Genomic DNA, 57,671 nt, shown 5'->3' on the forward strand with positions numbered 1-57,671 from the left:
CTTGGCTTGTTATTGTCGTGAAGGTCTTTCAAACATACAAAGCTTATCGACAAAATATAAAGTTTATCGGTGAATTTTGGACATCAAAAAATCTTCAAGATGCTGTGTTAAAAGCAAACACTTCGGAAGGATCTGCTGCACGAGTTGCTCAAACTGGATTTGATACGTTAATTCATGCAGATGATCAAACACATCAAGATTTGCAACAAACATGGAGTCGTCAAGATCTATTAGAACGCCATTTACGGAAACAAATCTTAAGCGAGCGCCGTAACTTAGATAAAGGAACTGCAGTATTGGCATCGATTGGCAATAATGCACCATTTATTGGTTTATTTGGAACCGTATTCGGCATTATCCATGCTTTAAAGGCCATTGCGATTACAGGCAATGCGAGTATGGACACTGTTGCAGGTCCAATTGGTGAAGCGCTGATTGCAACAGGTTTGGGGATAGCTGTTGCTGTACCTGCTGTGCTTGCCTATAACTATTTTGTGCGTAAAGTTAAAACCATCGGTGCACAGCTAGATGATTTCGGTACAGATTTAGTCAGCTTAAATCAAAAAAATGGTTTTAGAGTACCATCGGTCGCTACAACAGGAACAAAAAATGTGAAAAATATACACGCAGAAAAGGTGTTAACTTAATGGCAATTTCAACTTCTGAGCAAGATGATGTCGTAAGCGAAATTAATATTACGCCATTGGTCGATGTGATGTTAGTTTTACTCATTGTATTTATTGTGACTGCACCCTTAATGACAAATACGGTCAAAGTAAATTTACCTAAGGCAGCCCCAACTCAGCCATCACAAGAAAATAAAGCAATCACGATTAGTGTAAAGTCAAATGGTGATATTTATTTGGATAAAGAGCTAATTACATTGGCACAATTCGAGTCAGAAATTTTGTTAAGAAAGCAGATGAATCCTGATCTATCACTCAGTTTAAATGCAGATGAACAGATTCCTTATGGAACAATTGCGAAGATCTTAGCGAATATTGAACGTGTTGGAGTGAGCAAGTTTTCAATTGTCACACTACCTGCTTCTTAATGTTGAAAAAGAATATTCAGAAAGATGATTCATATTCTGAATATTCTTTTATGTACGAATGAAATAATTGAAGTTTAATTTGGTACATCTATTATTCTAAAATAATGCGCTGTAAATGAATCAGACTTTTATCCTTTTTGGCACAATTGTGATGATATAGAATTCAGCGGTTCTTTTAAAAGCTCATGTATATTATTGCTTTGTAATTGCTCACGTATTTTTAAGAAGGTTTTTTCATCTAAATCATAAAGTTTGAATGCAAGTAATTTTGTAATTTCTTCTGCTGAGAAACGGTATTTGATAATTTTGGCAGGTACACCACCGACAATGGCGTATGGAGGCACATCTTTTGTAACTACTGCACCAGTTGCAATGACAGCACCTTCACCCAGTTTTACCCCTTGCATGATCATGGCACGACTACCAATCCAACAGCCATCCCCAATAATGGTATCTCCCGCAGGAACAAAACCACGTGTATCAAATGGAAACGCTGAAATCCAGTCCGTACGATGCAGTTGATTTCCACCCATCATAATGACGCATTCTGCACCAAAACAAACAAAATTTCCGATGTAAAGTTGATCGATAGGTTTGTCTAAACTAGACGGTTTATGATGTAAATAACGGACCACACAACGTTCAAAACCTTGATCCCAATAAGCTGAATAATATGAATAATTTCCCTTAATGTGAATATTTGGATTTTTCACGGTCTTAGAAATGAATTCGAATTCGCACCAATGGTTTACAGGAGAATTAATGAGTTTTTCAGACATAAGATGAAATGCATAGAAGTTGGAGTAAATGTAGCAGTAAAGTAAGAAGTGCTTCTTTTAGCGAAAGTTGATTGTAAAGTATTTAACGAATGTGAGCATGGTTCTAAAGCCTATTATTTCAATAAAATCCTAATATAGCTCGGACATTGGATGAATAAAAATCGTTAATTTGATAAGAGGAAGATGAAGTGTGTTGATCTAAATTTTAGTGAATCATAAAATAAAATGATACATGGTTGATGATGGATAGATTCAATTGTTATGCTGATTTATAAAGTGATATTGATAAAATGACGATGTCGATTTTAATTTGATTGAGATTAAGAGTGATTTAAAAATAAAAGCAAAAAAACTCCCTCATTTGAGGGAGTTTTTATATTGAATCTTTTAAATTATAAATATTCAACATTAACAATTTCATACTCAACCTCTCCTTGAGGTGTCGTAATTTTGACTTCATCACCCTCACTTTTACCTAAAAGACCTCGGGCAATTGGAGAGTTCACTGAAATCTTACTAATTTTAAAATCAGCTTCGTCATCACCGACAATTTTATAGGTTTTTCGCTCTTCAGTATCTAGGTTTTCAATCGTTACCGTTACGCCAAAAACAACGCGACCATTTTGCTCAAGTTCTTTAATATCGATCACTTGGCATGCGCCTAATTTCCCTTCAATATCTTGAACGCGTCCTTCGCAGAAACCTTGTTGCTCACGGGCAGCATGATATTCAGCATTTTCCTTTAAATCCCCATGTTCACGCGCTTCAGCAATCGCTGCTATAATGCGTGGACGATCAACTGTTTTCAATTGGTGTAATTCTTTCTCCAAGGCAATTTTGCCTTCTGGAGTCATAGGATAACGTTGCATTGTTGTCCCTCAAGTTAAGTATTAAAAATAGATTGTTTATAAATGAAAAAATCCCGCCACCGATAAGGTGACGGGACTTATCGGGAAATGAGTTAGCCTTTAGTAAGATCTTGCAATCTGTATACATCCATTGGTAATTGAATCGCTAAAGCAAGGCATACAGCATCAGCGCCGTTCAAAGTCGTCGTATGATACACTTTGCCTTGAAGGGCTGAACGACGAATTGAAAATGAATCTTGTTGAGCTTGTTTACCTTCGGTTGTATTAATAATGAGGTGAATTTCATCATTTTTCAAGCGGTCAACGATATTTGGACGCCCTTCAGTGACTTTATTTACACGTTCACACTCAATACCCGCAGCTTTAATGAAATCATAAGTACCGCCAGTTGCAATGACTTTGAAGCCAAAATCAACCAGTTGCTTCGCAATACCAACAGCACGTGGTTTATCTGAATCACGAACAGAGATAAATGCGTGTTTCACTTCACCTTCTGTTGGTTTGCCAGGTAAGCGTTCGTTTGAGCCTAATACCGCTTTATAGAATGCTTCACCAAATGATTTACCAACACCCATCACTTCACCTGTAGATTTCATCTCAGGTCCAAGAATTGGATCAACACCAGGGAACTTGTTGAATGGGAAAACAGCTTCTTTTACGGAGAAATGCTCAGGAATAATTTCTGTCGTAAAGCCTTGAGACTCTAAAGATTGACCCGCCATACAACGTGCCGCAACTTTCGCTAAAGATTCGCCAATACATTTAGAAACAAATGGAACTGTACGAGATGCACGTGGGTTGACTTCTAAGATGTAAACATCATCACCTTTGACAGCAAACTGTACATTCATTAAGCCGATAACGCCAAGTTCTTTTGCCATAGCAATGGTTTGGCGACGCATTTCATCCTGTACTTCTTGAGATAAAGAATAAGGTGGAATTGAACATGCAGAATCACCTGAGTGAATACCTGCTTGTTCAATATGCTGCATAATTCCGCCAATGACAACATCTTTACCATCAGATACACAGTCTACATCGACTTCAATAGCATCATCAAGGAAACGATCCAGAAGAACTGGTGCTTCATTTGAAGCTTGAACAGCATCACGTAAATAGCGTTTCAATTCATCATCGTTATATACGATTTCCATTGCACGTCCACCCAGTACATAAGAAGGGCGAACAACGAGTGGATAACCAACTTTAGATGCTTCAGCCATACCTTCTTCAGCAGATTTAACAATGCTGTTGTTTGGTTGACGAAGTTGTAAACGTTGAATCATTTGTTGGAAACGTTCACGGTCTTCTGCACGATCAATCGCATCTGGTGATGTACCAATAATTGGCGCACCAGCTTCTTCTAACGCACGAGCCAACTTAAGTGGTGTTTGTCCACCATACTGTACAATAATGCCTTTTGGCTTTTCAGTACGTACAATTTCTAAAACATCTTCTAAGGTAATCGGTTCAAAGTATAAGCGATCTGAAATATCATAGTCTGTTGAAACTGTTTCAGGGTTACAGTTCACCATGATGGTTTCGTAACCATCTTCACGCATTGCAAGAGCTGCATGTACACAGCAATAATCGAACTCAATGCCTTGGCCAATACGGTTCGGACCACCGCCAATTACCATGATTTTGTCTTTTTCAGACGGATTAGCTTCACATTCTTCATCGTAAGTTGAATACATATAAGCTGTATCAGATTCAAACTCTGCAGCACATGTATCAACACGTTTGTAAACTGGTGTAACACCTAAGTTCCAACGATGTTTACGGAATTGTTTTTGTGAAATTCCCATCAAATTGGCAATACGAAGATCTGACAAACCTTTACGTTTGAATGAGCGAATATTTACTGCATTCAAATCACCAAAACCTAGCGTTTTGATTTCATTTTCAGTTTTAATAATATCTTCGATTTGGATTAAGAACCATTTGTCAATTTTTGTCGCTTGGAAGACTTCATCTAATGTAAAGCCATGACGGAATGCATCCGCAACATACCAAATACGTTCTGGTCCTGGAACTTTCAGTTCAACAAGAATTTTTTCACGAGCACCTTCCGTGCCTAATGCAATTTTCTCATCAAAGCCACAAGCACCTACTTCAAGACCACGAAGCGCTTTATTGATTGACTCTTGGAAGTTACGACCAATGGCCATTACTTCACCTACAGATTTCATCTGTGTGGTTAACGTTGCGTCAGCTTGAGGGAATTTCTCAAAGTTAAAGCGAGGAATTTTAGTAACAACGTAATCAATTGATGGTTCAAATGATGCTGGTGTTGTACCACCCGTAATATCATTTTTTAACTCATCTAAGGTATAACCAACAGCCAGTTTTGCTGCAATTTTTGCAATTGGGAAACCCGTTGCTTTCGATGCAAGCGCAGATGAACGAGAAACACGAGGGTTCATCTCAATGATGACCATACGACCATCGACTGGATTGATACCAAATTGAACGTTAGAGCCACCAGTTTCAACACCAATTTCACGCAGCACTGCTAAAGATGCATTACGCATCAATTGATATTCTTTATCTGTCAGTGTTTGAGCAGGCGCAACAGTGATCGAGTCACCTGTATGTACGCCCATTGGGTCAAAGTTTTCAATCGCACATACAATAATGCAGTTGTCGTTTTTATCACGTACAACTTCCATTTCATATTCTTTCCAACCAATCAGTGATTCATCAATCAATAACTGTTTTGTTGGAGAAAGATCGAAACCACGTTCACAGATTTCAATGAATTCTTCTTTATTATAGGCAATACCGCCACCAGAACCACCCATGGTGAATGAAGGGCGGATAATGACAGGGAATCCGAAACGTGCTTGAATTTCTAACGCTTCTTCCATTGATTCTGCGATATCTGCTTTTGGACATTCCAAACCAATTTTTCGCATTGCAATATCAAAAAGTTTACGATCTTCAGCTTTTTCAATCGCTTCCTTTGTTGCACCAATTAGTTCAACATTATATTTTTTTAAAATCCCATGCTCATCAAGCGCAAGAGCACAGTTCAAAGCAGTTTGACCACCCATAGTTGGGAGAATAGCATCTGGACGTTCTTTTTCAATGATTTGCGCAACAGTTTGCCAAGTAATTGGCTCAATGTATGTTGCATCTGCCATTGTTGGGTCAGTCATGATTGTTGCAGGGTTAGAGTTTACCAAAATAACGCGGTAACCCTCTTCACGCAATGCTTTACAAGCCTGAGCACCTGAATAGTCAAACTCGCATGCTTGACCGATAACAATAGGACCTGCACCAATAATTAAGATGCTTTTAATATCCGTACGCTTTGGCATGATGTGCTCCTTAATTACTTCTTAGATGCTTCGATAAGTTCGATGAAATGATCGAACAACGGGGCGCAATCGTGTGGACCAGGGCTTGCCTCAGGATGACCTTGGAAGCTAAATGCAGGCTTATCTGTACGATGAATCCCTTGTAGAGTTTGATCGAATAAAGATTTATGCGTAGCTTTTAGGTTTGCAGGTAAAGTTTCAGCATCAACCGCAAAACCATGGTTTTGAGAAGTAATCATCACTGTACCTTCTTCAAGGTTTTGTACAGGATGGTTTGCACCATGATGCCCGTGAGGCATTTTTACTGTTTTAGCACCAGATGCTAAAGCCAATATTTGATGTCCTAGGCAAATTCCAAATACGGGAATATTACGTGCATCTTCTACAATTGTTTTTACAGCTTCAATTGCATAATCACATGCTGCAGGGTCGCCAGGACCATTTGACAAGAAAATGCCATCTGGATTCAAGGCAAGTACTTTTTCTGCAGGAGTTTGTGCAGGAACCACTGTAAGTTTACAACCGCGGTCTGCAAGCATACGTAAGATGTTGGTTTTGACACCATAATCATATGCAACAATGTGATATTTAAGTTCAGGTTGAGAAAAGCCTTTGCCTAGACTCCAAGATCCTTCAGTCCATTCAAAGCCGTTTGGATCACAACATTCTTTAGCTAAATCTAGACCATTGAGACCGCCAAAAGCGCGTGCTTTTTCAATTGCTTGTTCTTCAGTGATATTTTCACCTGCAAGAATGCAACCATTTTGTGCGCCTTTGTCGCGTAAGATACGTGTGAGTTTACGCGTATCAATATCAGCAATAGCAACGACATTGTGTTCTTTTAAGTAATCAGCTAAAGACTGAGTTGCACGGAAATTGCTATGCAATAAAGGGAGGTCACGAATAATTAAACCGTTTGCCCATACTTTATGAATCTGACCAGATTCAGCATCTTCTTGATTGCAACCCGTGTTACCAATATGCGGGTAAGTTAATGTCACAAGCTGTTGTGCATAACTTGGATCAGTCAAAATTTCTTGATAGCCAGTCATGGCAGTGTTGAAAACGACTTCACCAGTCGTACTACCCGATGCGCCAATAGAAGTACCTTTAAAGGTTGTTCCGTCGGCAAGGGCTAAAATTGCTGGGGTGCTCAAACCAAAGCTCCTGAAATTTAGGCTGTAAAAAAGCGAGAAGACGAAAAAAAAGGAAGGCCATTATTTAAACCTACCCTCCTTATGTCTGCTCGCTTGAACTTAACAGCGCATTATACGCAGACTCTTCTGAAAAGTCCATGAAAAATGCAATGAATATATAAGATAAATGGCTTGAATTTTGCTTAAAGATTGATAGATTGATTTTTTGCCAATAAATGTAAGCAAATAATAATTGTCAGACAAATCAAAAATTAAATTTTATCGAAATAGATTAATATCTTAGCAAATTAACATAAACAGAGGCATAAAAATGACGACAAAAAAAAGACAAATCTCAGATCAAGATATAGCGCAAAATGATGTATCTGAAATAGCTGGAGATGCAAATAAAATCAATGAGATTTCTTCAAATAAAATTATTGAGTTTGAAAATGATACAAAGGGGGGCACTGAAATGCTTCAACATGAAGCAAAAGAGTTAAACTTGAACATTCAGCATCAACTTAAATTATTTAAACAAGATTTATTAAAAAAATTTGATCAACTCAAAGCGCAATTGGATTCTTCTCAAAAAGAATATATTGAGTTAAAAGTTTTGGTTGGAGCAGAAATTAATTCAATCATTGAAGATTTGGCTATACTAAGTAAAGAGTTAAAGGCTGATGTTTCTGAGCTTTCATCTAAACATAAATTGAATTTAACTAAAACATTAAAACGTTCAAAAGAAAACACATTAGAAGTTTGGAAAAAAGTAATTCCCCATAAGAGCTTAAACAGCAAGGATGCAACTACTGTAATCAATTAAGTTAACGTAAAGTCAATATTTAGATGATTTATGGTTCAAATGATAAAAAAGCAAAAGATAATTCTTTTGCTTTTTTTTATTAAAACTGATGAAGCCAGTCGCGTTTATTGTGAAAATCAGCTTGAGGGCTACTATGTTGCATAGCAAAATAGTGTTCATTTTGTGGCGTTTTTAGAACCGCGGCTAAACCAATGAATAAGTCAGCCCATTTCAATTTATGTTTCAACATAAACTCGGTCAAATCTAAACTTACATTTAAACCATAATGCGTTTTTTTGAGCTGGTTTAATTCAATATCATTGGCTGTTTTAGGCGGCATATCTTCAGGATAGCGATATTCCTCAAAATCATATACTTGCCATGCTTGTGATGGAGAAAGATTAATTTCTCGATAAAAATCTTCACCTTGCACCCCAATAAAAACTTCAAAACAGGTATCTTGCCATAAGTAATCAAGGCGAGGGTGCGATGAAACAATATCAGGCCATTGAATGAGCTGATTTGGATCACGTAACCAATAGCCAATATTGAGTGTATAAGGGCTTTGCTGTTCAATGGCGGCAACTAAAGAAATTGCTTGAAATCGTCGATCAAATGCATTGAGTTCATAACTTGCCATAAGAAGTACTTGATCTTAATTAGACAAATGAGCGTGACGAACAAGATTTGATAATTTTTGATTTTGCTTTGTTGCTTTCTTGTAAAGCAAAGCAATTTTACCAATCGTCTGTACAACTTCAGATTGAGAAGCTTCAGCAACTTCTAAAATTAAAGCCGAACGTGCTTCACGATCTTCGCCTGCAATTTTAATCTTAATTAATTCATGGTCGTTCAACGCACGATTTAATTCTTCTACGACACTTTCTGTAAGGCCTTTATCACCAATCATTACAACTGGATTAAGCGCGTGTCCAATTTGACGTAAACGCTTGCGTTCATGAATAGATAAAGCAGCCATAAAAATAACCTAATTTTAAAAACAGCTTAGTATAGCAAAATGCAAAATCAAACGCTGTAAAAACTATGCAAAAATTCAAGGTAATTTGTTAGAAAAACTTCTATAAAGATGAGATTTAGATACACTTGTATACTGCATGTCTGATCTTTTTAACGTACAATGAAGTTCAAGAAGGTTTATGTTATTAGAGATTTATGGCAACGCGTATTACCAACCAAAAGTTATCTAAGAGTAGCCGTGCGTGGATGAGAGAGCACTTGGATGATCCTTTTGTAAAAAAAGCACAAAAAGAGGGTTATCGTGCACGCGCGGCTTATAAGTTGTTAGAAATCCAAGAAAAATATAAAGTAATTAAACCAGGTATGACTGTCGTAGATTTAGGCGCCGCACCTGGGAGTTGGTCACAAATTGCTGGAAAATTGGTTGGCGATAAGGGGTTAGTTATTGCTTCTGATATTTTGGAAATGGATGCACTTCCCGATGTAACCTTCTTACAAGGTGATTTTCGAGAAGAAGAAGTTTTCGAAAAATTGTTAAATATTTTAAATGGACGTAAAGTTGACGTTGTAATTTCAGATATGGCCCCCAATACATCAGGTAATAGGGCTGTAGATCAACCTCGTCAAATTTATTTGTGTGAACTTGCAATAGACTTTGCTCAACAAGTTCTTGGCCCGAAGGGGCAATTTGTTGTAAAAGTGTTTCAAGGTACAGGTTTTGATGAGTTTCGCAAGCAGGTTGTAGATACATTTGAGGTGTTGAAGACGGCAAAACCAGCGGCTTCACGCGCACGTTCTAAAGAAGTATTTTTGATAGGACAAGGGCGTAAAAATGTGTCAAATTAAACTTTACTTGCCAACTTGCTAAAAATTGTGCATTTTGTAGGTTTTTAATAAATTGCATAGCTGGTTTTCAGCTTTTTTGAAATAAAGGTCACCCATTTAGGGCATGATCAAATTAGATTGATATGGGAATAAAGCTTTGAGCGATCTCTTCAAGAATGCCGTATTGTGGCTCATTATACTTGGTGTGCTGATTTTAATTTTCAGTAACATCAATGGCAGCGATAAGCCAACAGCAATGAACTATTCAGAGTTTGTTGCTGCGGTGAATGCTGGGCAGATTAAAAAAGTTACAATTGATGGCGAAAGAATTAGTGGCGAAAAAGCAAATGGTTCACCATTTGAAAGCATTCGTCCAGCTATTCAAGATCCTGAACTTATGCCGAATCTCATCAAAAATCATGTTGTCGTTGAAGGTACTGCTCCACAACGTCAAGGTTTGTTGATGCAACTTCTCATTGCAAGCTTTCCTGTTCTTTTAATCATTTTGTTATTCATGTTCTTTATGCGCAACATGGGTGGCGGTGCAGGTGGCAAAAATGGCCCAATGAGTTTTGGTAAGTCAAAGGCTAAAATGCTTTCTGAAGACCAAATTAAAGTAACATTTGTTGATGTTGCGGGTTGTGATGAAGCGAAGCAAGAAGTCGTTGAAATTGTAGATTTCTTGAAAGATCCATCTAAATTTAAACGTCTTGGTGCAACCATTCCGAAAGGGGTGTTGATGGTTGGTCCTCCAGGTACGGGTAAAACTTTGCTTGCGAAGGCAATTGCTGGTGAAGCTAAAGTGCCATTCTTTAGTATTTCTGGTTCAGACTTTGTTGAAATGTTTGTTGGTGTTGGTGCTTCTCGTGTACGTGATATGTTCGAGCAGGCAAAGCGTCATGCGCCTTGTATTATCTTTATTGATGAGATTGATGCTGTTGGTCGTCACCGTGGTTCGGGTACTGGTGGTGGTAATGACGAGCGTGAACAAACATTAAACCAAATGCTTGTTGAAATGGATGGTTTTGAAGGCAATGAGGGTATTATTGTTATTGCTGCAACGAACCGTGCAGATGTCTTAGATAAGGCGTTATTGCGCCCAGGTCGTTTTGACCGTCAAGTGATGGTGAGCTTGCCAGACATTAAAGGTCGTGAACAGATTCTTAATGTTCACATGAAAAAGTTACCTTCTACGACAGGTGTTGATGTTAAGGTTCTTGCACGTGGTACACCAGGTTTCTCTGGTGCACAATTGGCAAACCTTGTGAATGAAGCTGCATTATTTGCTGCTCGTCGTAATAAGAATACGGTCGATATGCATGATTTTGAAGATGCTAAAGACAAGCTTTATATGGGGCCAGAACGTAAATCGATGGTACTTCGTGAAGAAGAACGTCGTGCAACGGCTTATCATGAAGCTGGGCATGCAATTGTTGCGGAAATTTTGCCTGGCACAGATCCTGTTCATAAAGTGACGATTATGCCACGTGGTTGGGCGCTAGGTGTGACTTGGCAGCTTCCTGAGTTTGATCAAACCAGTCACTATAAAGACAAAATGTTAAATGAACTTTCAATCTTATTCGGTGGTCGTATTGCTGAAGAAGTGTTTATTAATCAAATGTCCACAGGTGCATCAAATGACTTTGAACGTGCTACAAAAATGGCACGTGCGATGGTGACCAAGTATGGTATGTCAGATAAGCTTGGTGTAATGGTTTACGAAGATGATTCTCAGCAATCATTTATGGGAAGTATTGGTAGTCGTACAATTTCTGAAGCGACTCAACAACAGGTTGATGCAGAAGTTCGTCGAATTATTGATGAGCAATACCGTATAGCACGAGATATTTTGGAAAATAACAAAGATATTGCACATGCGATGGTAAAAGCACTGATGGATTGGGAAACCATTGATCGTGAGCAAATTCGCGATATCATGGAAGGGCGTGAGCCACAGCCACCTAAGGTTTATATTGCAGAAAACCCAGTGATTGATGTTGTAGAGGAGAGTCCATTAACTCCACCTCCATTACCATCATTGCCTAAAGCTTAATTTAAAAACCACCTTCGGGTGGTTTTTTTACATTTAAAACTTTTAGTCATTATTATGCATTTGCTAAAGAATGATTGAGTTAGAATAAATTTGAAAAGATTGTTAGAGATTAAGTAATATGCATTTAGTTCAATTGCCACAAAAAACCTTGAAGTGTGGTCATCATCTATTGGATTTATCTTATCCACAGATTATGGGGATTTTAAATGTTACCCCAGATTCATTTAGTGATGGTGGGCGTTATCATAATCAAGAGGCTGCAATTGAACATGCACTTAAAATGATTGAAGAGGGTGCAACCATTATTGATATTGGTGGGGAGTCAACTCGCCCGGGTGCATCTGAGGTTGCTGTAGCAGAGGAAATACTGCGGGTTATTCCTGTAGTGGAAGAGCTTGCTAAACATAAGGTAATTATTTCAATTGATACATCTCAGCCAGAAGTAATTAAAGCTGCAGTACAGGTGGGTGCGCATATATGGAATGATGTCAGAGCGCTGACACGGCCAAATGCATTGAAAACAGCAGCAGAGCTAGATATTCCTGTGATTATTATGCATATGCGCGGAGAACCAACCACAATGAATCATTTGGATCAATATAACAATGTGGTAGATGAGGTGATTGAGGAAATTCAACAACGTGTAAATGATGCGTTAAATGCGGGTGTGAAAGCTGAAAATATTATGATTGATCCAGGTTTTGGTTTTGCAAAAAATGCAAAACAAAATTTAAAGCTTTTAAATGAATTTTATAAACTTAATGAAATGGGGTACCCCATTTTATCCGCTTTATCTCGCAAGCGTTTCATTGGTGAAGCATTAAATGGGGCAGAAGCTCAGCATCGTGATATAGGTTCGGCAGTTGGTCATTTATTGAGTATTCAACAAGGTGCAAGCATTGTTCGGACACATAATGTCCAAGCGATGCAGGATGCAATTTTGGTTTGGAAAGCTACATCTCAAAATTCTTAAGAAATACAGCAAAAGATTGAAATGTTAAATTGGAATTTCAATCTTTAATTTAGGAATTATATGTTTTTTAGTCGAAATTATAAGAAAAGAGTTGTATTTGTTCATTGTGGTTAAGTGCTTAAAATATTGGTATTCCTTCTATATGCTGAAGGAGAATGAGTTAAAGCATTAAATCAGGCATCATTAGATGTACAGAGGGTGGTTGTGGTTGTAAGTGATGGGTAAATGTTACGTAGTATATAAGTGCAATAACATGGCGCGATATTCTTCACATAGCGAAACTTAATCAGATGACAGATTCTTATGGTATGAAAATAGAATTTGTTGAATCGGTTAAAATATATAAAGTTTAAGTTTTAAACCCTTTAAATAATAAAAATTTAAGTTAAAGAGATGAAGTTATTTCATGCCTTTTTTATTGGTCAAAGATCAAAGTTATGCTATAAGCTCAGGCTGATTATATTGAACTAATTTGTTTTCTATGTTTAGTGATTTACTCCTCCCAATGTTTGATGATGAATATTATCCCGATATTTTAGTTGCTGAAATAAAGCAATTAATTGAAAAATTTTCAAAAAGTATTGAAAAAAGCTTAATTGATATGGATGTTTATAGGTTGGCTGATGGTGTATTGGTACAAATTAATGAAATGAAACCACAATTTGAAGATTTAGATTCATCTCTAGATGATACGGCAGCAGATTATATTGCTGAAGCAATGATGATGGTTGTTCAAGAGCAAGGTTATATGAATATTGAAATGGAAGAGTTGATAGCGAATAGAGAGTGGTAAAATCACTCTTTTAAAATCAAATAATTGAATGCATATTCTTAAATTTTAGGCATAAAAAAACCAGCTTAAAGCTGGATTTTTTGCACCATCTTAAAAGTATTAAGATGGTGCCCGAGGCCAGACTCGAACTGGCACGCTTTGTGGGCGGGGGATTTTAAATCCCCTGTGTCTACCGATTTCACCACTCGGGCATGAGCGCAATAATAGAGGACGAAATAAAACTTGGCAAGAGGAAATTCGTTTGTTTGCTTTCTTTTCAATCAATTGATGTGATTTTGTTTAAATAGTAGATCGTTATTTCATAAGTTCATCAACATAGCTTTCAAGATCAATATACTTAATCGCCTTATAGACTTGATTTTCAAGTTGAATAAGTTCTTGATGAAGGGTTATAAAATCCTTTTTTTCTTGAAGTCTAGATATATATTTTGATGTATGTTTAGGGGTTAAAAGAAGTTTGAGCTTACATTTTAAAATTTGCAGGTGAGACCAGAAACATGCACGACGTATTTGGTTTAGAGAGATTTGATCTATAGATGTTGCATGTGATTTAAATAAATTTTCTTTATATAGGGCGACAAAACCATAACTTAAGCTGAGGAAAAATAGGATTCCTTGGAAAATCAAATTTTCAAAAAATTGAATATTAATGGCTTGTAGTACGATTAGAGCTGCAAGTTTAAATGGCAGATTTTTTATGTGTTTATAAAGATGGGGAGAGGTATGTTGAATTTGATAAATAACAAGTGGAAGAATAAGCATAAAAAAAAGCATAATGCAGATAATGGCACTTGCTTGTGCTTGGAAGTTAGAAAAATGATCAAATAGACTTTGAATGTAGGTGCTTAGAAAAAAGACAAGTGGAATAAATGTTGTTAAGGCAATAGCCCAAGGAATAATTTCTTTTAATTCATCAAGAGCGCCTTTTGTTTGTATAAAGCCATAACATAAATAGCTTCTTTTAATGGCTTGAGGGTGTTTTTTTTGAAGTTGCTCTAAAAATTGAAGTGTTTGCTTTTGTGTCATCATATAGTACAGCCGATAGTTTGAACTACATTAAATTTTAGGCATAAAAAAACCAGCTTAAAGCTGGAATTTTTGCACCATCTTAAAAGCATTAAGATGGTGCCCGAGGCCAGACTCGAACTGGCACGCTTTGTGGGCGGGGGATTTTAAATCCCCTGTGTCTACCGATTTCACCACTCGGGCATATTTACAAGATTGGAGGCGGAGGTCGGAATCGAACCGGCGTCCACGGAGTTGCAGTCCGCTGCATGACCACTCTGCCACCCCGCCGCGTCTTGTTGATGCGTATATTAGCAAGCTCTGAAAAAAAAACAATAGCTCAAGGTGATTGTATGCACAGAAAAACAGCATATAACAATAAATATTTAAAATATTGATGTAGAATGTGCGAAATTGATTCATATCAACACTTGGGAGATATGCCGTGGCATTAGTTTTAGATGGTCGTGCATTGGCAAAAAAAATTGAAACAGACTTATTCACTCGCGTTGAAGCGTTGAAAGAAAAATCTGGTCGGACGCCAATTTTAGCTACTATTTTAGTGGGTGATGATGGCGCATCTGCAACTTATGTACGTATGAAAGGAAATGCATGCCGTCGTGTTGGAATGGATTCATTAAAGGTTGAACTTCCGAAAGAAACAACGACTGAACAATTGCTAGCTGAAATTGAAAAATTAAATGCAAACCCAGATGTACACGGAATCTTGTTACAACATCCCGTACCTGCTCAAATTGATGAACGTGCATGTTTTGATGCAATTGCTTTAGAAAAAGATGTCGATGGTGTCACTTGCCTAGGATTTGGGCGTATGGCAATGGGTGAGGCAGCTTATGGTTCAGCAACCCCTGCTGGGATTATGACGATTCTTAAAGAAAATCAAATTGAAATTGCAGGTAAGCATGCTGTTGTAGTGGGCCGTTCTGCTATTTTAGGTAAACCAATGGCAATGATGTTGCTTCAAGCGAATGCAACTGTAACCATTTGCCATTCACGGACACAGAATCTTCCTGAACTTGTTAAACAAGCGGATATTATTGTAGGTGCTGTTGGTAAGGCAGAGTTAATTCAAAAAGATTGGATTAAACAGGGTGCTGTTGTTGTTGATGCTGGTTTTCATCCGCGTGATGGTGGTGGTGTGGGGGATATTCAGTTGATTGGAATTGAAGATGTTGCATCTGCTTATACACCAGTTCCAGGTGGTGTAGGGCCAATGACAATTACAACATTAATTCGTCAAACAGTTGAAGCTGCAGAAAAAGCATTGGCTTAATTAATACTTAGGTCACAACGGCATTTTCCCTTTGTGACCTTTAATTTTTTGATATGATTTTTGCCTAGAAATTGAATTCAGATTTTTAAATATTCTTAAAACCATGATGAAGGTTTAATCATGAGTTACATCTCTCAATCACCAAAAGCTCCTCAATATTTAATCAATGCACTACAAGAGGTGATTCCTCATGCGGAGTTGATTACACAACAACTACCTGAAACTTCTATTTTATTGTGGCTTATCCCACCTGTTTTTCCCACAGATCGTTTAGATGATGAAGTCGTTCGTCGTATTTGGAATGACACACCGTATTGGATATTTTGCTGGGCATCGGGTTTGGCGATGGCACAGTGGTTACTTGCCGAACCAGATCATGTAAAAGATAAGGTTGTTTTAGACTTTGGTGCAGGTTCTGGTGTTGTAGCGATTGCTGCGAAATTAGCAGGTGCAAAGCGAGTGATTTGCTGTGATATTGATGAAATAAGTTTGGCCGCTTGTCGTGAAAATGCCCAGTTAAATGGGGTTGAACTCGAATATTTGGCTGATTTATATCAAACAGAACATGTGGATGTATTGCTTGCAGCAGATGTTTTATATGATCAGTGCAATCGATTTTTTTTAGATGAATTTCTTAAGTTCTCATCAACTGTTTGGGTCGCAGATAGCCGAGTAAAAAATTTTACTCATCCTCAATATCAAAAAATTGATGAACGTAGCGCAACAACATGGCCTGATTTAGATGAATCACCAGAATTTCGAAATGTAAGTTTTTATAAGACAATTTAGATATTTTATTATTGAGGGTCTGAACATGAGAAACGAATTAAATGACCTCTATTTGGAAAATTTACATCAATGGGTTGATATATAGAAGAGTTTTCATTTGATAGAGGTAGTGTGACATAGGGGCGATGCAGTGTTGTGAGCTCATAGGGATGCGTTGATAAGTGTCTAATTGTATAATATTTTTCTGTATTGAATACTTTATTGCATATATCTTGGAATTGTATTTTAGATTCATCACCTTGAAAAGAAGATGATATTGGATATGAAATGATTGCAGCATTCGGCGTTTTACTTTCTATATGATAATGAGTGGTCGATTGACACGCAGATACTGTGATTAATAACATAAAGATCATTAATAAAAATATTTTTTTCATACTTATTATACTTTGATTTTATTATTTTTTAAAATTCAATACTTGGTATTAAAAGGGCTTAAAGCCCTTTGCAAGACGGATTACGAACAGGTATAACGTACAACGTGTAAGGTTGCAGGGCGAGTTTCTAACGCTTGTTTCGTTGCAATCGATTCACCATTGTATAGGCTTGGCGTGTTTGTGAGTCCAATACTTGTTCTAGAATTGCCAATTTGGCGACCAAATTCTACATCTTTTTCAGGATTAATAATTTCATTAATGCTTAAAATTTTAAGGGTATAGGTCTTTTTATCTCCTAAGACTTTAGCACAAGCATGTTGTAACTTTGATTCATTGAAATCTTGATTTTTTCGCCCTGCTAGGGTGTATGAAATAGTTGCCGTATTTTTAGTTTGATGTTCAATTTGATAACCTACAGTTCCATTATATTGACGTGCTGTTGATTGGCAAGCCGTAAGTCCTAATGCAATTAACCCCAACCCTAAAACTGTATATATATTATTCATCTAATAAACTCTCTAGCATTTTATCAGCATCAGTATGCCATAAGGGCAAAGAATTCTCGATGTGATATATCCGATATCATCATTAAAAATGATGATGATTTGTAAATATGAAAATGACAAATTAAAATTGAGTTTGCAGTGTTTATTACACAGTCATATAAGGGAAATCATTAACAATCTTGTTGAATCTGTATGACGATATAAAGAATGAAATGTATGTATACGAATAGATAAAAAGATAGCGAGATAGAGTTTTACGTTACGTAATTCTAAAGACTCGCTATTTAAAATAGAATGTTTGGTCAATGATTTGAGTTAATTTAAAATTATATTTTTAAAATGGAAGCTGTGTAAGTGCTTTTAAAAAATGTGGAAGTACTTTCGGTTCAACAATAATTGTCACGATTACACCATATGCAGCTCCCCATAAATGAGCACTATGATTGATGTTTGAATTTCCTTTTTTTCCAGACCAAATACTATACGCAACATATAAAATAGCAAAAATAATCGCAGGAACTGGAATGAAGAAAACGAAAATTAATTTCCAAGGCTGAAAGAGAATATAAGCAAATAAAACCGCGGAGACAGCACCAGAAGCACCTAAGCTTGCCCAGTACGTATCATTTTTATGTTTTAAGTAACTAGGCAAAATGGCAAAGATTAAGCCCCCTAAATAAAATAAAATGAAGCCCATATCGTAAAAATATTGACGATAAAATGTTTCAATAATGCTTCCAAAAAAATATAAGGTAAACATATTGAATAATAAGTGCATGCCGTCAGCATGAACAAAACCATGGGTAATGAAGCGATCATATTGACCTTTTTGCATTGCGGGCGGCCAAAATATTAAACGATTCATTAAGTTTTGATTGGAAAATGCTAAAAAGGAGATGACGACAGTAATGAGAATAATCGTTACAGTATGGTTAAAAGGTAAATCAAACATAAGTTGTCTTTCTTAAAGTTGAATTTATTGACTCAATAATGCCATTAATATAATAGATGTTTTGGCTTTTGATAATTAATCTGACAAATTTAGTTGATTTTTTTTTATAAAGACGCATCTTCAGTTAGAATAGGAACTTCAGATTGAGGAAAATTTGTTATGTCGACTGAAAACACCAGCACTGCAGTTGCAGGAGAAATTCCTAACTTACTTATTACACCTTCTGCACAAGAGTATTTGAAAGATTTATTGGAAAAGCAGAATACCCCAGGCATTGGCGTACGAGTTTTTGTCGAAAATCCAGGTACACCACGTGCTGAATGTTGCATGGCATATAGCGCGCCAGATGAAGTTGCACCTACAGATTATGTACAAGAATATCCAGACTTTCCTGCATATGTAGATACACCATCAATTCCTTATTTAGTCGATGCTGTCATTGACTATAATAAAGATCGATTTGGTGGACAGCTGACGTTTCGTGCGCCAAACTCTAAAGTACCACGTGTAGGGCCAGATGCTTCCATTGAAGAGCGTATTACTTATATTTTGCAGTCAGAGATTAATCCAGGACTTGCAGGACATGGTGGTAACTGTGCATTGGTTGAAGTGATTGATGATGCTGAACATGGCTTAACTGCTGTACTCAAATTTGGTGGCGGTTGTCAGGGGTGTTCGGCAATTGATGTAACTTTAAAGCAGGGAGTGGAAACGACACTGCAACAGCATATTCCAGAATTGGCACGTGTGATTGACCAAACGGATCATAGCCAAGCTGAAGGTGCTTATTTTAAATAATTGATATCTTATATAAATGATTATAGCCTCTTTGTGAGGCTATTTTATTGTCTAATGTTTAAATGAAATGTTAAGGTCATATTAATAAGAATATATCATTAACGATCGCAATATGAGATCTCTTTTATAAATCAATAAAGTGATTATTCACGCGGTTAATCTTTGGCTTTGTAAATCTAAGCATTCATACATAATCTACAGATGAAATATATTGATTCAAAAAGGCATTCTAAAACACAGCTTAGTTATTACAGCGGTATCTCATGTTAATAGTTGAGCTGGTAAAAATGCATGCGACAACCCTGGGTAGACCATCAACGTTAAGCCGAGAAGATCAAGTTCGGCTCTGTCTGAATTACAGATGAGAATACTGAACTTTATTTCACGTTATGATGAGTTCTGGGGAGAGAACTAACAGTTTTAAGAATTATACGTCATATTAAAGATTGTTTGATTCGGTCAAATCTATTTAATTTATCCAAAGATTTATCGGAAAGTGAAGGTATATACTGGAGTATTGTAATTGTAGATGCTACGTAAATTCTAATACAAATGTCTAAAAACAGAAGCAAAATGATAGGGGTAAGAAGAAGGCTCGCTCACTTAAAGTATAGGTCATAATTTACTAGAGGAGTCAGCAAATAGTGTGTTTATATGCGAGGAATGAATGGTATATGGCTTCGAGCTGTTTTAAATGGAATTTACAGCAGATTCTATTTGGGGTTTTTGTTCTCGCAGCTAAAAGTAAATCAATGGATTTATGATGTATATTCCAACAGTCTATTGGCTTTAAAAGTGAGGAGATTTTGTCAATTAGATCCTGAGTTAAAAACTTATAATTGAGAAGTCAATCAAAGAAAAATAGACATTGAATATGTATTTGTTCGCTTAAAAAGGGTTAAAATAATTACTGAACGTTATTGAAATCGAGGTAAAAGATTTGGTTTAAGATTCAATTTAATTGCTGTAATTTTCAATATATCAATAGGTAAAAATGAGTTGTGAGAGAATTCTAAGATAGAGATTTAAACGTCTATTTCTAAAAGATCTATAAAATAATACAAAATATCTGTAAAATTTTAACGGTGATTTAAGGCATAATTTCAGATTAGTCATCAAATTTTATATTGAAAAGGTGATTGTCAATATTTTGAATAAAGTTATTGATTGAATGAAGTGGTAAATGTCGTATGGTCAAATCAAAACATTTTATTTTATTATCGTGCTGTCTTTTATTGAATGGAACAGGCTGTCAAAGCATGGCAACCCTTCAATCACCAACAACCTCAAAATCATCAAAAGAAATTCCTGAACCACAAGAAATTATTAATCAACGAGATTTTAAAAAAATTAAAATACAAGAGCAACGTCCTATAGTCGCTCTGGTTTTAGGAAGCGGTGGTGCTCGCGGGTATGCACATATTGGTGTGATTGAAATTTTAGAAAAAAGTGGAATAAAACCAGATTTTATTGTGGGTACGAGTGCAGGTAGTATCGTTGGTTCAATTTATGCGAGTGGTAAATCTGCACAAGATTTAAAAGATATTGCATTAAATTTAAAAGCGCATGATGTGAGAGATCTTACTTTGGATTTAAAAGGTTTTTTTATTGGTAAAAAAGTAGAAAACTATATCAATGAAAATGTAAATAATATGCAATTGCAAGATTTAAAAATACCAATGTATGTGGTTGCGACAGAATTAAAAGAAGGAAGAAAAACAGTTTTTAACTATGGTAATACTGGACAGGCAGTTCGAGCTTCCATTTCAATTCCAAGCATGTTTGTTCCAACGAAAATAAGAAATGAAGAGTTTGTTGATGGAGGCTTGGTAAGCCCAGTTCCAGTTGAAACAGCACGTGATTTAGGAGCTGATATTATTATTGCAGTCGATATTTTGGCACAACCGATTTATACAGAAACATCAAATGTATGGGGGTTATTTAATCAAAATATTAATATTATGCAAAAGAATATTGCAACTACAGAATTAAAAGATGCAGATATTGTAATACGACCTGATTTAAGAGAAAAGAACCATATTTTTGATGTTAAAGGTAGAGAAAAAACGATTCAAGCAGGAGCGGATGCAGCTGTGAAAGAGCTTCCAACAATTTTAAAACTCTATGACGTGAAAAATAAGTGGCAACATTATGATATTAGTAAAGAAAGTATTGCAGATACTGCTTTGAATTAGAGATAAAAATCTATTCTATTTATATAAAATATAGAATAGATTTATTAAGTTGTATTGAATGTTTTAGCACTTTCAAGTTTAAAGTGACAGTTGTATCATTTTAAAAATTAAGAATTCTAAAATGAGAGAACAGGTGGATAATAAATTATCAATATATATTTTATTGAATGTTGATCGGGTCGATATAAAAAATAAAGATAGCTTTTTTATGATTAGAGACATCCAATAAGATAAAAAAAGGCTATAATTCCGCACCTATACCTTATTGTCTTTAAAAGAGTCTAGAGAGCATAATGTCCCCATTAGATCAAATTTTACCTATTTTAGATGATCAGTCTGAATTAAATATGTCAGTATTAATGACACCAGATATGGCAAATTTTTCAGGTAATGTTCACGGTGGTACAATTTTAAAACTATTAGATCAAGTTGCGTATGCATGTGCAAGTCGATATTCTGGCAGCTATGTGGTTACTCTTTCAGTAGACAAGGTAACATTTAAAGAACCCATCTATGTTGGGGAGTTGGTCACATTTTTAGCAAGTGTCAATCATGTGGGGCGTACCTCAATGGAAATTGGTATTCGTGTAGAAGCACAAAATATCCAAAAGCGAACCGTACGTCATACCAATAGTTGTTATTTCACCATGGTTGCGGTAGACGAAAATAGCAAACCAAAACAAATTCCTCCTTTAAATTTAGACAATGAGTGGAAGCGTTGTCGTTTTGAAGCTGCAGAGCAACGTAAAGTGGCAAGATTACAAGAAAATCATCATCCATCATGTAGCATTTATAAAAAATCAACACAAGATTGATTTCAAAAAGGTCTCTGATGAGACCTTTTTTTATAGCAAAAATAACGACAAAATTAAGTTTTTTATTCATTTATTTTTCTGAGGATTCAAGATTTCGGTTTTAATGAATGGATGAAATCTCAACGAATTAAAAATAGTTGATAAAGTAATGTAAAATTCACAATAATTAATTTATGATAAAACGATACGTCTCGTCTTGAATGACTGAAAAATGGAAGAAAAATATTCACGCCGTAAAGAAATTATTCTGAATACTGTCATTAATATTCTAGAAAACACAGATTATGCTCATTTAACCATTGAAGAGATTGCAGCTCGCGCTGGAGTTGGAAAGTCGACGATTTATCGCTGGTGGAAACATAAATCAGAGCTGGTATTTGAAGCTTTTAAGTATCATACGACTTCAACTTTTCATTTAGATATTCACCAAAGTATTAAATCTAATTTGATTCAACAATTGCAGATTTTAAGTCAAGCACTACATCATGGCGTTGGTCGTGCTTTACTAGTTGCAATGGTGGAATATCGAGAGGAGGTTAGTGAGATTTTTCATCAATATCTGCTTCCTTATCGTGAGCAAACATCGAAATTAATCGATATTGCCATCCAAAATGGAAAAATTAAAGCAGATTATCCCTATGCATTAATGTTAGATACGCTTTATGCATCGATTCATTATCAAATTATTTTTTTTAATCGGCTTCCTGATGATGCATATATCCATGCACTCGTTTACATGATTTTAGAACCTGTATGCCTGTCTGTTTAACCTCTTATTATAGTTGCTCTAATTATGTCTACGTTAGCTGAAGAACGATTATGGAATAGATCATTCATTTTATGTATTTTTAATAATCTATTTTTATTTACATACTATTTTGCTTTATTGGCTGTTTTACCCATTTATATCATGAAAGATTTGGGAGGGAGCGTAGAACAAGCTGGTTTAGCACTGACATTATTTTTGGTTTCATCTATTGCTATTCGACCATTTTCTGGACTGATTATTCAAAAAATTGGTAAGAAATTGAGTTTTCGAGGATCTGATTTTTTCTTTGTATTCTTTGCATTAAGTTATTTGTGGATCGACAGTATGTGGTCGCTGCTTTTTGTGCGTTTTTTGCATGGAATTTGGTTCAGTATTTTAACTACAGTAAATGTACCTGTAGCAAATGATTTTATCCCAGAGAATCGCAAAGGCGAAGGAATGGGCTACTATGTGATGTCGACAAATTTAGGATTAGTATTTGGTCCTTTAATGGCTTTGCTCGTCATTCAATATACAAGTTTTACAGTCTTATTCATTATTTTGTCTATTTTAGCGGGTCTTGGATTTATTTTTTGCTTGTGTATTCAGGTCGATGAATCTGAACCAAAGCTTATAGAGAAACAGATACGCAAAAAAATAAATATACAGGATATCGTTGAAACAAAAGTGATTGCAGTTGGTTTAGTCGCCATGTTAACAGCATTCTCATATTCAAGTATTTTGAGTTTTATTACAGCATATAGTGAGTTTAAACATTTACTTGCCTATGTCAGTATTTTTTTTACTGTTTTCGCCTGTTCTATGATTGTTGTTCGTCCCTTCGTTGGTCGTATGTATGATCGAAAAGGTCCAAGTTCTGTTATTTATCCTTCATTTATATTTTTTGCTGTGGGTTTAATTATTGTTAGCTTTTTAACCAATCAATGGGTCATGTGGGCGTCAGCAGTTTTTATTGGAATTGGTTATGGTTCACTTTTTCCATGTTTGCAGACTATCGCAATTCAATCTGTTTCACGAGAAAGAATGGGACATGCTGTTTCAACATTTTTTACATTATTTGATTTAGGACTTGCTGTCGGGTCTATTATTATGGGGCTTTGTATTGCTTGGTTTGGCTTTCAAAGTACTTATATTTTTTGCGCAGCCATTGTCATATTCACTTTATTTACCTATAAAAAAATGGTTGTGCCTACTTTTAAGCAAAAACATAAATATTAAGTTAATAAAGTACTTCAGATCAGATTTAATTGATAATACAGAGATATGTATATATTTAATATAATGATGTGATATCCATTTTTAAGTTGAATTACTTTTGTAATTCAACTTTTGTAACGAGAAGGACATGTCTGGGGGTGGAGGATTAATATCGATGAAGTTAATTATTGAGCAGTATTTTTGTCCTTAAGTTCTTCTTCAACAGCAACTTCAGATGTTGCACCTTTTACAGTTGCAGCCTCAGCTTCTTGCTCATTTGTTGGGATTGCAACGGTTGGTGCTGCAGGTGTAGTTGGGTGTGTTTCAGGTGCAGCTACAGTGATCGTTGCTGCAGTTGCTAAAATTGCCGTCAATAAAATATGTTTTAGTTTCATTTTGCATCCTAATATTTATAAAATAAAAGTTCATATTGATCATCACCTCAATATGGACTTGCTAATGCTAAAAGGAGCTGGGTAAGAGAGCAAGAGGACTCACAAAGAGAAACAGTATGAATAACGGACGATATACATAAAATATAGTTATGTGTTTTTTATGTAAGATAAGCGATAAAAAGATAAGAAAGTATAATAAAAAAGAAAAGGTTTTGTGCATGAATTGAACATTTATAGATACATGTTTTTTACAATTTACCAATTAAAAATGATATTTTTCCTAAATATGAAATAAGTAAATGTAATTAAATATTTCAAATAAACAATATTATTGTGATTTATATCTCATATAATTGGTATATTGTATATTTAAAAAGATAATCGATTAAAATCTTATTTTTACTTTTTTTAAAATAATCATGTCATTCATGATTGATGTTTGTAGATCGATGAATAACTTTAGAAAACTTTAGACTGAATTACTTTGAGTAATTCAGTCGCTTTATGAGGGATAAATTTGAACAATATGTATCTAAACAATTACTGAGCTGGAGTCTCAGTTGTTGCAGATGCTTCTACAGCAACTTCAGATGTTGAAGCGCTTTCAGCAGTTGCAGAATCTGCGGCAGCAGTTGTTTGTTCATTCTCAATTACAGTTGGTGCAGCGGTCGTTTGGTCTTGTACTTCTACAGCAGCAAATGTTGTCGCAGTTGTAACGACCATAGCTGATGCAAGTAAAATTTGTGTAAGTTTCATAGTAGCATCCATATTAAATTAAAAGATTATTCATATTTATCATCACTTAAATATGAATGTTGTAATGCTAGAAGTTTTAAAAGGTCAGCGCAAACAATATAACAAAGCAAAACAGTCGGGTTACATAGCCCGTACAGCACCTATTAAAAGTGTATTTTTTTTGTGAAATTTGAATAATATTTCAACATTAGTTGTATCAAAATATATGAAATTTTAATGAAATATATTTAAAAAAGCTTCTCAGATTTGAAATTATCATTTACGGATAAATTACATTGAAACTATACAAAAAATTGATAGCATAGAAAAATATTCCACATATTAAGATTTTCTGTGAAAATTTCTCCGAGTCAACGCATCCCTACACATATTATTTCTGGTTTTTTAGGTGCAGGAAAGACTACACTTTTAAAATCATTATTGAGCCAAAAACCTGAAAATGAACTTTGGGCAGTGGTGATTAATGAATTTGGACAAATTGGAGTTGATCAGCTTTTACTGATCAATGAAGAAGGTTATGCCATCAAAGAATTACTTGGTGGCTGTTTATGTTGTAGTAGCCAATTGAGTATGCAGTTAACGTTATCTCGATTACTGAGTGACGTTAAACCTCATCGTTTATTTATAGAGCCTACAGGACTTGGACATCCTGCGCAGATTATTGAGCAATTAACTGAGTTACATTGGCAACCTTATTTAGAGATCAGAAGTCCTGTAACTGTTATTGATGGTTCAAAATTGCATGATTCTGCATGGGCACAACAAAACTTATATAAAGATCAATTGAAATCTGCACAAATTGTAGCTATATCACACCAAGACTTAATGACTCAGTCTGATGAGCAAGCTCTAAATCATTTAAAACAGGAATACTATGCATATGGGCAAAAGTGGGTGACTTCAACACATGGAAATCTGAATTTAGATGAAATTGAAGCACCATATCGAGGTATAAGGCGTCAAATTCAACCCTTATTAAAGATTCAAAAAACATTAGTGGCAAATCAGGAAATGCCTGAAATTAAACAGCTCCCATATCATTATATAGAAACTACACAAGGATATAGTGTGGCTGGCTGGAAATTCTCTAAACAATGGATTTTTAGTTTTGATGATGTATTGGATTTACTTTGTGAACAGCAAGATTGGTTGAGAATTAAAGCGGTATTTAATACGACTCAAGGATGGAAATCTTTTAATTTTAATCCCGAACAATTTAATTATCAGAGTACCGAAGAAAGTATTGATAATCGGATTGAAATTATTTATCAAGAAGAAAGAGATTGGAGTCAATTTGAAGCCTTATTACTTTCATACCAACAATAAGAGCACTTATATTTAAATGAATATGTGAAGAAATGACAAATAGAAATCAGGTATGCTATGCGCCAAAATTGAGGAAAGATTTATGGCGTTAAAAGCGACAATTTATAAGGCAGATTTGAATATTGCCAATATGGATCTTCATCAATATGGTGATTATCAGTTAACGATGGCATTACATCCATCGGAGACACTAGAACGATTAATGGTTCGCCTTTTAGCTTATGCTAAATATGCAGATGAAGCTTTAGAGTTTACTAAAGATTTATTTGAGACAGATGAACCTGCTCTCTGGGAAAAAGATTTAACGGGTCAATTTGTTAAATGGATTGAAGTCGGGTGCCCTGATGAAGATAAAGTTAAAAAAGCCGCTGCTCGTTGTAAACAAGTAGCTGTGATTACGTATGGTTCATCTGTGAATGAATGGTACAAAAGGAATAGTAAATTAAAAACTTTAAAAAATGTTCAGGTATGGCAACTTTCGACTGAGACAACACTTGCAATACAAACATTGTGTGAACGTACCATGAAGCTGCAATTGAACGTCATGGATGGGGAGTGGACATTGATTGGAGATCATGCTCAAGCGAGTATTGAGTGGATACAATTACAGTAATTTTAATATAGATAAAAGAGTGAAGATTATGACTAGCGAATTAGAAATTGTTGACTTGAAAGTTGGTGAAGGTAATGAAGCAGTTAAGGGTGCTTTAATTACTACACATTATACAGGTTGGTTAGAAGATGGAACTAAGTTTGATTCTTCAGTTGACCGTGGTAGTTATTTTGAATGTGTAATTGGAACTGGTCGTGTTATTAAAGGTTGGGATCAAGGAATTATAGGAATGAAAGTTGGTGGGAAAAGAAAGCTTATTGTTCCTGCTCATTTAGCATATGGTAATCGTAAAATGGGTAATATTATTCCAGCGAATTCAAATTTGATTTTTGAAATTGAATTATTCGATGTTAGAACACGCGATTAAAGAGAATATGATTATTTTAAGTTATCATAATATAATTTGAACATTATATTATTGAAATAAAATATTTTTATTATTAATTTTATACCTTGAATTAGATAAAGTATTATTTAGATTTGGCAACTCTTTTGAGTTGCCAGTATTATACAATAAAAAATGAGTATATAGATTCAAATTATCTTTTTGAATATTTATAAAATATTTTTAAATATAAGGAGGGGTTGTCTATAAATTAGGTAAGATGTTGTATATTCATATCTAAATTAATAATATTTTTATTCAATTAATTATGTAGTATGCTACATCTAGTATTAAAAGATCTTAGGATGAAATTACATTATATTTTAATCAAGTTCTATTTTATTTATGAGTTATCTAATCAGTTTTATTTGAGCTAAGTTATCATTTATTTATTTTTATTACATATTAAAATTATTAATAAAATAGATAAATTAAAATCAAATAATTGTCTTAAAATATATAAAAAACACTTTTAATAAACGTTATCAATAATTTGTATCGTTATTTTTTAGATAGCTTATAGATTTATATAAAAATAAATAATTATTCTGAACTCCCTTTTTTATAATTTCGATTATTTTAATTAGTATTATATAATTAATATTTAAGAATAAATTAACAATAAAAAAAATAAAAAAAAAGCGTGAAAATTAGATTAAAAAATAATATACTGTGACCAAGTTGGCATATTTTGCTATTGAGCTAAATCAATTCACTCAAATAATTAGTTTTTTTAATGTATTAGGTACTAACTGTGCTTTGTATTTGGTGTAAAAAGTCATTATCTACTGAATGTTATTAAACTTAAATCATTTGAATACAAGAATTAATGAAGTTAATGCAACAAATATTTCTATGTCGCCGTAGCAGTGTTTGTTTTTGTTTTAAATAGTAATGTGAAAGAGCTTCGGTTTTGCTCCAAACATTGCATTTAAAAATAGTGTTGATGTAGAGAGATAATATCAAACTATTGATCACTATCTTGGCCGTGAATGGCATTTCTAACTATAAAAGTAGGTAATAATGAAAGATAAACAAAACTTTATGAAATTAAATCCATTAGCAGTATCGATTTTATTAGCATTACCAGCAGTAGCAAGTGCTGCAGATATTGGGATGGTGAATGGTCGTATTACTTCAGCAAATGGTGTTCCAATAATTGATATTAATCAAGCCAATGGCAACGGTATCTCCCATAATGTTTATGACAAATTAAATGTTGGTAAAGAAGGTTTAATTTTTAATAATAGTCAAAATGGTGCAAATACAGTCTTAGGTGGGCAGATTGCTGGAAACAGTAATTTAGCATCTGGAACTGCAAGCATTATTCTTAATGAGGTAACTTCTAGAAATAGTAGTACATTAAATGGAATGATGGAAGTTGCAGGAGATAAAGCGCACCTTATTATTGCAAACCCAAATGGAATAACTTGTAATGGATGTGGTTTTATTAATAGTGAAAAAGTCACTATGACCACAGGTACACCTAATTTAGAGAATGATACCTTAAATGGGTTTTCGGTAAATGGTGGAACAATTACAGTAAACGGTTTAACAAATGATTCACCAACTGCCATTTTATCACGTGCAATTGTGGTAAGCGGTGATCTACGTGTTGCAGATAATGAGTTAACTCTAATTGCTGGAACGAATCTTATTGATGCTGAAAATCAAGTGAAAGGTAGCGTAGGGGCTCAAGGAGCAAGACGTACTTATGGTATTGATGTTGCAAGACTTGGTGGAATGTATGCAAATAAAATTAATTTAATTAGTACTGAAAGCGGAGTGGGTGTACGTAACGCAGGGACACTCGTTGGCGGACAAGGTGGTATTCAAATTGATACAAATGGCCGTCTTATCAATAGTAATGCACGAATAATGGCGAGTGGTGCTATTGATTTAAAAACAAATGGTACATTAGATAATACAACCGGTAAAATAGTAAGTAATAATGCTGTTTCTATCGATACACGTAATGGTGCGATTACTAATACACGTGCAGGCAATATTATGTCTGATACCAATGTTTTAATAAGTAGTGGTCGACTTGATAATACCAATGGTAAAATTGCAGCTGCCCAAATGGTCGCAATTAATACCAATAATGCTGAATTGATGAATACTGGAAAAGGTAAGAATGTCGGAATTGAAGCTGGTATTGTTGCTTTAGAAACAGGTAAATTAAATAATCGAAATGGGCAAATCCAAGGTTTTTATGTAGGTACGCAATCGAGCAGTGTTGATAACCGTAATGGTTCAATTGAGTCAAATGGTGACATTGATATATCAAGTGCAGGCACAGTTGATAATACTTCTGGTTTAATTCGTAGTGGTCTTGGTCATGTTCGAATTGCCGCTGCAGGTAGTCGATTAATAAATAATAATACGCGTTCTGCTGACACAGCTAGTAAAGATGCATTAGGAATTATTGCTGGGGCTGGAGGTGTTCAGTTAGTTGCAGCTAACTTAGAAAATACAGTTGGTCAAATTGCTTCAGCTGGAAATATTGATATTTCAGCATCAAATCATGTAAATAATTATAAAAGTAGAATTATATCTGAAGGAATTACCTCTATACTGGCTGCGACATTAACCAATAGTCAATCAGGTATTAATGGTAAAACAGGTGTCAATGTTAATCTGACTGGTAATTTAACCAATAGCCTTGCTATTATTTCTGCTGATGAAGGTAATGTTAATATTCAAGCGAATAATATTTCGAATACAGCAGGAGTAATTCTTGGTGAAGATATTAATTTAAATGCTGTTAACAATATTAATAATGATACTGGATTTATTGCCGCAACAAATAATTTAGCTGTGAATGCTGGTAATACAGTTACGAATGCTAATGGTTCCAATTTTGGTCATCACTACGGTATTTTTCTGGGTATGACGAATCAGCAAGGCGGTATGGTTGCGCGTAATGGTATAGAAATTAATTCAAAATCATTAAATAATTATAATAGTCGTATTGTGGCAGAAAATGGTGCATTAAACTTAAATATAATAGGAGCATTATTGAATGATCGTAGTTTATTAACTGCAGGTAATGGTGCATCTAGTATAAAAGCAGCTTCCATTTCGAGTGACTATTCAACAGTTTATTCAAAAGGAGATCTCATAATTGATACTGGAACTTTATCATTAAATAGCTCTGGCAACATTATTGATAATAATGCAACTGGTATTATTGCAACTGATGGAGCATTAACATTAAACGTTGCGAACAACTTTACGAATAATGGTTGGATTTCGAGTAAGGAAAACCTCAATGTGAATGTTCAAGGCACATTAACTAATCGTAATGCTATTCATTCAGAAAAAGAATTAAGTGTTACTGCAAATCGTGTGAATAATTCTAGAAATATGGTTGGCGATACAAAAATCACTGTGAATGCTACTGATCGAATTACGAATACAGGTAATTTATTTAGTGAAGGGACTGCTGATATTAATGCATCTCGTATTCAAAACAATGGACGAAATTCAGTATTAGGTGGTCGTCAAGGTTTAGAACTACATGGCAATACTGTTACTGGTAGCGGTATCGTGGTTGGATTGTAATTAATAAAGTTTAAAAGGGAGCAGCAATGCTGCTGCCTTTTTCAGGCAAAAACTTATGAAAAATACAATACAGCCTTTACTTATTCTTTGTTCTTTAGGGATTGCAGAACAGGTTATCGCAGATGTTGATTTAAATAGATTAACGAAGGCACAGCAAGAACTTGATAAAAGTTTACGTCTTGAAACTCAAGTGAGTAAGAAAGATGTTTATTCAAAAGTTGAAGCTTTTACCATTAATAATATTGAATTTCCGATTGAAGAGAGTTGTATAGAAGTTGATGAATTAGTTTTAGACAATGATTTTTTAAATGATACAAATATTAAGAAAATAAAAGCAGATGTTACTGGACGTTGTTTAGGTCCGAATGGTATTTGGAAACTTGCGAGTACGTTACAAGATTACTTTATTAAATCTGGTTATATCACGACACGAGTAGAAGTTCCTGATCAGGATTTATCATCTAAAAAACTCGTATTAGTTGTTGTTCCTGGCAGAATTGAAGACATTATTATTAAAAATAATGATGTTAAAAATTGGATTCTACCTTTTAAGTCTGATCAGATTTTAAATGTTCGTGACCTTGAGCAAGGCGTTGAAACTTTACAAAAGGTACCAAGTTTAAACGTCAAGATCGATATTGAGCCAGGCAATAAAAATGGTTTTAGCCATGTTGTGATTGATACAGGGCGTAAAAAAAACTGGAATATACGGGCATGGGCAAATAACTGGGGAGATGAAGGAACTGGCCAAAATTTAATAGGAGGGGCAGCATATCTTTATAACTTGACGAAAATGAATGACATTTTCTCTCTCTCTGGCACGACAAATGCCGAACATGAAACAGGTCGTTATAAAAGCGTGAGTGCGTATTACTCAGTACCATTTGGGTATTGGGATTTTGATTTGTTTTATAGTAAAAGTCAGTCGAGACAGAGCCTAAATATTGGTCCATTTGCTTTTAATTACTTTGGGGATACTGAATATTCCAGTCTGAAAGCATCTCGAACAGTTTATCGAGATACAGACAAAAAAATAACCTTAAGTAGCGAGTTATTCCATCGCAAGGTAAGCAATAGATTAGAAGATATAGAATTGGTATTACAAAAACGTGATATGACAAATTTACGTTTTGGTCTCAATTTAAAGAAAAACATAACAGGTGCATTGTTAGATACAACCTTGACTTATCAGAGATTTATACCTTGGTTTGGTGCTAAGGAAACACCAGATATGAAGACTGGTGATGTCAGCAAGTTAAGTAATGTATTTAATTTTGATGTGGATTATACGAAGTTATTAAATAACTTACCTGTGAGTGCGTATTACAACTTAAAGTTAGGTGCGCAATTTTCTCCCCATTCTTTAACGGTACAAGATCGATTTACGATTGGAGATCGTTGGAGTGTTCGTGGCTTTGAAAGTACAGCGGCTGGTTTAGATGGTGATAAGGGAGCATATGCTCAAAATACTATTAGCGTCATGACTGGATTCAAAAATCTAGAGTGGTTCTTTGGGGCGGATTATGGAGTTGTTTTTAAAGATAAAAGTATCAATCTTCGTCATAAGCATTTATTGGGGATGACAACTGGATTTAAAGGTTACTTTAAATCATTCGGTTATGGTATTTCGGTTTCAAAACCGCTGAATTACCCACAAGCGTTAAGTCCAGATAAATATAACGTTAATTTTAATATTTTTTATCAACTATAACGATATCTATTGGAGTAAAAAATATGTTTATTGGTACAGATATTGTTGAAGTTGAACGTATTCAACGTGCAATTATACGTTCTGGGAAACCATTTCTTGAAAGAATATATACGGATACAGAAATTTTAAAAATTGGTCTCAATGACATCAACTATGAACGCGCATCAGGTTTTTGGGCTGCAAAAGAATCTATCGTTAAAGCGATTGGATTGGGATTCCGTAATGGGATTTTGTTTCATGATGTTGAAGTAATACATGATGAATATGGGGCTCCCTCTTTTTTACTGCATGGTCGATTAAAAGAAATTTTAGAGGAAAAAGGTGTTTCGAAAATTTCCTTGAGTATTTCGCATTGTCGAACACATGCCATTGCAATCACAGCGATTGTTTAATAGAAATAATATGAAGTGTAGTTATGTATAAATACAATGATCTTATTGATCGAAATGTTTTGGTTACAGGTGCCAGTGGTGATATTGGCTTGAGTATTTGTGCTGAATTTTTAAAGCAAAATGCTCATGTTTACGCACTTTATAATTCAAATTCTGCAGATTTAATACAACTGAAAGATACGCATCCGCAAGGAGATAAATTACACATTATACAGTGTGATTTAGCAAATAAAGATGCCGTAACTCAGTTATGTGAAGATTTAAATCAACAGATTAAACAGCTTGATATTTTAGTCAATAATGCAGGTGTTGTTCGAGATAGTCTTTTTGCTTCAATGAGTTTTGAAGATTTTAATACAGTAATAAATACAAATTTATTTGGAACTTTTACTTTAATTAAAGAAGTACTTTTGCTATTAAGGGCCTCAGAAAGCGCCACTATTATTAATGTTGCATCCATTGCAGCACTAGTTGCAAGCGTAGGTCAAGCGAATTATAGCGCTTCTAAAGGCGCATTACTTGCTTTTACTCGTACTTTGGCAGCTGAATTAGCGCCGCGTGGTGTTCGTGTGAATGCTGTTGCACCAGGAATGATTGAATCAAAAATGGTTAAAAAAGTATCTCGTACAGTAGTTCGAGATACCATCTCAGCAATTCCTTTAAGGCGATTAGGTAAGTGTGAAGAAGTCGCAAATACGATTGCCTACCTAAGCTCTACTGCATCGAGTTATATCGTTGGTCAAACCATCGTGATCGATGGTGGTATGGTGATGAGGTAAGTTATGTCTAAGTATGCAATTCCTTCAAATATCTTTTTAGAAATGGGAGGATGGCGTCAACCTCTCGTTATGGTCGATAGGATAGAAGATTATAAGTATGGTGAAAATGGTTACATCAAAATTATTAAACATGTGACTTATAACGAACCTTATATGATTGGACATTTTCCTGAAGACCCCATTATGCCAGGTGTATTGATTTCTGAAATATTTGGTCAAGCAAGTGAGTATTTATCTTTTTTAACCGATATTTGTGATATTTATCAGGAAAAATATCAACATGAAATGAGATCATTACGTGATATTTACGAAATAATTAATACAGAAAATATGCGCAACATTATCCGCACTCGCCGTTCACAAGTACGAGGGGTACTGGCTGCACAAAATTTAAAATTTAAGGAAATTGCTCGGCCTGGAGATACGATTGAGGTCCTGAGTAAGCTTTCTTTTTCAGATAATAATGGTTTCAAACATTACGCAGTATCTGCATATGTAGGTAAAAAATTAATTAGTCAAGGCGTAATAATTAACTTTCGCGAAGCAAAACAAGTTTAGTACGGAGAGAAAATAATGAGTACGATGCAAGAACATATTAATGAACGTAAAAATGTTTTATTTACAATTAAAACTGAGATTATTCAACGTTTACATATTCAAAAAAATGAAGCTCAAATTGATGATGATACTGCATTATTTGGTAATGGTCTTAAATTAGATTCAGTTGATGCAACTGAAATTATGGTGCTTTTAGACAAAGTTTTTGGCATTAAAGTAGATGAAGGTGATGATCCTTCATATATGAGAAGCATTAATAATCTAGCTTCATTTGTAATTAAAAAACAAAAAAAATCTTAACTTTAATTTCAATCTAAAATTCAAAACGATAAGGCTATTTAAATGGGCATTCTTAATAATATTCACATGAAAAATAATGCGAAAATGGGTGTTTTTAATGGGAAAGAACTTCCTGCTTTATATCATGATGCAGAAGCAGTTTATAAAGCTGTTCGAGAAAATGCGATATTGGTTGATCATTCACACATGTCAATACTGAGTGTGATGGGGGAGGATGCATGGTCTTTGATCAATTATTTATCATCTGCGGATATTTCGATTATTCGTGATGAACAAGGGATGTATACCCTTATATTAAATGAAGATGGAACGATTTTTGGCGATGCATACATTTTATGTTCAGAAGATGGTTACTATATTCTATCTGAAAGTCTTTCTACGACGGATTTAATCGAGCGTTTAAATCTGATTCTTGCAGAGCAAAGTGAAAATCTAGACATTCAAGAAATACCTGAAATCAATTCGATGGATACTGAAAATTGGGGAGCAATTTTATTAGAAGGACCGTATTCTTGGGAGTTGTTATCTGAGATTTATGGATTTGACATTATTGGACTACCGTATCATGAGTACATGAATACAGATGATGGATTGCTTACATTTCGTTGTGGTAAACATGGTGAGTTTGCTTATTTAATGGTTGGTGAAAAGCAAGAATTAGCTGAATTATGGGAAAAATTGCTTCAAAAGGGTGAAAGATACCAACTAAAAGTTGCTGGTTTAGATTATCAAAATATCTTACGAATTGAGAATCCATGTTGGGATGCTTCGATTTATCACGATTACACCCGAAATCCAGTCGTTGTACAAATGCAGTGGGCAATTGGCTATGACAAAGAAGATTTCATGGGAAAATCTGCTGTTGATGAAATTTCAAATGCTGGTGTGGATAGAAAACTATTAGGCATAAAACCATTGGCTGAATGTCATGGAATTACAGCAAATGACAAAGTTCTCATTAATGGTGAAGAAGTTGGGATCATTGTGAAGGGCGCTTATTCTCCAGCTAACCAATCTTTTATTGCACTGGCATTAATCGATAAAGATTATGCATGGTCGGATATTGAAGGTTTTGATATTCAAACAAGTCATGGTGATGTTGCAGCAAAAACGCATAATTTACCATTTCTTTATAATTTTAGTATGTTGGTTAACCCGACTGAACATAGTTATGTTGATGTGGCTAAGCCAAAGAGTGCACTATAATTTTTTATAATAAAGTTAATGTAATAACATTTAAGTGAATTTGTATTGCATACGTATTAAAAATAAATCGGATTAAAAATGAAGACGAATAGAAAAAGAGTTGTAATTACGGGGATGGGTATTTTGTCATCTCTTGCAGATAATATTGATGACTTTAAACAAGCATTACTTGATAAAAAATGTGGTGTAACTGACAGTGTTAGATTTTCAAAATGGTTTGAAAATGCACGTGCAGCAGAAGTATTACATGAAATAGATTGTTCTGATATTCCTCAAGATATTCTCGAATCACAAGATAATGCAGCACTTTGGGCTTATAAGGTGAGTAAGGATGCCTTAACTCAAGCAGGAATTGTGCATGACCAAGTATCCTTAGACAATACAGGTTTGATTATTGGGGTTTCATCTGCTGGTACGGAAGCATTTTTACCGCTATTTGAACAACGAATTCAAGACTTTTCATTAAAAAAAGCCATATATTCTGGTGGTTTTTCTTCATGCTGTTCTAGCGTTTCAACGTTATTAGGCTTAAAAGGTGGGACTGAATTAGTTGCAACAGCGTGTACTGCAAGTCCAAATGCCATTGGGATTGCCTATGATTTTATTCAAAATGGTAAAAATAAAATGATGCTGGCAGTGGGCACAGAACCTATTTATTTACCCACATTTGCAGGCTTTTATGCATTGAATGTTATGCATGAAGAGTCTTGTACCCCATTTTCTGGACAATCTGGCATGTCTATTGGAGAAGGGGCAGGTGCTATTGTTTTAGAAGAATATGAACATGCAGTAGCACGAGGGGCAACGATTTATGGCGAAATCTTATCTTATGCGACTTCTTGTGATGCTTATCATGAAACTGGTCCAGATCCACGAGCAAGTGGTGCTGTTCAAGTGATGAATAAGGCTCTGCAAAATGCTGGACTATTGCCAGAGCAAATTGATTATGTGAATGTTCATGGCACTGGCACCGAAGCAAATGATCGTATAGAAACAACAGCAATGAAAAAAGTATTTCCAAATGCTGAAAATTTGCCTATGAGTTCAACGAAATCTTTTTATGGACATAATATTGGCGCTGCAGGAATTGTAGAATTAATTAGTTGTTTAGTGACGTTACCGCAGAAGCATTTATTGCCTACTTTAAATTTTACTGTTCCACGTCCAAATTGCGATTTAGATTATGTACCGAATGAGTTTCGTGAAAAAGAAGTTAATATTTTCATGAAAAATAATTATGCCTTTGGTGGTAATAACTGTTGCATTATTGTGAGTACTCAACCTGGAACAATACCAGTAAGTACTTATCAAGCAAAACGAGTTGCGATTACTGGTTTGGGTGCTGTTTCAACGATTGGTCACACAATTAATGAAATTTTAGATCATATTTGGAACAATAAAAAAATACCAGAGCTGGGCACCGTTCAGTTTTATGAAGATACTTTAGCAGAAGCCGAAGAGTTGTTGGATATTCTTCATACTACAGGGCAATTTGAGGATTTATTAGGGCAAAAGAGTGCCTGCAAAATAAGTATATTACCTGAGCATGAATCAAATTTTAAAACGTTTCAAATCCAAAACTTGGAACCCAGAAAGCACTTGCGACGCTATGATGCTCGAAAAGCCACGCGAGGTGGAACGTTTGCATTGATTGCATTATCTGAAACTTTAAATCATGCGCAGCGAAAAATTAAACGTGATGGACATGAGTTAGGTCTTGTGATGGGAATGTCACGTGGACCACAAGAAACAACCTACAAGTATCTGCAAAGTTTAAAACCTGATCCACGTAAGGTGCGTACTTCTGAGTTTCCTGGATCATTGATGAACTCAATTGCAACGTTCTGTGGAATTTCTGAAGGTATTAAAGGCTATACCACAACACTTGCGACTGGTCAGAATGCAGCCTTAGGTGCTTTAGCTTATGGCTATGAAATTGTTCGTCAACAATTACAACCTCAGGTTTTGGTGGGTGGTGCAGATGAATATTTTCCATCAATGTCACTTTATATGGATGCTGTGACTCAAAAAATTCAAATGAGTTCAGAGGCTAGTGAATATCAAATCTATGGTCATGATGCGAAAGGTTTTATTCCTGGCGAAGGCGCATGTATGTTGTTGCTTGAAGATCTAGAAGCTGCTCAGAAACGAAATGTAGAAGTACAGGCAGAAATTGTTGGCTACGGTAAGTCAAATAATAATAGTTATTTTAGTGCTGGGCAAATTCAGGAAAAAGCGAAAGCAATGGCATTGGCAATACAACGCGCGCTTAGTGATGCAGATATTTCAGCAAAAGATATTGATCTCGTGTGTGGAACGACCAGTGGAGATGATGAAAGCGTACAAGTTGAAATAGGTGCAATTCATCAGGTTTTTCAGCAGGATCATCCACAAGTACCTGTTGTTAACTATAACGCTTATTTTGGTTTTATAGAATCATGTGCAGCACTCATGAATTTAACAGTCATTGTCGACTGTATTAAAAAACAGGCTGTACCTGCAATTCCATATACAGAAAATTTTTGTGATGATCGAATTAATTTTGTTCGTTCTCCACTGACAACTGTCATCAATAATGTACTTCTGGTAGGTGCAAATGAAGGCGGTAACTACTATGCATTTGTGATAAAAGGATAATATTTTGAATAACGCGACGATTATCTCAGGTTATAGTGCAAATTTAGCATTTGCACCTAACTGTGATGAATTAATCGGTAACTTAAAACAAGGAAAGAGTGTTACTAAAGAATATTGGTTTGAATCAGAGAGGATTGCATATAAGTTTGGTCTTAATGAAAATAAATGTATTGCGAGGTTGAAGTCTAGTAATAAAAGTTGTTTTGAAGAAATATCACAACTGATTGACCAAGCACTCGAACAAGCAATGCTTAAAAAACAGAGTTTGTCAGGTGAAAACGTTAGGGTGTATTTAACAGGTCTTGGTTCTAGAATTGATATAATTGATTATTTATCATTTTATGACCACAATGATTTAGAAGATGTCACTTTAAATAAACAAATAAAAAATTTGCATGCGGCTAAAAATAATCAAGATGCATTAGCGCATCAGATTGCCAAAAAATTTAATCTCAAATTTAATCCACCCAATTTAAATTGCACGAGTAATTCTGCATTGTCTGCAGTTCATCTAGCCATTCAAGCAATTAATGGGGGTGAAATTGACTTAGTAGTTGTTATTAACTACTCGAAAATTGCAACACAAGACATCAAGTTTTTGGCGAATCAGTCAATGCTTGAAAGTACCGCAGTACAACCTTTTGGTGAAGACAGTCGAAGTGTACTCTTTACTGAAGGGAACTGTGTCATGATTTTTGAAAGTGCAAAACATCGTCAAGCACGTGGATTAAATCATGGTGTTCAATTGACATCAAGCTATACCCAAATAAGTTCAGGACGTGGAAATGATGCGGCTCAGTTAAGTGCAAATTTAATTAAGACGATGAATAAAGCACTCGATCAAGCGAATATTAGTAATCAGCAACTCGCAGCAATTATTCCACATGGAAACGGCTCTGAGGTAACGGATAAAGCTGAAGCCCAAGCAATTACAACATTCTTTTCTGAACAGTTCATTCCTGTCTTAGCCTATAAAGGCCAAATTGGTTATACCTCAACAGGCTCAGGTGTAATTGACTTAATGATTGGTCACTATTCTTTATGTCATGGCGAACTCATATCCCCAGTAGGTTGTGGAGTTATACGAGATAAAATCAAGCAATATCTATTGTTGAATCAAGGCATTTTAAAGCATGAAAAACATCATCTATTGAAGATCGGACTGGGTGTCGATGGTTCTATAATCGCAATTGTAATGTCAAATACCGTCATTAATTCGTAGAACGATTGAGGAAATATTATGTATTTATCTTCATTTTCTATGATGGAACCACAAGACAATATTTATTTATATCATCCTTGTTGGTTAAATGTATGGGAATCCCATATGTATAAACAAGCATTGAAGTCAACTAAATCAAGTGGTTGGGGCTTTAAACGCTTTGGGACAAGTAAGCATACGTATGCTAGAGAAATGATTAGAACACCTTATTATAAAGAATATATAGATGCGCTGGAGCAAGTATCTGATCATGCTCTACAACAATTAACCGCCAAACAGCGGATGCAATTATTTAAATCACGTACAGCATTAATTTATGCCGATAGCTGGGGTGAGCAAAGTTCATTCGAAAATATTTCAAGTTTTTTACATAGCGCAACGATAGATACACTACCTAAAAACTTAGTGAAAAAATTTTCAGTGAATGACTTTACGTGCAAGTTAAGAGGGGAAAAACAATCGTTGGTTCAAGCAATGAAAATTGCTGAAGATTATTTAAAGTGGAATGTTTTTGATTTTGTGGTGATTTGCGCTGCTTATCGTGCCATTCCTGTTTTGGTTTTTTCTGAAGAAGATATTACGACACCTAGAAAAGAACGAAAAAACTCGAATGCTCTAAACACAAATTTATCTGTTGAACGAACAGGCTGTTTCATTTTTAGTCATTATGAAAGTGCCATGAAAGTGAAATGTGGAAATTATATAAGTTCCGATAATAATCAGCAATTACTGAGAGATATGCTTGAAAAAAACACTGATATTTCTTTAATGACTTTTGCAGGTTTAAGAAAAATGCCATTTGAACATCAATGGCCTGAAGCTCATCATCAATCAAAATTAAAAGTGATAAATCTAACTGAAAAATATGGACATAGTGGTTGTATTTCACCCGCCTTAAGCTGGATTTATCACGAACAGCAGAACGCTGATCTTGCAAAAATGAGAACCATGATACCCGATAATTTTGGTGGTTATAGTTGGTTTGATACTTATTATCAATAAAGTATATACAGGAATAAATAATGGCAAATGCAATAAAAGAATTGCCGGCGATACTCTTGATTGATATTTTCAAAAGTTATGGTGTCGGTGACAATAAAATTGACGCACTCAAACAAATTAATTTAGAAATAAAAAAAGGTGAGTTTCTTGCACTTTGTGGTCCTTCTGGGAGTGGAAAAAGTACATTATTAAATATTTTATCTGGGTTAGATCAACCAACAGCAGGCACAAATTTATTTTTAAATAAAGCACTGAATGAACTAAATGAAAATCAACTTTCAATGATTAGAAGTCAGCATTTAGGTTTCATTTTTCAGTTTTTTAATTTAATTCCAGTACTCAGTGCCTTTGACAATGTTTTTTATCCACTTATTTTAAATGGTTTGTATTCTAAAAAAATCGCTAAAGAACTGACATTACACTACTTAGATAGTGTGGGACTTTATGAATTATATGATCGTAAACCAGGGCAATTATCAGGTGGACAACAGCAACGTGTTGCGATTGCTCGCGCTTTGGCAAATCAGCCAAATGTTGTGGTTGCTGATGAACCCACAGGGAATCTCGATTTAGCGACAGGAGAAGCTATTCTAGATTTATTGATGAAAATTAACCAAGACATTGGTACCACTTTCATTATTTCAACGCATTCCACACAATTAAAAGATAGAGCTAAGCGTGTTATAGAAATCAAAGATGGAGAACTCATTCATGACTCCGTTATATAAAATGATCTTATGTATTGGTTTGAGCATATTATTGCCACTACAAGTTTATGCTGCATCTGTTCCAAAGCAAGTTGAGCAAGTTATTCAAAAAGGTTTTCCGCAACAACTTAATGCTTTGAAAACAATGAGTAATACATTATTTCAAGAATATCAGAGAGATAAAAATATTACATCTCTTGTTTTTTATGCTTATTCAGTTTTGGAATTGGCTAAATACTATAAATCGATCAATGATTATGTAAATGCTTCAGAGCAAGCCAAATTAGGATTTTTCTATTTAGATGAAGCTGCAGAATCTGATGAAGAAAACTTAAATGTTCTATATTTACGCGCGCGTGTAGATGCTTATTTACCAGCCGATCTTGGTCGTTGTGTTATTGCGTTAAGTGATACTCAAATCTTGTTAAATCATAAGGAAAAATTTGATGCGGATATACTTGCACGTATCAATCATATGCGTTATCGAGCACTAAATAGCTGTGGAGAAAGCTCATCAGCCAACGCATTGTTACAGCAACTTAAAAAAGGAAATGTAACACAACAGAAATTATTGGTTTTACCAGACAATCAATCACCTGAGTGGGATATTTATGAAATAACACAAATTCTAATGCCTTTAATGAAACAGGTGAACAAATGAATATTGGCGTTATTTTCTTTAGTGTTGTCGTCTTATTTATTTTAGCATTTGTCATTTATAGTATGGTTATTACGCCACAAGATACTAAATTTGCATTCTTGAATTTATTTAGGCACAAACGTCGTTCACTTTCGACTATTTTTGCAATCATTTTAGGCGGTGTTGCAATTTTCCTTTATGGCGGATTTATTGAATATTCTTTTTGGATTTTAAAACAACAAACCGTAAGAACGAATGTTGGTCATGTCCAGATATATGACCCTTCATATTTTGAAACAGCAAATAAAAGTAAAAGTATTATTGAAAATTATCAAATACTGAAAAATGAAATTTTAGAAGATGCTGAATTATCGCAGTATATTTCGACCATTTCTGGTCAGCTTGAATTTACTGGCGTGATTTCACAGTACGAAAATGAAACATCGAGTTATTTTTCTGCAATTGGTGTTGAGCCTCTTCCTGCATTAAAACTAGGTTCTTTTGATAAGTTAATTTCTGGTAGTGATTTATCTCGGATAAAAATGAATGAAATTACCGTAGGTAATGGTTTAGCAAAAACATTAAATGCAAAGTATGCAGATTGGGTTGATGTTTTATTGGTAAATAGTCAGGGTGGGCAAGGTGCTTTATCACTTAAAGTTCGCGGTATTTTTTCATCTGGTATAAAAGATTATGATGATGTTGCTATGAAAATGCCTCTTCAAACTGCCCAGCAATTAATGGATACAGATGGTGTAAGTAAAATAGTGATTTTGTTAAAAGATGACCGAAACCTTGAAGAATTCAACACAAAACTAGAAAATTTTATTGCAAATAAGCAGCAGAAATTAATCATTAAAGATTGGAAGTCACTTTCACTATTTTATCAACAAGTAGAGGGAATGCTCTCAGGTATTTACTTTTTTATTAAAGTGATTGTTGCACTTATTGTGGTCTTTATGATCAGTAATTCTATGCGAATGAATGTATTAGAAAGAACACGTGAAATTACGACCTTAAGAGCAATTGGTTTACAGCCCATGCACGTTTCACGTTTATTTCTATTGGAAGGCATTTTTATTGGTGCAATCGGTGCGTTAGGGAGTTTAGTGATTGGTTTTACTTTTGCAGGAATGATTAATTTACAAGGCATTACTATGCCACCCTCTCCAGGTCAGACAGAAGGTTATATTGCATTTATTAAAACAAATAGTTTTGAGTTGATTTGGATCACGTTGGTACTACCAATTATCACTGCATCTTTAGCATCAATTTTACCTGCTTTGAGTGCATCAAGACTCAATATTTCAGATGCTTTTAAATCCGTTTAGGAAATAATATGAAAATTTATACTTTTATGACCTTATGTTCGTCATTGTTATTTTCTGCTTCAAGTTGGGCAGCTCCTTCATCGCCAAGTGCACTCGAAATAATTCGTCAGGCTGATAATATTCGTTCACCAAATCAACCATTTCGTTATACCGTTACTGTATTGGAATATAAGTCTGGTGCAAAGCAATTTTCTAATAAACAAATTCTTGATATTTCAATGCGTTTTTTAAAACAGAATGGGAGTAATAAAGCTGATGCACGTTCATTAGTTCGTTTTGTTTATCCGCCTCGGGATAAAGGAAAAATCATGTTGTCTGATTGGTATGATTTATGGTTTTACACACAAGAACTACGAAGACCCATTCCAATTTCTCGTCAACAAAGATTATTGGGGCAAATTTCAAATGGTGATGTCATTGTGACAAACTTTGAAGATGCTTATGATGCTCAATTATTAAGTGAACAAGCCTGTGGTAATAAGACTTGCTATCAATTATCTTTAGCACGTAAATCATCCGAAGTTACATGGCCAAAAGTAATTTATTTAGTTGAAAAAGGAAGCTATAGACCATATCAAGCTTCGTATTTTTCACAAGATAACAAGTTAATGAAAGAAGTTTCTTATCAGAATTATAAGCCTTTACTTGGTCTAGAAAGACCATCCAAAATTGTTGTGAAAGACACGCGTCATGGAAGCGGTTATTCAGTCATGGAATATAGTAATTTAAAATTTGAATCCTTGCCTGTGTCACATTTCACAAAGGAATATATTCAGCGAAGGGCGAATTAATGTCTTTTTATCGCTGGCTTATATTACCGTTAGGAATATTACCTGTAGAAAAAGCTATGGCATGTTTGTCAGATGCAGATATAGAAATATTGGGGCAAATGTCATATACCCATAAAGCTTCTTCTACCTGGGAAATTGAAGGACAGAATCCTTATCGTACAAACAATGGATATAATGATTTAGCAATTAAATATAGTAATCATTGTGATTTAAGTGATGATAAATTAAAACTAAATATTGGTCTGTATGGCTTAGTTTATGCTCCTTATCAAGATACTGGAAAATTTGAAGAAGATGATAAACAGGTAAAACTACTGTTAGATCAGTTCAATCTTTCTTATTCAGTTTCTGATACGGTGAATGTTGATGTTGGAAAGATAAAAAATAAGAATGGCTTAATTTATTTAAAATCTCCATCTGACCTGTTAAGTAATTATTATGCGGGATTTAAGCCAACACAAATCTATGATCCTGCATTGAAATCGGCATATCAAGAATCTTTTTGGGGGATAGTGGTTGCGCAAGATACAGATAATTATTCTTTGTCATTAACAGCATCTCCCCAATTAACACATGTTGATCAACGTTATATCTCATCAACGAATTGGTCTGCACTTGAACGTTCAAATACAAATGATCGATATTTATTAAAGTATACAGATCACCGCTTTGATCAGCATACGCCATCACTGAGTGTTTTATTGGGGAGTTCAAAATCTATTGCATTGTCAGATAGCTATAATATTACGCAACAATTAACGTTTAATGCAGAATTGGCTTTACACCAAAAGCAGCAATGGCGACATTTGAGTGAAAGTAATGTAGAGAAACTGCAAAATTATATATTCCCTGAAGAATTATATCGAATAAAAAATAAGAAGGGGATAGAGCTTGCATTAGGAATGCAATATACCTCAGATCGTTTTAGTCAATTTGGACTAGAGTATTATTATCAAAGTGAAGGGTATTCTAGAAAACAGAGGCGTTCACAAACCAATTTAATTCATTTTTTGAATCAAAAAACAAATTATGTCCCATTAGATAAAGCTTTTGATTCATATAAATATTTAATGGCATCAGAGATATATAACATTTCCAGTAAAGGCAATTTACAGGGTAAACATTATATTAATGGTTATGCAAGTATTAGCGCCGCAGAGCAAAAAAGTTTTAAACCCTACTTCGTAATGAATATGTCAGATAAAAGTTTAACGACTGGAATGACGTATTCTCAATCTCTCAATATAAAGCAAAAACAATTAGAAGTTTATACGGGTGTTTATGCATCTTTAGGTAAAAAGAATTCCGAATTCGGCATGTTTGGAAAAACTGTCGGTAGCTATGTCGGATTTAACTATCATTTTTAAGGTTTTTATTATGAATATTAAAGAATTAAAATCAGTTGCTTTTATGTTTGCTGGTCAAGGAAACCCTACTATTGGTATGGGCTCAGATTTATGGGATATAAATGATACAACTCGAAAAATTTGGGATTGTGCGAGTGATATTTCACAAAAAGACATCCGCCGTCTTTGTTTAAGAGGCCCAATGAATAAATTGGTACAAACCACACATCAGCAATTAGCAGTTACTGCAATAAATATCAGCCTTTATACATTATGTCGTGAAAACATGACGTCAGATATTGTTGCAGGATTATGTGGTCATAGTGTAGGAGAATACGCGGCTTTATACGCTGCAAATGCGGCAACACTTGAAGATACATTCAAGATGATTCAATTTCGTGCAAATCTTATGCATGACTTAAGTCAAATAAATAAAGGATCAATGTATGCGGTCAAAGGAATTGATTATCAAACCCTAAAGAAACAAATAGAACATTTTGGAGTTGAAGTCGATATTTGTTGTGATAATAGTCCTCAGCAACAAGTGATTGGTGGTACTACGGATGCATTAACAGCGTTTTCTCGTCAGTTAATGACAAATGGGTATGAAACAACTAAATTAGGAGTTAGCGGAGCGTGGCATACACGTCTTATGCATACAGGTGTTCAGCAGATGCGAGATTATTTAGCCTCAATCCCACTTCAGTCACCAGAATATGATGTTGTAATGAATGTGACTGGCATGCCAGAAAAAAATCCTGAAATCATTAAAGAAAACTTAGCACTTCATTTAACACATACCGTGAAATGGACTGAGTCCATGGAGAGATTACTTAATCACACTACTGCTCCAGTATTATTAGAAGTGAGTAATAAAGCATATTTAGGGCATATGCTAAGTGATTTTATTACATCTTCTTCAGAAAAAACCATACATTGTAGACAGATGATGGGGCTATCATGAATCCGGATTATTTAAAATTTATTCACTTTCAAGATAAGCGACTCATTGTTCTATTTTATTTGATTTTATTTATTGTTCTTGGATTTTATTGGAAGAATAATAACTATACTTTAACAGTCAATGATGTATGGTGGTTAAGTGGACTTTTTGCCATCATGTTATTTAATTTTAGCTATGAGTTGAAAGCTTATTGGACATATAATTTTTTATTTGAGCGTGTGGATTTTGATGTTTTTTTAAATCAAAAGAAATATAGCGTTCCAGCATTTTTTCTTAGACCAATTGTTGTCAGTATTTTTTCTATTCTTATTTTTTGGATTGTTGTTCAAGGCAGTTTTTTATTTTCTAGTGAATATTATCGTATTATTTTTCTTTATCTTATTTCACCATTTGTAATTTATTTAATATTCAGAGTATTAAGAGTTGTCTATATTCAGCAATTATTAAATGCTGTCTCCTCTCATATTAAGTATAAAAGTTTTTATCAATATGTTGCTTATTCAGTTTTTATTATTGTTATTTTAAATTTAATTTCGATTCATCCTTTAGCATTAAACCCAGATTTTTCTTTGAAAGATGGTTATTTTTCTTTAGCTTTAATGATTGCAATGCTTATCTTATGTAGTATTGTACTGTGTATTAATCTAATTTTTTTAAAAATTACGAAGCGTTATATCTTTCTAGGAAGAATTTTTTTACAAGAACTGGACTTTAGTTTCACGAAAGATATTCCATTTCAAATATTATATAAGCAACATTTCATAATCAGAGTCCTAATTTTATTCATGGTGATGTGTCTATGGACGATCAGTATAAGTGCTATTTTAAGCCTATTAAATTGGAAAATTTATTTTGAAGCTTATTTTTTAATCTGTTTTATACCATGTTTAGTCTTTTATTTTTTACACACATACTGGCAATGGCATCGTGAATTAATGATGGCATACGATATGTATTTTCGTTCAAGAGAAATTACCAAACGAAGAAATGAACAATAACCTAAGCTACGTTGAGTTTTTATCACGATTCAATGATAAACCGCTTCCATTAGCTGTGGAAAACGATCTGTTGTTTTGCAAATACCTGTAAAATAATTTTAAGAATTAAAAATAAGTTTAAACTTACTTTTAAGATTAATTTTATCCGTAACATAAAAGATCAAAATAGACTTGAGATTTTTTATAAACTTTTCATAATGTTTTTTTTCATTATTTAAATTGTATTCATGACATTATTTGAAATTGTCTCTGTGATAATTAGTATTATTGCCGTTATTTTAACCATTAAAAGACATCTTTGGTGTTGGTTTTTTAATTTCTTTGCGTGTGTGCTTTATGCAATTTTATTTTTTGAATTTAAACTATATGGTGAAACAATTTTACAGGTTTTTTTCATGGGGATGGCTATTTATGGTTATATGCAATGGAAAAAAGGATTAAGTGAGCAACATGAACTCATCATTTCTGACCTTAAGTTGAATTCCATTTTAATACAAATATTAATTACAGCTGGTGTTGGTTTATCCTTTGGAGCACTATTGGCTTATTTTACAGATGCCGCAGTTCCTTGGCTTGATGCACAATTGGCAGCATTTAGTTTATTAGCGACATATTGGAGTGGTAAAAAATATTTAAGCACATGGCGACTTTGGGTGATTGTTGATATTATTTATGTTGCGATGTTTATTTATAAAGATCTTTATCCGACAGCTGGGTTATACGCCATGTTTGTGATTTTAGCTGGAATGGGGTGGCTACAATGGCAAAAAATATATAGACAACAAATGCAAGGTTCTTTAATACCCTCATGATGATTCATTTTAGTCAGCACCAATTAGAAAAATTTAACTGTTTAGTGCAGAAAATAAAGGATCAACCCGAGCATTATTTATGTTTTGATTCAGTTTCAGATTTTTATCAAGCGAAATGGTTAGATGATTTTCCCCAAGGAACCAATTGGTATGTGACGGGTTTGGATGATGGTGCAGAAGAATTTTATGTTTTGATTGAATATAAAAATCATTATTTAAAAATTCAAAAAACCTCAGAGACGATAGTAAGTTTGGGGGTATATGAAGATGCTGATGGAATATAGAATAAATAGGAATAAAAGAAGTTATCAGAAATCGGATAACATAAGATAAATCATTGTTTAAGTTGCTTGAGGAAACAAAATGGGAACATTATTGCCAGTTGCACAAAAAGGCGAGGGAGTATTGGCATTAAAAGCTTCAGTGATTTCACAAGCAGAATTTAATTCACAGTGGTTATATCAGCTGACAGAGGCAATGCATGCGACAATGCTTGAACGTAATGGCGTTGGTATTGCTGCACCACAAGTTTATATTTCCAAAAGAGTGATCATCGTTGCTTCTAAACCAAATCCTCGTTATCCAGATGCACCTGAAATGTCTCCTATTATTATGATTAATCCTGAAATTGTATGGATGTCTGAACAAGAAAATTTAGGTGAGGAAGGTTGCTTAAGTGTACAGAATGAAAGAGGTTCTGTAAGACGCGCAAATGAAATTCAGGTTCACTATTTTGATTTAGACGGAACAAAGTTTGAGTTGAGACTTTCAGGTTTTCCTGCACGTATTGTGCAACATGAAGTAGATCATTTAAATGGAATATTATTTGTAGAAAGGTTATCTGAATAGAGTATAAAAAATAAGCCACAAATTAGTGTGGCTTATGAACAATTAGATTTTATGATGCTGTGTTTCAAATTTATATTTGAACATCAGGGTCGCGATTAGGGTAAATATACAAATCATCCAAATATAGTAAATTGCACCCACTGAGCTAAACAAGCTTAACCATTGTACCAGTGGGAAAGTTAAACCTCCTGCAATGGCGTAAGCAACATTATAGGAAAATGAAATGCCTGTAAAACGGATTTGTGCAGGAAACATTTTCACCATCATATAAGATACAATACCCACAGTACCTGAACATAAGCCTACCAGCATATACAAAAAGAAAATTACGTGATCAGTCTGCTGTCCTAAACTATAAAAAAATATGGATGAAATGATTGCGACTAAAATGACACCCATGCTCATGGTTCGCCAACCACCAAATTTATCGGCCAATAACCCAGCACTGATACAACCTACCATTTGCATTACAATTGCAGCACTTTGCATTTTGAATGCGTCGGCTCTTTCAAAACCAAATGTTGTTGTGAGTAGGGTTGGCATAGATAGAATGAGTACTAAGACACATCCAGTTAAAAACCAAGTAAAAATCATACCCAGTACAGTTGCAGTTTTATGTTGAGCTAGGACTTGTTTGACAGGTAATTGCTTTGATAATTCTTTGCGTTGTTGCATTGCTTTAAAAACAGGCGTTTCTTTTAAATAACTTCTAAGATATAAGGTAATAAATCCAAAAATACCACCTAAAATAAATGGAATACGCCATGCCCAATCTTGCACTTCTTGTTGGCTAAATTGAGTCGAAATGAATAAAGACATTAATGCGCCAAGCAAAATGCCTAAAGATAAACCCGAAGTGAGTAAACCATTTGCAAAACCAATTCGTTTTTCATGAACATGTTCTGACACAAAAGTCCATGCTGCTGGGATTTCACCACCAATTGCAATTCCTTGCAATATTCTCATGAATAATAAAAGTAATGGTGCAACATAACCAACCGTTTCATAGGTAGGCATAATACCAATACATAATGTCGGTAGTGCCATTAATAAAATTGAGAGGGTAAATAAACGCTTACGACCAACTAAGTCTCCAAAGTGGGCCATAATAATGCCACCCAATGGTCTAAAAAAGTAACCAGCGGCAAAAATTCCATAGGTATTGAGTAGAGCCCAAAAGGGGCTAAGCGTGCTTGGAAAAAATAGTTCAGAAATTAATTTTGCATAAAAAACAAAAATAACAAAGTCATAGAACTCTAATGCACCACCCAGTGAGGATAATCCCAATGTTCTCTTATCTTCTCTGCTCAGTGCAGGATGATTATTTTGCTCCACGACTTTATCCATGATTAAACTTATATATAAATTCTCATATTCTAATAATAAATCAATAAAAAAGAAGAGAGGAAGATAGCTTAACTTATGAAAAAAAGAAATGAATCATTATACTTTTAGAATGTAATCGTATTTTAATTGAAAAGTTGGACGATAAAAAAGCACGATGACAATCAAAAAAGGGCTGATTGTCATCGTGCTATTTAATTGAGTTAATTTTTTCTGTTATTTCTGAGGCAAGTCAAAACAAATAAACTGACTATTTTCTAAAGCTTTAATTACGCTTTGTTCTGAGTGTATTAATGCATCACCAGATTTTCCAACTTGACCATTTATTTCAATTGCACCAGAGATAACATGCACATAATTCAAACCAAATTTAGATATAGCTTCCAATTCTTCGCCAAGTTGTAAAACTGCAGTTTTAACTTCAGCTTGTTGACGAATATGCATTGGTGCATCTGAATTCGGCCCAGCAATTAAATGCCATTGATTCGGTTGATGCTGTGGATTCAATTGAATTTGTTGATAGTTAGGCTCTATATTTCGTACATTTGGCGTAATCCATATTTGTAATAAATGAACGGTTTCATCACCTTCATTGATTTCACTATGTTGAATGCCAGTACCGGCACTCATTAACTGCCATTCACCAGCAGAAATTTTTCCTGCATTTCCCATACTGTCTTTATGTGAAATACTCCCTTTGAGTACGCAGGTTAAAATTTCCATATTGTCATGTGGATGTGTACCAAAGCCATTATGTGCATTAATAAGATCATCATTAATGACTCTTAATGCACTAATTCCCATATATTTAGGGTTATACCAGTTTCCAAATGAAAAACTATGCTTTGACTCTAACCACCCCATTTTGACATGACCACGATCTTCATTACGATGAATATAAGTTGTCATTGGTATATTCCTATCTTTATTCTTTACATGGACGTAGTTTAGAGTGTTTTATATCGTTAATATATTCATAATAAATGAGGCTGCGTTCTATTTCTGAAACGAATGGTATAGATCTAATGCGATCATGAATGATTAAAGCGATATATTTTAAATCACAAATAAAATAAAAGGCACTCATATGAGTACCTTCTATTTTCGCTAAAATATTATTCTAAGAATTTAACAGTGACGCCTGATCTGACTTTTTTACCTAAATCATTGGCATCCCAGTTGGTTAAACGAATACATCCATGAGATGCTGTTTTCGAAATGGCAGATGGATTTGGGGTACCATGAATACCAAAAGATTTTTTGCTTAAACCAATCCAAATATTACCCACAGGACCATTTGGACCAGGCGGTAAGGAAAGTGGCTTTAAGTTTTTTCCTTGAATAAAGTTGCTAGGTGAATAGCTATACCAAGGATTGGGTGCAACACCTGTGACTTTATACGTTCCTATTGGAGATGGGGTATCAGAACTACCAATCGTTGCAGGAAAAGAACCAATCATTTGGTTTTTGCTGTTAAATAAATACAGCTGTTTTGCACCTTTATGCGCAATAATTAAATGAATATCTTCAGGTAATTCATTACGAACATTTGTGACAATAATTTTCTCACCAACTTTATTAAAATTTGCATTTGGATTTAATTTCTTTAAAAAATCTTCATCCATATGAAATTTTTCACCCAGCATTTCTGAAACACGGGTGTAGTATAAACCTGGCATTTTTGCTTGTTCTGCATAATCACGTGGAATTGATTTTGCATAAGGACCTTTAAGGTCTGCATCGGTAATGGTGTATTCAATAAATGCAGGTTTATTTCCTTGTTTAGCAACTAAGGCATTCCAAGTTTCTTGAGTCAAAACACCTGTCGGCTCAAGACCGTTCATTTGTTGAAATGATGAGATTGCTTTAAGTGTGTTTTGACCACTTGTACCATCAATTGCGCCAGGAGATGCATGTGCATTGTTTAACATCACATGTGCACGCGCATAAACTGGAAATTGTCCTCTGCCGATATTTTCATACCATGTTGCACTATTGAGACCACTGAGCGTCCATGATCCTTTAGAGGCAGGAGCTGTTGTTTGCACAGTTGGTGCTGTGCCTGTATCTGATGTTTTATCTTCTTTCGTTTGAAGATTATTCAAGGTATCAGAAGCTTTGTTTAAATCTTGCTGTTCTTGTTCTGTGATTTGGACTTCAGATGCAGCTTTTATCGGCGTCTTTATTTCTAGCGGATTGATTGGATCTTCGACAGCAGAATCTATTATTTTTTTTGAACTTGAAGGTAGTCCAGCAGGAGGTGCAGCAAATGCTGTGCCTGCAAAAATACAGCTTAAACTTATTGCGAGCAAAGTGCGAACGAACATGTAGTGCAGCCTTAAGAATGATTCATAAACATAAGTAAAACAATATAAGTATTACAGAAAAAAATATGCCTTGCAGTAATTCTTTTGTGTAAATACCAGCTTTATTCTGAGCTTACAGTAAACTTTAATATAGAGGTAGAGTTATTCAAATGTAAACCTTTTTGTTATGATGTCAGCAAGATTAAAAACAGATAGGAAAATAAATGACGGCTTTAAAAAATGATCGTTTTTTACGTGCTTTGCTCGGTGAGCCTGTAGATACCACGCCAGTATGGATGATGCGACAAGCTGGCCGTTACTTACCAGAATATCGTGAAACTCGTGCTCAAGCTGGAGATTTTCTTTCCTTATGTAAAAATACAGAATTTGCATGTGAAGTGACCTTACAACCCCTTCGTCGATATGAATTGGATGCCGCAATTTTATTTTCTGATATTTTAACTATCCCAGATGCTTTGGGTTTAGGTCTATATTTTGAAGTTGGTGAGGGACCTAAATTTCGTAAAACAATACGCACAGAACAAGATGTTGCAAATTTGCCAAAATTTAATGCTAAATCAGATTTAGATTATGTGATGAATGCAGTTTCAACAATTCGCTCTGCATTAGCTGGACAAGTGCCTTTGATTGGTTTTTCTGGAAGTCCTTGGACATTAGCTACATATATGATTGAAGGCGGATCAAGTAAAGATTTCCGTTTTAGTAAACAAATGATGTATGCTCAGCCTGAAGTATTACATGCACTTTTAGATCGATTAGCTGATGCTGTCATTGATTATTTAAATGCACAAATTGATGCAGGTGCCCAAGCAATACAAATTTTTGATAGTTGGGGGGGAGCACTAGCACATCGTGAATACCTTGAATTTTCATTAAAATATATGCATAAAATTGTCGCAGGATTACAACGAGAAAAAGATGGTCGTAAAATTCCTGTAATTTTATTCACCAAAGGCGGTGGTCAGTGGCTTGAGCCAATGATTACAACTGGTGCTGATGCTTTTGGTTTAGATTGGACTACATCTTTAAATGTAGCACGTCAGACAGTGAATGGTCGTGCAGCATTACAAGGGAATTTAGACCCAGCGACACTATACGGTTCTCATGAAAATATTGTTAAAGCCACAAAAGCAATGCTTGATGATGCTTATGCAAATGGTGAAAAGACAGGCTACATTGCTAATTTAGGTCACGGAATTACGCAGTGGGTTGATCCAGTAAAACCAAAAGCATTTATCGATACTGTACATGAATATAGTGCGAAATATTTATAGGGAATTTCAGTGATTTTATTCCTAAAATCTTTAGGTGAATTTTCGTTTAAGGCAGCTTCGGCTGCCTTGTTTGGAATATTGCTACTGATTGCATTTATTCTAACATCAAGCATGGGAGACCATATGTACTATGGTTTCTACCGTTATGATTACTTATTATTTTATGCTTTAATCATTCAAGCGTGTTTACTTTATTGCAAATTAGAATCTTGGGCTGAAGCAAAAGTAATTGCTTTATTTCATGTTATGGCCATGATCATGGAAATTTTTCTAACTCATCCTGAAATTGGATCATGGCAATATCCCCAACCCGCCGTTTTTAAAATTTGTACAGTACCGTTATTTGCAGGTTTTATGTATTCCGCAGTGGGAAGTTTTTTTGCTAGATCTTTACGACTTTTCCAAGTTTCTATTCAATACTTACCAAGCTTTCCCAATATGCTCGCTTTAGCATTATGTTCATATATTAATTTTATGTCGAAGTTTTTCATACCAGATATTCGATATTTTTTATTCGCATGGAGTATTTTAATTTTTTGGCCAACTAAAATTGGATTTTCTTTAAAACATATTCACATGAAATTACCCATGCTTCCAGTGATGTTTGTTTTAGCCTTTATTATTTGGATTGCTGAGAATATTAGTACATTTAATCAAATATGGTTATATCCAAGTCAAGTCGATGCATGGCATATGGTTGGGTGGGGTAAATTAGGTTCATGGTACCTTTTATTACTTTTAAGTTTAGTGCTTGTTTTAGGTATTCTAGGTCAACGTAAACCCAATGGTTTTTGGAAGTTATATTAAATAAAAAACCCCACTATTTGGGGTTTTATTTTGATGAAAAATCTTAGTAACTTTCAGGCACAGCACTTAAAAATTCACGACGATCATCTTTATTGGTTTTAAAATCACCTAAAAAAGAAACTGTTCGTGTGGTTGATTCTTGTTTGCCTACACCACGCATCATCATGCACATGTGAGCGGAGTCAATAACAACAGCAACACCTCGTGCTCCAGTCACCTCAGCAATAGCCTCAGCAATTTGTTGAGTCAAATTTTCTTGAATTTGTAAACGTCGCGCAAACATTTCAGTAATGCGGGCGAATTTAGATAGACCTAATACTTGACCTTCTGGTAAATAAGCAATATGAACTCGACCATAAAATGGCAGAAGATGATGTTCACATAAAGAATAAAATTCAATATTTTTAACTAAAACCATTTCATGATTATCAGAAGGGAAAACAGCATTGTTAGTAACTTCTGCTAATGACTGATTATATCCTGAAGTTAAATATGAAAAAGCTTTAGCAGCACGCATCGGCGTATCTTTCAAACCTGGACGATGAAGATCTTCGCCAACGGCAGTTAGGATATTTGCGTAGGATTGCTGCATAGACATAAGAGGTGTTCACTTACACTTGATAGATTGAACAAGGACGGCATTGTAGCAGAAAACTAGCAAAATGCCCCTGTTATGGAAGAAAATTCCGATGATTACTTAGACTTTGGATTTTTTTCTGTGCGTTTAAGCAGAACTAAAACGGCACCAGTTCCCCCTTGCTTTTCAGGGGCACTCACAAAAGCTAAAACATCGCGGTGTTGGCGTAACCAGCTATTTACATAGGTTTTTAAGATTGCATCAGGACCTTTCCCATGAACAATTTTAAGTACATTTTGGTTTTCATCTTTTGCAATTTGAATAATTTGGAGAACAGCTGTACGTGCTTCTTCAATGGTGCAACCATGTAAATCTACTGCTTCAAACCAACGTAGATTACCTGCTTTTAAATCTTCAAAGACTCTATGCTGTAAGGTAGCAATGCGATAACTCAAAGCAACCTGACTACCCACTGGATTAAGCATGGCTTGAGTATCAGATAATTCCGTATCATCAGTTTGCATGGGTCCAATTGCAGCAGCACGTTTGGCAAGAACTTGAGCATTCGGTTTTTTCTTGACTGATTTTTCAAATTTCGCAATATTGCTAGTCTCCATTTTTTGGACCCCTTGCATTTGTTTACGAAATAAATCGGCATCATCTTCTTCATTTTCTAGAGGTGTCGCCTGAGATTTCTGCTTAGACTGTTGTTCGAGTGCAGAAGAATGAGGATTGGTGATTTGCTTTTTAAAGGCTTTTAATAAATTAAATTGATCTTTAGAAAGTGAAGAATCGGACTTACTCATAGTTTAAACGAATATCGATTTCAAAGAATTAGGCAATAATTATAGTCTGAAATATAAAGAATTTGAACAGTGTAAAATTGATTTGATTTTATGCTCTTTGTTGATTCCATTGCCTAGATTAAATAAGAAGAAAATATTTTGGTACGCATGAGTTTTGAAAATATAATAAATTAAATCGATTATATTGAATAATAATATTGGCTTAGCTCTAGTATTTGTTGAACTTTTATAGTAAGTCTAATAATTAAATTTATGATATTCCAATTTAATTTGTATTTATTTACATTTGAAATAACACCAGTGATGGAATAAATGAAATTTATGTGTCAGATGTTGTGATCGTTAGAGGAATATAGAATTGCTTACACAATCAGATTTAATTTTTAATCAAGAGTTAGCTGCATGGGTACAGGCGGTAGGATCTGTTGTAGCAATTTTTGTTGCGATTGTTATTCCGCTATATTTAAATTACTTAGAGAAGAAAAATACGAAGAAAATGTTGGAAACACAAAAACAAAAATATTTTGTGATTTTATTTCCAAGCCTTTATCGTATTCGTAGATATAGTTTTGATTTTATGCAACAAATTAAAAATCATGAAAATAATGCTGAAAATATTATGCATACATTAGACAGTTTGTACTTAAATCTTATTCCTGTATTTTCTAATGAATTACATATTTTTGTACATAGTCAGATTTATGATGAAGATTTAAACCAATTGGCATTTGAGTTTTTCTATTGTGAGGAAATTTTACAGCAGCATTTAAACCAACCAGTGGATCAGAAAAAGAAACAACATCAAGATCAAATTGTTTCGCATACTCAAAGGGCATATGAGTTATGTGAAAAAATTATAAAAAAGAACGAAAAGGAATATATTGATTTAGCGCAAGACGAAAAGCTGAATTAATGGGTGGAGCTAAAAAATATGTGTATATCATGATTATTTAATTTAGTAATC

57 protein-coding genes and 3 tRNA genes (1 of these 60 cut by a window edge) are annotated in these 57,671 nt (G+C 34.5%); 40 read left to right on the forward strand and 20 right to left on the reverse strand.

Annotation, left to right across the window (positions count from 1 at the left end; all coding sequences use genetic code 11):
• Positions 1-647 carry the 3' portion of a MotA/TolQ/ExbB proton channel family protein gene (locus B9T31_RS09015; protein ID WP_086181628.1) on the forward strand. 67 nt of this gene lie to the left of the window's left edge, so the window shows 647 of its 714 coding nt (coding positions 68-714); the start codon falls outside the window, past its left edge; the stop codon is at positions 645-647.
• Positions 647-1,054, forward strand: a complete 408-nt coding sequence (locus tag B9T31_RS09020) for an ExbD/TolR family protein (RefSeq protein ID WP_086181629.1) — start codon at positions 647-649, stop codon at positions 1,052-1,054. The genes B9T31_RS09015 and B9T31_RS09020 overlap by 1 nt, the downstream gene beginning before the upstream one ends.
• 128 nt (positions 1,055-1,182) lie before the next feature.
• Here the strand turns inward: B9T31_RS09020 and B9T31_RS09025 are convergent, their stop codons facing one another.
• From B9T31_RS09025 to carA, 4 genes are all read right to left on the reverse strand, one after another.
• Positions 1,183-1,833: a CatB-related O-acetyltransferase gene (locus tag B9T31_RS09025; protein ID WP_086181630.1), complete on the reverse strand. Its 651-nt coding sequence runs from the start codon at positions 1,831-1,833 to the stop codon at positions 1,183-1,185.
• Between the two features lie 392 nt (positions 1,834-2,225).
• Positions 2,226-2,702, reverse strand: coding sequence for a transcription elongation factor GreA (gene greA, locus B9T31_RS09030; RefSeq protein ID WP_086181631.1), 477 nt, complete (start codon positions 2,700-2,702; stop codon positions 2,226-2,228).
• 92 nt (positions 2,703-2,794) lie between these two features.
• The gene (gene carB / locus B9T31_RS09035; protein WP_086181632.1) at positions 2,795-6,025 is read right to left on the reverse strand and encodes a carbamoyl-phosphate synthase large subunit; all 3,231 of its coding nucleotides are present in this window, start codon (positions 6,023-6,025) and stop codon (positions 2,795-2,797) included.
• 14 nt (positions 6,026-6,039) lie between these two features.
• The gene (gene carA, locus B9T31_RS09040; RefSeq protein ID WP_086181633.1) at positions 6,040-7,182 is read right to left on the reverse strand and encodes a glutamine-hydrolyzing carbamoyl-phosphate synthase small subunit; all 1,143 of its coding nucleotides are present in this window, start codon (positions 7,180-7,182) and stop codon (positions 6,040-6,042) included.
• A gap of 310 nt (positions 7,183-7,492) precedes the next feature.
• Between carA and B9T31_RS09045 the strand changes: the two genes are divergently transcribed.
• The gene (locus B9T31_RS09045; protein ID WP_086181634.1) at positions 7,493-7,987 is read left to right on the forward strand and encodes a hypothetical protein; all 495 of its coding nucleotides are present in this window, start codon (positions 7,493-7,495) and stop codon (positions 7,985-7,987) included.
• 79 nt (positions 7,988-8,066) lie between these two features.
• Here the strand turns inward: B9T31_RS09045 and B9T31_RS09050 are convergent, their stop codons facing one another.
• Complete coding sequence (locus B9T31_RS09050; RefSeq protein WP_086181635.1) at positions 8,067-8,606, reverse strand: DOMON-like domain-containing protein; 540 nt, start codon at positions 8,604-8,606, stop codon at positions 8,067-8,069.
• A gap of 15 nt (positions 8,607-8,621) precedes the next feature.
• Entirely contained in the window at positions 8,622-8,945 is a 324-nt protein-coding gene (gene yhbY, locus B9T31_RS09055) for a ribosome assembly RNA-binding protein YhbY (protein ID WP_086181636.1), read from the reverse strand.
• Between the two features lie 194 nt (positions 8,946-9,139).
• Between yhbY and rlmE the strand changes: the two genes are divergently transcribed.
• The 4 genes from rlmE to B9T31_RS09075 all read left to right on the forward strand — a co-directional run bounded on the left by rlmE (position 9,140) and on the right by B9T31_RS09075 (position 13,588).
• Entirely contained in the window at positions 9,140-9,790 is a 651-nt protein-coding gene (rlmE, locus tag B9T31_RS09060; protein WP_086181637.1) for a 23S rRNA (uridine(2552)-2'-O)-methyltransferase RlmE, read from the forward strand.
• A 136-nt stretch (positions 9,791-9,926) separates the two neighbouring features.
• The gene (gene ftsH, locus B9T31_RS09065; protein WP_086181638.1) at positions 9,927-11,822 is read left to right on the forward strand and encodes an ATP-dependent zinc metalloprotease FtsH; all 1,896 of its coding nucleotides are present in this window, start codon (positions 9,927-9,929) and stop codon (positions 11,820-11,822) included.
• Positions 11,823-11,940: 118 nt separating this feature from the next.
• Positions 11,941-12,795 (forward strand): dihydropteroate synthase, encoded by an 855-nt coding sequence (gene folP, locus B9T31_RS09070; protein ID WP_086181639.1) that lies wholly within the window; start codon positions 11,941-11,943, stop codon positions 12,793-12,795.
• A 481-nt stretch (positions 12,796-13,276) separates the two neighbouring features.
• Complete coding sequence (locus tag B9T31_RS09075; RefSeq protein WP_086181640.1) at positions 13,277-13,588, forward strand: DUF5713 family protein; 312 nt, start codon at positions 13,277-13,279, stop codon at positions 13,586-13,588.
• 105 nt (positions 13,589-13,693) lie between these two features.
• Here B9T31_RS09075 and B9T31_RS09080 read toward each other — a convergent pair.
• From B9T31_RS09080 to B9T31_RS09095, 4 genes are all read right to left on the reverse strand, one after another.
• A tRNA-Leu gene (locus B9T31_RS09080) sits at positions 13,694-13,779 on the reverse strand.
• 103 nt (positions 13,780-13,882) lie between these two features.
• The gene (locus tag B9T31_RS09085) at positions 13,883-14,617 is read right to left on the reverse strand and encodes a hypothetical protein (RefSeq protein ID WP_086181641.1); all 735 of its coding nucleotides are present in this window, start codon (positions 14,615-14,617) and stop codon (positions 13,883-13,885) included.
• Between the two features lie 94 nt (positions 14,618-14,711).
• Positions 14,712-14,797: transfer RNA gene (locus B9T31_RS09090), tRNA-Leu, on the reverse strand.
• A 13-nt stretch (positions 14,798-14,810) separates the two neighbouring features.
• Positions 14,811-14,884, reverse strand: a tRNA-Cys gene (locus B9T31_RS09095).
• Between the two features lie 154 nt (positions 14,885-15,038).
• On the opposite strand from B9T31_RS09095, the gene folD reads away from it, so the two are divergent.
• The gene (gene folD, locus B9T31_RS09100; RefSeq protein ID WP_086181642.1) at positions 15,039-15,887 is read left to right on the forward strand and encodes a bifunctional methylenetetrahydrofolate dehydrogenase/methenyltetrahydrofolate cyclohydrolase FolD; all 849 of its coding nucleotides are present in this window, start codon (positions 15,039-15,041) and stop codon (positions 15,885-15,887) included.
• Between the two features lie 120 nt (positions 15,888-16,007).
• Positions 16,008-16,676 carry a class I SAM-dependent methyltransferase gene (locus B9T31_RS09105; protein ID WP_086181643.1) on the forward strand — a complete coding sequence of 223 codons (669 nt, stop codon included), beginning with the start codon at positions 16,008-16,010 and terminating at the stop codon, positions 16,674-16,676.
• An 8-nt stretch (positions 16,677-16,684) separates the two neighbouring features.
• On the opposite strand, the gene B9T31_RS09110 is transcribed toward B9T31_RS09105, so the two are convergent.
• From B9T31_RS09110 to B9T31_RS09120, 3 genes are all read right to left on the reverse strand, one after another.
• Positions 16,685-17,023: a hypothetical protein gene (locus B9T31_RS09110; RefSeq protein WP_086181644.1), complete on the reverse strand. Its 339-nt coding sequence runs from the start codon at positions 17,021-17,023 to the stop codon at positions 16,685-16,687.
• Positions 17,024-17,133: 110 nt separating this feature from the next.
• Positions 17,134-17,559, reverse strand: a complete 426-nt coding sequence (locus B9T31_RS09115) for a hypothetical protein (RefSeq protein ID WP_086181645.1) — start codon at positions 17,557-17,559, stop codon at positions 17,134-17,136.
• A gap of 334 nt (positions 17,560-17,893) precedes the next feature.
• A complete protein-coding gene (locus tag B9T31_RS09120; protein ID WP_086181646.1) occupies positions 17,894-18,511 on the reverse strand; it encodes a rhomboid family intramembrane serine protease in 618 nt (205 codons plus the stop codon).
• Positions 18,512-18,670: 159 nt separating this feature from the next.
• On the opposite strand from B9T31_RS09120, the gene nfuA reads away from it, so the two are divergent.
• From nfuA to B9T31_RS09150, 5 genes are all read left to right on the forward strand, one after another.
• On the forward strand, positions 18,671-19,309 hold the full coding sequence (nfuA, locus tag B9T31_RS09125) for a Fe-S biogenesis protein NfuA (protein ID WP_086181647.1): 639 nt from the start codon (positions 18,671-18,673) through the stop codon (positions 19,307-19,309).
• Between the two features lie 1,190 nt (positions 19,310-20,499).
• Positions 20,500-21,504, forward strand: coding sequence for a patatin-like phospholipase family protein (locus B9T31_RS09135; RefSeq protein ID WP_086181648.1), 1,005 nt, complete (start codon positions 20,500-20,502; stop codon positions 21,502-21,504).
• A 293-nt stretch (positions 21,505-21,797) separates the two neighbouring features.
• On the forward strand, positions 21,798-22,319 hold the full coding sequence (locus B9T31_RS09140; protein WP_086181649.1) for an acyl-CoA thioesterase: 522 nt from the start codon (positions 21,798-21,800) through the stop codon (positions 22,317-22,319).
• Between the two features lie 211 nt (positions 22,320-22,530).
• Positions 22,531-23,088, forward strand: a complete 558-nt coding sequence (locus B9T31_RS09145) for a TetR/AcrR family transcriptional regulator (RefSeq protein ID WP_086181650.1) — start codon at positions 22,531-22,533, stop codon at positions 23,086-23,088.
• Between the two features lie 24 nt (positions 23,089-23,112).
• Positions 23,113-24,306 (forward strand): MFS transporter, encoded by a 1,194-nt coding sequence (locus B9T31_RS09150; RefSeq protein ID WP_086181651.1) that lies wholly within the window; start codon positions 23,113-23,115, stop codon positions 24,304-24,306.
• Positions 24,307-24,470: 164 nt separating this feature from the next.
• Here the strand turns inward: B9T31_RS09150 and B9T31_RS09155 are convergent, their stop codons facing one another.
• A complete protein-coding gene (locus B9T31_RS09155; RefSeq protein ID WP_086181652.1) occupies positions 24,471-24,680 on the reverse strand; it encodes a hypothetical protein in 210 nt (69 codons plus the stop codon).
• Between the two features lie 540 nt (positions 24,681-25,220).
• Complete coding sequence (locus B9T31_RS09160) at positions 25,221-25,436, reverse strand: hypothetical protein (RefSeq protein ID WP_086181653.1); 216 nt, start codon at positions 25,434-25,436, stop codon at positions 25,221-25,223.
• A 333-nt stretch (positions 25,437-25,769) separates the two neighbouring features.
• On the opposite strand from B9T31_RS09160, the gene B9T31_RS09165 reads away from it, so the two are divergent.
• From B9T31_RS09165 to def, 23 genes are all read left to right on the forward strand, one after another.
• The gene (locus B9T31_RS09165; RefSeq protein ID WP_086181654.1) at positions 25,770-26,762 is read left to right on the forward strand and encodes a CobW family GTP-binding protein; all 993 of its coding nucleotides are present in this window, start codon (positions 25,770-25,772) and stop codon (positions 26,760-26,762) included.
• Positions 26,763-26,844: 82 nt separating this feature from the next.
• On the forward strand, positions 26,845-27,375 hold the full coding sequence (locus tag B9T31_RS09170; protein ID WP_086181655.1) for a YaeQ family protein: 531 nt from the start codon (positions 26,845-26,847) through the stop codon (positions 27,373-27,375).
• Positions 27,376-27,403: 28 nt separating this feature from the next.
• Positions 27,404-27,742: an FKBP-type peptidyl-prolyl cis-trans isomerase gene (locus B9T31_RS09175; protein ID WP_086181656.1), complete on the forward strand. Its 339-nt coding sequence runs from the start codon at positions 27,404-27,406 to the stop codon at positions 27,740-27,742.
• A 1,041-nt stretch (positions 27,743-28,783) separates the two neighbouring features.
• Entirely contained in the window at positions 28,784-31,327 is a 2,544-nt protein-coding gene (locus B9T31_RS09180; protein ID WP_086181657.1) for a filamentous hemagglutinin N-terminal domain-containing protein, read from the forward strand.
• 55 nt (positions 31,328-31,382) lie between these two features.
• Complete coding sequence (locus B9T31_RS09185; RefSeq protein ID WP_086181658.1) at positions 31,383-33,038, forward strand: ShlB/FhaC/HecB family hemolysin secretion/activation protein; 1,656 nt, start codon at positions 31,383-31,385, stop codon at positions 33,036-33,038.
• Between the two features lie 23 nt (positions 33,039-33,061).
• On the forward strand, positions 33,062-33,430 hold the full coding sequence (gene acpS, locus B9T31_RS09190) for a holo-ACP synthase (protein ID WP_086181659.1): 369 nt from the start codon (positions 33,062-33,064) through the stop codon (positions 33,428-33,430).
• A 23-nt stretch (positions 33,431-33,453) separates the two neighbouring features.
• Positions 33,454-34,209, forward strand: a complete 756-nt coding sequence (locus B9T31_RS09195; RefSeq protein ID WP_086181660.1) for an SDR family oxidoreductase — start codon at positions 33,454-33,456, stop codon at positions 34,207-34,209.
• A gap of 3 nt (positions 34,210-34,212) precedes the next feature.
• On the forward strand, positions 34,213-34,767 hold the full coding sequence (locus tag B9T31_RS09200; protein ID WP_086181661.1) for a 3-hydroxyacyl-ACP dehydratase FabZ family protein: 555 nt from the start codon (positions 34,213-34,215) through the stop codon (positions 34,765-34,767).
• A 15-nt stretch (positions 34,768-34,782) separates the two neighbouring features.
• Positions 34,783-35,067: an acyl carrier protein gene (locus B9T31_RS09205; RefSeq protein ID WP_139840905.1), complete on the forward strand. Its 285-nt coding sequence runs from the start codon at positions 34,783-34,785 to the stop codon at positions 35,065-35,067.
• A gap of 42 nt (positions 35,068-35,109) precedes the next feature.
• Positions 35,110-36,273: an aminomethyltransferase family protein gene (locus tag B9T31_RS09210; RefSeq protein ID WP_086181662.1), complete on the forward strand. Its 1,164-nt coding sequence runs from the start codon at positions 35,110-35,112 to the stop codon at positions 36,271-36,273.
• Between the two features lie 78 nt (positions 36,274-36,351).
• On the forward strand, positions 36,352-38,910 hold the full coding sequence (locus B9T31_RS09215) for a beta-ketoacyl-[acyl-carrier-protein] synthase family protein (RefSeq protein WP_086181663.1): 2,559 nt from the start codon (positions 36,352-36,354) through the stop codon (positions 38,908-38,910).
• A 4-nt stretch (positions 38,911-38,914) separates the two neighbouring features.
• Positions 38,915-40,132, forward strand: a complete 1,218-nt coding sequence (locus B9T31_RS09220) for a beta-ketoacyl synthase N-terminal-like domain-containing protein (RefSeq protein WP_086181664.1) — start codon at positions 38,915-38,917, stop codon at positions 40,130-40,132.
• 105 nt (positions 40,133-40,237) lie between these two features.
• Entirely contained in the window at positions 40,238-41,134 is an 897-nt protein-coding gene (locus B9T31_RS09225) for a hypothetical protein (protein ID WP_213033231.1), read from the forward strand.
• Positions 41,135-41,154: 20 nt separating this feature from the next.
• On the forward strand, positions 41,155-41,862 hold the full coding sequence (locus B9T31_RS09230; protein ID WP_086181666.1) for an ABC transporter ATP-binding protein: 708 nt from the start codon (positions 41,155-41,157) through the stop codon (positions 41,860-41,862).
• Positions 41,846-42,502 carry a hypothetical protein gene (locus B9T31_RS09235; protein WP_086181667.1) on the forward strand — a complete coding sequence of 219 codons (657 nt, stop codon included), beginning with the start codon at positions 41,846-41,848 and terminating at the stop codon, positions 42,500-42,502. Before B9T31_RS09230 ends, B9T31_RS09235 begins: the two co-directional genes overlap by 17 nt.
• Entirely contained in the window at positions 42,499-43,812 is a 1,314-nt protein-coding gene (locus B9T31_RS09240) for an ABC transporter permease (RefSeq protein ID WP_086181668.1), read from the forward strand. The genes B9T31_RS09235 and B9T31_RS09240 overlap by 4 nt, the downstream gene beginning before the upstream one ends.
• An 8-nt stretch (positions 43,813-43,820) precedes the next feature.
• A complete protein-coding gene (locus B9T31_RS09245; RefSeq protein ID WP_086181669.1) occupies positions 43,821-44,603 on the forward strand; it encodes an outer membrane lipoprotein-sorting protein in 783 nt (260 codons plus the stop codon).
• Entirely contained in the window at positions 44,603-45,970 is a 1,368-nt protein-coding gene (locus B9T31_RS09250; protein ID WP_086181670.1) for a hypothetical protein, read from the forward strand. The genes B9T31_RS09245 and B9T31_RS09250 overlap by 1 nt, the downstream gene beginning before the upstream one ends.
• A 10-nt stretch (positions 45,971-45,980) precedes the next feature.
• The gene (locus tag B9T31_RS09255; RefSeq protein ID WP_086181716.1) at positions 45,981-46,913 is read left to right on the forward strand and encodes an ACP S-malonyltransferase; all 933 of its coding nucleotides are present in this window, start codon (positions 45,981-45,983) and stop codon (positions 46,911-46,913) included.
• A complete protein-coding gene (locus B9T31_RS09260; RefSeq protein ID WP_086181671.1) occupies positions 46,910-47,911 on the forward strand; it encodes a hypothetical protein in 1,002 nt (333 codons plus the stop codon). Before B9T31_RS09255 ends, B9T31_RS09260 begins: the two co-directional genes overlap by 4 nt.
• Positions 47,912-48,138: 227 nt before the next feature.
• A complete protein-coding gene (pnuC, locus tag B9T31_RS09265) occupies positions 48,139-48,723 on the forward strand; it encodes a nicotinamide riboside transporter PnuC (RefSeq protein ID WP_086181672.1) in 585 nt (194 codons plus the stop codon).
• A complete protein-coding gene (locus B9T31_RS09270; RefSeq protein ID WP_086181673.1) occupies positions 48,720-49,007 on the forward strand; it encodes a hypothetical protein in 288 nt (95 codons plus the stop codon). The genes pnuC and B9T31_RS09270 overlap by 4 nt, the downstream gene beginning before the upstream one ends.
• Positions 49,008-49,086: 79 nt before the next feature.
• Positions 49,087-49,572 carry a peptide deformylase gene (def, locus tag B9T31_RS09275; protein ID WP_086181674.1) on the forward strand — a complete coding sequence of 162 codons (486 nt, stop codon included), beginning with the start codon at positions 49,087-49,089 and terminating at the stop codon, positions 49,570-49,572.
• 42 nt (positions 49,573-49,614) lie between these two features.
• On the opposite strand, the gene B9T31_RS09280 is transcribed toward def, so the two are convergent.
• From B9T31_RS09280 to B9T31_RS09290, 3 genes are all read right to left on the reverse strand, one after another.
• Positions 49,615-50,919, reverse strand: coding sequence for an MFS transporter (locus tag B9T31_RS09280; RefSeq protein ID WP_086181675.1), 1,305 nt, complete (start codon positions 50,917-50,919; stop codon positions 49,615-49,617).
• Between the two features lie 213 nt (positions 50,920-51,132).
• Positions 51,133-51,825, reverse strand: coding sequence for a pirin family protein (locus B9T31_RS09285; protein WP_086181676.1), 693 nt, complete (start codon positions 51,823-51,825; stop codon positions 51,133-51,135).
• Between the two features lie 206 nt (positions 51,826-52,031).
• On the reverse strand, positions 52,032-53,243 hold the full coding sequence (locus tag B9T31_RS09290; RefSeq protein ID WP_086181677.1) for a L,D-transpeptidase family protein: 1,212 nt from the start codon (positions 53,241-53,243) through the stop codon (positions 52,032-52,034).
• Positions 53,244-53,446: 203 nt separating this feature from the next.
• On the opposite strand from B9T31_RS09290, the gene hemE reads away from it, so the two are divergent.
• Positions 53,447-54,517: a uroporphyrinogen decarboxylase gene (hemE, locus tag B9T31_RS09295; RefSeq protein WP_086181678.1), complete on the forward strand. Its 1,071-nt coding sequence runs from the start codon at positions 53,447-53,449 to the stop codon at positions 54,515-54,517.
• A gap of 12 nt (positions 54,518-54,529) precedes the next feature.
• Complete coding sequence (locus tag B9T31_RS09300) at positions 54,530-55,324, forward strand: DUF817 family protein (RefSeq protein ID WP_171264728.1); 795 nt, start codon at positions 54,530-54,532, stop codon at positions 55,322-55,324.
• A gap of 43 nt (positions 55,325-55,367) precedes the next feature.
• On the opposite strand, the gene folE is transcribed toward B9T31_RS09300, so the two are convergent.
• The gene (gene folE, locus B9T31_RS09305) at positions 55,368-55,916 is read right to left on the reverse strand and encodes a GTP cyclohydrolase I FolE (RefSeq protein ID WP_171264729.1); all 549 of its coding nucleotides are present in this window, start codon (positions 55,914-55,916) and stop codon (positions 55,368-55,370) included.
• Positions 55,917-56,017: 101 nt separating this feature from the next.
• On the reverse strand, positions 56,018-56,707 hold the full coding sequence (locus B9T31_RS09310) for a Smr/MutS family protein (RefSeq protein WP_086181681.1): 690 nt from the start codon (positions 56,705-56,707) through the stop codon (positions 56,018-56,020).
• Positions 56,708-57,065: 358 nt separating this feature from the next.
• On the opposite strand from B9T31_RS09310, the gene B9T31_RS09315 reads away from it, so the two are divergent.
• On the forward strand, positions 57,066-57,620 hold the full coding sequence (locus B9T31_RS09315) for a hypothetical protein (RefSeq protein ID WP_086181682.1): 555 nt from the start codon (positions 57,066-57,068) through the stop codon (positions 57,618-57,620).
• Positions 57,621-57,671 lie beyond the last annotated feature (51 nt).

Source organism: Acinetobacter sp. ANC 4558, assembly GCF_002135375.1.
Lineage (GTDB): Bacteria > Pseudomonadota > Gammaproteobacteria > Pseudomonadales > Moraxellaceae > Acinetobacter.

Excerpts from the sequence above, each read along its gene's own strand:
- B9T31_RS09020 (WP_086181629.1), top strand. The coding sequence starts at position 647 with ATGGCAATTTCAACTTCTGAGCAAGATGATGTCGTAAGCGAAATTAAT.
- B9T31_RS09025 (WP_086181630.1), bottom strand. The coding sequence starts at position 1,833 with ATGTCTGAAAAACTCATTAATTCTCCTGTAAACCATTGGTGCGAATTC.
- greA (WP_086181631.1), bottom strand. The coding sequence starts at position 2,702 with ATGCAACGTTATCCTATGACTCCAGAAGGCAAAATTGCCTTGGAGAAA.
- carB (WP_086181632.1), bottom strand. The coding sequence starts at position 6,025 with ATGCCAAAGCGTACGGATATTAAAAGCATCTTAATTATTGGTGCAGGT.
- B9T31_RS09045 (WP_086181634.1), top strand. The coding sequence starts at position 7,493 with ATGACGACAAAAAAAAGACAAATCTCAGATCAAGATATAGCGCAAAAT.
- B9T31_RS09050 (WP_086181635.1), bottom strand. The coding sequence starts at position 8,606 with ATGGCAAGTTATGAACTCAATGCATTTGATCGACGATTTCAAGCAATT.
- yhbY (WP_086181636.1), bottom strand. The coding sequence starts at position 8,945 with ATGGCTGCTTTATCTATTCATGAACGCAAGCGTTTACGTCAAATTGGA.
- rlmE (WP_086181637.1), top strand. The coding sequence starts at position 9,140 with ATGGCAACGCGTATTACCAACCAAAAGTTATCTAAGAGTAGCCGTGCG.
- folP (WP_086181639.1), top strand. The coding sequence starts at position 11,941 with ATGCATTTAGTTCAATTGCCACAAAAAACCTTGAAGTGTGGTCATCAT.
- B9T31_RS09075 (WP_086181640.1), top strand. The coding sequence starts at position 13,277 with ATGTTTAGTGATTTACTCCTCCCAATGTTTGATGATGAATATTATCCC.
- B9T31_RS09085 (WP_086181641.1), bottom strand. The coding sequence starts at position 14,617 with ATGATGACACAAAAGCAAACACTTCAATTTTTAGAGCAACTTCAAAAA.
- B9T31_RS09105 (WP_086181643.1), top strand. The coding sequence starts at position 16,008 with ATGAGTTACATCTCTCAATCACCAAAAGCTCCTCAATATTTAATCAAT.
- B9T31_RS09110 (WP_086181644.1), bottom strand. The coding sequence starts at position 17,023 with ATGTTATTAATCACAGTATCTGCGTGTCAATCGACCACTCATTATCAT.
- B9T31_RS09115 (WP_086181645.1), bottom strand. The coding sequence starts at position 17,559 with ATGAATAATATATATACAGTTTTAGGGTTGGGGTTAATTGCATTAGGA.
- B9T31_RS09120 (WP_086181646.1), bottom strand. The coding sequence starts at position 18,511 with ATGTTTGATTTACCTTTTAACCATACTGTAACGATTATTCTCATTACT.
- nfuA (WP_086181647.1), top strand. The coding sequence starts at position 18,671 with ATGTCGACTGAAAACACCAGCACTGCAGTTGCAGGAGAAATTCCTAAC.
- B9T31_RS09135 (WP_086181648.1), top strand. The coding sequence starts at position 20,500 with ATGGTCAAATCAAAACATTTTATTTTATTATCGTGCTGTCTTTTATTG.
- B9T31_RS09140 (WP_086181649.1), top strand. The coding sequence starts at position 21,798 with ATGTCCCCATTAGATCAAATTTTACCTATTTTAGATGATCAGTCTGAA.
- B9T31_RS09145 (WP_086181650.1), top strand. The coding sequence starts at position 22,531 with ATGGAAGAAAAATATTCACGCCGTAAAGAAATTATTCTGAATACTGTC.
- B9T31_RS09150 (WP_086181651.1), top strand. The coding sequence starts at position 23,113 with ATGTCTACGTTAGCTGAAGAACGATTATGGAATAGATCATTCATTTTA.
- B9T31_RS09155 (WP_086181652.1), bottom strand. The coding sequence starts at position 24,680 with ATGAAACTAAAACATATTTTATTGACGGCAATTTTAGCAACTGCAGCA.
- B9T31_RS09160 (WP_086181653.1), bottom strand. The coding sequence starts at position 25,436 with ATGAAACTTACACAAATTTTACTTGCATCAGCTATGGTCGTTACAACT.
- B9T31_RS09170 (WP_086181655.1), top strand. The coding sequence starts at position 26,845 with ATGGCGTTAAAAGCGACAATTTATAAGGCAGATTTGAATATTGCCAAT.
- B9T31_RS09175 (WP_086181656.1), top strand. The coding sequence starts at position 27,404 with ATGACTAGCGAATTAGAAATTGTTGACTTGAAAGTTGGTGAAGGTAAT.
- B9T31_RS09180 (WP_086181657.1), top strand. The coding sequence starts at position 28,784 with ATGAAAGATAAACAAAACTTTATGAAATTAAATCCATTAGCAGTATCG.
- B9T31_RS09185 (WP_086181658.1), top strand. The coding sequence starts at position 31,383 with ATGAAAAATACAATACAGCCTTTACTTATTCTTTGTTCTTTAGGGATT.
- acpS (WP_086181659.1), top strand. The coding sequence starts at position 33,062 with ATGTTTATTGGTACAGATATTGTTGAAGTTGAACGTATTCAACGTGCA.
- B9T31_RS09195 (WP_086181660.1), top strand. The coding sequence starts at position 33,454 with ATGTATAAATACAATGATCTTATTGATCGAAATGTTTTGGTTACAGGT.
- B9T31_RS09200 (WP_086181661.1), top strand. The coding sequence starts at position 34,213 with ATGTCTAAGTATGCAATTCCTTCAAATATCTTTTTAGAAATGGGAGGA.
- B9T31_RS09205 (WP_139840905.1), top strand. The coding sequence starts at position 34,783 with ATGAGTACGATGCAAGAACATATTAATGAACGTAAAAATGTTTTATTT.
- B9T31_RS09210 (WP_086181662.1), top strand. The coding sequence starts at position 35,110 with ATGGGCATTCTTAATAATATTCACATGAAAAATAATGCGAAAATGGGT.
- B9T31_RS09215 (WP_086181663.1), top strand. The coding sequence starts at position 36,352 with ATGAAGACGAATAGAAAAAGAGTTGTAATTACGGGGATGGGTATTTTG.
- B9T31_RS09225 (WP_213033231.1), top strand. The coding sequence starts at position 40,238 with ATGTATAAACAAGCATTGAAGTCAACTAAATCAAGTGGTTGGGGCTTT.
- B9T31_RS09230 (WP_086181666.1), top strand. The coding sequence starts at position 41,155 with ATGGCAAATGCAATAAAAGAATTGCCGGCGATACTCTTGATTGATATT.
- B9T31_RS09235 (WP_086181667.1), top strand. The coding sequence starts at position 41,846 with ATGACTCCGTTATATAAAATGATCTTATGTATTGGTTTGAGCATATTA.
- B9T31_RS09240 (WP_086181668.1), top strand. The coding sequence starts at position 42,499 with ATGAATATTGGCGTTATTTTCTTTAGTGTTGTCGTCTTATTTATTTTA.
- B9T31_RS09245 (WP_086181669.1), top strand. The coding sequence starts at position 43,821 with ATGAAAATTTATACTTTTATGACCTTATGTTCGTCATTGTTATTTTCT.
- B9T31_RS09250 (WP_086181670.1), top strand. The coding sequence starts at position 44,603 with ATGTCTTTTTATCGCTGGCTTATATTACCGTTAGGAATATTACCTGTA.
- B9T31_RS09255 (WP_086181716.1), top strand. The coding sequence starts at position 45,981 with ATGAATATTAAAGAATTAAAATCAGTTGCTTTTATGTTTGCTGGTCAA.
- B9T31_RS09260 (WP_086181671.1), top strand. The coding sequence starts at position 46,910 with ATGAATCCGGATTATTTAAAATTTATTCACTTTCAAGATAAGCGACTC.
- pnuC (WP_086181672.1), top strand. The coding sequence starts at position 48,139 with ATGACATTATTTGAAATTGTCTCTGTGATAATTAGTATTATTGCCGTT.
- B9T31_RS09270 (WP_086181673.1), top strand. The coding sequence starts at position 48,720 with ATGATGATTCATTTTAGTCAGCACCAATTAGAAAAATTTAACTGTTTA.
- def (WP_086181674.1), top strand. The coding sequence starts at position 49,087 with ATGGGAACATTATTGCCAGTTGCACAAAAAGGCGAGGGAGTATTGGCA.
- B9T31_RS09280 (WP_086181675.1), bottom strand. The coding sequence starts at position 50,919 with ATGGATAAAGTCGTGGAGCAAAATAATCATCCTGCACTGAGCAGAGAA.
- B9T31_RS09285 (WP_086181676.1), bottom strand. The coding sequence starts at position 51,825 with ATGACAACTTATATTCATCGTAATGAAGATCGTGGTCATGTCAAAATG.
- B9T31_RS09290 (WP_086181677.1), bottom strand. The coding sequence starts at position 53,243 with ATGTTCGTTCGCACTTTGCTCGCAATAAGTTTAAGCTGTATTTTTGCA.
- hemE (WP_086181678.1), top strand. The coding sequence starts at position 53,447 with ATGACGGCTTTAAAAAATGATCGTTTTTTACGTGCTTTGCTCGGTGAG.
- folE (WP_171264729.1), bottom strand. The coding sequence starts at position 55,916 with ATGCAGCAATCCTACGCAAATATCCTAACTGCCGTTGGCGAAGATCTT.
- B9T31_RS09310 (WP_086181681.1), bottom strand. The coding sequence starts at position 56,707 with ATGAGTAAGTCCGATTCTTCACTTTCTAAAGATCAATTTAATTTATTA.